The following is a 40,581-nucleotide window of genomic DNA, read 5'->3' on the forward strand; positions in this document are numbered from 1 at the left end:
CTTCTACCCAACAATGAAATACATCACTATTAATACTGCAATCGTAAAGCCCTACCGCAAACAACTTGTTCTTATGTATTGCCCCAATAGCATTGCTTTGATTCTTGAGTTGCCAGTTGTACTTTCCTAAACAAGGACGGCCTTTGTGGGAATATAGTCAAAGAAATGAAAAAGTGATACAGTAATACTGCTAACAGGTAGCGCAGAGAGTACGGCGAGATGTGTTTAAACTGTAACTCTTTTTGAATTCTTTGACTATACTTTTTCACTTCTCCGACTATATCGTCGCGGAATAGATGCACAATAAAAAAGCCTAAGTTTTGCAACTTAGGCTTGATGAATTTGGCTCCCCGACCTGGGCTCGAACCAGGGACCTGCGGATTAACAGTCCGTCGCTCTACCGACTGAGCTATCGGGAATTCACTCTTGGCTCCCTGAGACGGGCTCGAACCGCCGACCCAATGATTAACAGTCATTTGCTCTACCGACTGAGCTATCAGGGACTAGCTAAGAGAGCGTGCATTTTACTGATAGTCTCCGCGCTCGTCAAGCCTGATTTGCATTTTTTTCGGCTATTTTTGGCGGTAATTGCGAAGAAAACGTCTAAGTTTTTCGCAGGCTTCGCTAATATCGCGTTTATATTGCAAAAAGACGACGCGGAAATGGTCGGACTGATGCCAGTTAAAGGCGCGTCCGTGAACAAAGAGAATATGTTCTTGCTGCAATAAGTCCAAAATGAAGCGTTCGTCGTCATGGATATTAAAGCGTTCGACGTCCATTTTAACGAAGCCGTAGAGCGCACCTTGCGGCTTGACCATGCTCAGTCCTTCAATGGCGCTGATGCTGCGGTACATTTGATCGCGCTGCTCGTGCAAACGCCCGTTTTCCGCGACCAAATCATTGATGCTTTGATAGCCGCCCAAAGCGGTTTGAATGCCGTATTGCGCCATGACGTTGGCGCACAGACGCATGGAAGAGAGCATTTCCACGCCTTCGATGTAGCTGTGCGCCATTTGGGTATTGCCGCTAAATACCAGCCAGCCGGCGCGGAAACCCGCCGCGCGGTAAGCCTTGGACATGCCATTGAAGCTTACGCAGAGGGTGTTGTTGACAAAGAGCGACATCGGATGATGCACGGCGTCGTCATAGATGATTTTTTCGTAGATTTCGTCGGCAAATACAATCAATCCCTGTTCTTCTGCAAGGGCGGCGATGGCTTTTAGGATTTCCGGACTGTACACCGCACCGGTCGGATTATTGGGATTGATGATGACGATGGCTTTGGTTCGCGCGCTGATTTTGCTGCGGATGTCTTCCAAATCCGGCAGCCAGCCGTTCTCTTCGTCGCAGAGATAATGTACGGCATTGCCGCCGCTTAAGCGGATAGACGCTGTCCACAGCGGATAATCAGGCATCGGTACCAGTACTTCGTCGCCGTTTTCCAACAAGGCCTGCATCGACATCATAATGAGTTCGGAAACGCCGTTGCCGATGATGACGTCGTCAACGCTGACGCCTTTTAAGCCGATGCGCTGGGTTTCATGGACGACGGCTTTACGCGCGGCAAAGATGCCTTTAGAATCAGAGTAGCCTTGCGCTTTAGGGATATTGGAGATGATGTCTTCGACGATTTCGCTCGGCGTATCAAAGCCGAAAGGGGCGGGGTTGCCGATATTGAGTTTGATGATGCGGTGTCCCTGACGCTCCAAACGCTGGGCTTCGGCAAGAACAGGACCGCGGATGTCGTAGCAGACATTATCCAATTTGCTAGATTTTCTGATTGTTTTCATCTTATTTATCCAAATCATAAGTAAAACCCACCGTGCTCATCACGCCGGCAGTGGCAAAGAAATGCGCTTCAAGAAAGATATTTTTGTATTGCAAGCCCAGTATAGGCAGGATGGCAGGGGCAATACCTAAATTATTGAAAGGAATTTTGTTTTTGTATTCGTCTTTATAGCCGTGAATCAGACCGGCGGTCAGCGTGCCGCGCAGCCGCCAATCGGGAGTCGGCTGCCATAAGGTCCAGTCTTTGCCGAGATATACATATTGTGTCGGCTGTCCGAAAGAATTGCGAAAAATCGCTAGACCGACCAGCCAGTCGTCAGGACGGATATATTCCACACTAATGAGTTTTTGGTGGTTGTTATGCTCGGGTTTAGGATTGTAATGCACGGTGTACACGCTGGTGCGAAAACGCAGAGTCCCCTTCTCCCAAGCACCGCCGATATGCTCTTTCCAGCTGGGCTCGCTATTAATGCCTTCATATTGGTAATTCTGTGCCTGCACTTGGCAGAAAGCGCAAGCAACAAGCGCTAGATAAGTAAATTTCATTTTATTCCCGCCTAATAAAAGGCAATATTTTATCAGAAGACAAATCAGGCGGATTGGCGATTTCAATTTGCTTTAATAGGAAAACATCACAAACAATCTATATTTTTTTAGTAAGTCTGATACAATAGCGACACAATATATAAACAAGAGAGGCAATTTATGGAAATCATACAAAGCGATGTCGCGATTGTTGGTGCGGGCGGCGCGGGTTTGCGCGCTGCCATTGAAATTGCACGCAACAGTCCTGAGGCAAAAATCGCCTTAATTTCTAAGGTATATCCTATGCGTTCTCATACTGTGGCGGCGGAAGGCGGCGCTGCGGGCGTGGTGCGCGATGACGACAGTTTGGAAAACCATTTCAATGATACGGTTTCCGGCGGCGATTGGCTCTGCGAGCAGGATGTCGTTGAATATTTCGTCGAGCATTGTACGGAAGAGATGGTGCAATTGGAGCATTGGGGCTGTCCTTGGTCGCGCAAAGACGACGGGCATGTAAATGTGCGCCGTTTCGGCGGCATGAAGATTCCGCGCACATGGTTTGCGGCGGATAAGAGCGGTTTCCATATTTTGCATACGCTGTTCCAAACCTCTCTGCAATTCCCGAGCATTCAACGTTTTGACGAGCATTTCGCCTTGGATTTATTGGTCGAAGACGGCAAATTGCACGGCGTATTGTGCTATGACGTGCAAAACGGCATTGTGCGGGCGATTCAGGCGAAAGCGGTGATTATTGCCACCGGCGGCGCAGGGCGGGTCTTCCGCTACAATACGAACGGCGGTATTGTGACGGGCGACGGCATGGCGATGGCTTATCGGCACGGCGTGCCTTTGCGCGATATGGAATTCGTGCAATATCATCCGACCGGTTTGCCCGGTTCGGGGATTTTGATGACGGAAGGCTGCCGCGGCGAAGGCGGTATTCTGACCAATAAAGACGGCTACCGTTATTTGCAGGATTACGGTCTCGGACCCGAAACGCCGATCGGCGAGCCGAAAAACAAATATATGGAGCTCGGTCCGCGTGACCGCTTATCGCAAGCCTTCTATCACGAATGGAAAAAAGGACGCACGATTGATTCGCCACGCGGTGCGGTAGTGAATTTGGATTTGCGGCATTTGGGCGAGGCTTACATTAATGAACGCCTGCCTTTTATCCGCTCTTTGGCAAAAAAATTCGTCGGCGTCGATCCGGTGCATGAGCCGATTCCGGTGCGTCCGACCGCGCATTACACGATGGGCGGGATTGAAACCGACGGACGCTGCGCAACGAAAATGGCGGGTCTGTATGCCGTCGGCGAATGTTCTTCTGTCGGCATTCATGGGGCGAACCGCTTAGGCTCGAATTCCTTATCCGAGCTGTCGGTATTCGGCAAAGTGGCGGGCGAAGACGCGCTTAAATACGTGCAAAGCCAAGCGCATGCTTTGGATCAGCAAGCCTTTAATGCTCTTGCCGATAAAACTTACCAACCTTTCCTTGATTTATTGCAGCGCAAAGACGGCACGGAACGTCCTTCCGATATCCGCAATGCCCTAGGCGAAATGATGGAAGCGGAAATCGGGATTTATCGCAGCGCGGAAAACTGCGAACGCGCGATTGCAGTCATTCAAGACTTAAAACAGCGTTATCAGCGCGTGAAAGTGACCGATCACAGCGATACCTTCAATACGGACTGGCTGACCACGATTGAATTGGGCTATTTGCTGGATGTAGCGGAAGCGATGATTTATTCCGCCGCACAACGCAAAGAGTCGCGGGGTTCGCATCAGCGTTTGGATTATCCGGAGCGCGACGACCAGCAATTCCTCAAGCATACGCTTGCCTATTACAATCATGGCGAAGCGCCGCGCATTGATTACAGTCCCGTCAAAATTACAAAATCACAGCCCGCTCAACGTGTGTACGGCGCGGCAGGAGAGCAAAAATCATGAGCAATACCATTACTTTAAAAGTCATGCGCTATCAGCCTGAAGTGGATGAGCGCCCTTGGCCGCAAGCCTTTGAAATCGAGTGGACGCAGGATATGTCGATTTTAGACGCGCTCGCTTTAATCAAAGACGAATTCGACCCGACCTTGGCTTACCGCTGGTCATGCCGTATGGAAGTCTGCGGCAGCTGCGGCATGATGGTCAACGGCGAACCCAAACTCGCCTGTTCTACATTCGTGCGCGAATACGCCGACATCGGCGAAATCATCATCGGCGCATTGGATATGTTCCCGATTGAAAAAGATTTGGTTGTGGACGTCGAGCCCTTTATCGACCGCTTGGAAAGCATCAGTCCTTTCATCGTAACGAAAAATCCGCGCGCCTTAGCTGATAAAGAATATCTGCAAACGCCGCGGCAATTGGCGAAATTCAAGCAATACACCATGTGCATCAACTGCATGCTCTGCTACCAAGCCTGTCCGCAAATCGGCATCAATGCGGAGTTTCTTGGACCGGCGGTAACGGCATTAGCGCAGCGCTACAATCTCGATAATCGCGACGAGGGCGCAAAACAACGCTTTAAGGTGCTGAACGAAGAAAACGGCATTTGGCCTTGTACCTTTGTCGGCGCCTGCTCCGAAGTCTGCCCGAAACACGTGGATCCGGCAGGCGCAATTCAGCAGGCAAAAGCCGCCGCGGTGCCGTATTGGGCAATGGGTATAGTGAAAAAAGAAGAGGAGGCGACTCATGGCGCGTAAACCTTATCAACACAAACAGCCGGATAACTGGTACATGGCAAGCCGCTTTTATCAATGGTATATGCTGCGCGAGCTGACCAGTATTACGACCGCTATCGCGGCGCTTAACCTCTTTTGCGGTTTGGTTGCCTTGGCAAGCAATCTCGACAGTTGGCAAGCTTGGGTGGCTTTTCAGAAAAACCCTCTGATGGTGCTGATTAATCTGGGCGTAATTGTCGGCTCCTTGCTCAATAGCAAAACATGGTTTGAAGCTATGCCGAAAGCGGTTAAAATCCCGAAAGGCAACGGTTTTGTCGCCGATAAAATACTCATCATGGGCAGCTGGGCTGCATTGGGCGGCGTAACGCTGGTCTTAATCATCATCGCCGCTTGCTTGACTTAAGGAGGGAGCTATGTCGCAACACAAACATCTCAAACCTGTTTACTGGGGATTATTTTCCGTCGGCGGTACCGTGGCTGCATTGGCATTGGCACCTGTCGTTTTAGTTGTCTGCATCATGCTGCCCCTAGGCATGTTCGGCGATCCCGCGCAGTTTTACGCCAATATCCATGCCTTTGTTGCACATAAATTGGTCTTTTTAGTGCTGACGGGTATCGTCTTTACCATGCTTTGGCACGGCTGCCACCGCTTTTATTACATTTTGCATGATATGCACATACATGTCGGCAACCGCACACGTCTCGCTTTTTACGGCTTTGCGATTGGCGCCTTCCTTATCACGCTGCTTTGCGGCTGGTTCTAAAACAAAACAGGCTTAGCATATGCTAAGCCTGATTCATTTTTACATCCGCTCAAATAGAATTTGACCGTCCAAAACTACTGCGCCACTACCATTTTTTCAATCCATATCGAAGGCGCATGAATACTGCGGCGCGTATCGGCATCATCGCCAATCGCGACAATATCACGCAGCATCTCATTGAGATTGCCGGCAATCGTCAGTCCTTCCACCGCATGACTAATCACACCGTTTTCCACCCAAAAACCTGAAGCGCCGCGCGAATAATCGCCGGTCAGCAAATCCACGCCCTGCCCCATCAGCGAAGTAACAATCAGACCGCGCCCCATCTGCCGATACAGCTCTTCGAGCGGCAAAGGCGCTGTTTGGCTGTGCAGTTTCAGATTATGCACACCGCCGCCATTGCCTGTGGGCGCACTATTAAGGCGGCGCGCGGCATAGCTGTTGAGCAAATAACGCGCGACTCTGCCCTCGCTAATCAGGGCGCTGTCTGCCGGTGCCAAACCTTCGCTGTCAAAAGGAATGCTGCTAAGTGCGCGCGGCAAATGCGGATGCTCTTGCAGACTCAGCCATTCGGGCATGATTTGCTTGCCAAGACTGTCCGCTAAAAAACTGAGTTTGCGGTATTGCGCCCGCCCTTCAAGGGCTTGCACCACATGACGCAGCAGTCCGATGGCTATCTCGCGATCGAAAATCACCGGATATTCGCCGCTGGCAATCGCTTTGGGCAGCAAATGGGCAATCGCTTTTTGCGCCGCCTGTCTGCCGATGCTTTCGGGAGCCTGCAAATCTTGGTAAAAACGCGCGCTGTCCCAGCTGAAATCGGTTTGCTGGTCGTCTTGTTCGCGTGCCAATACCGATATGGACAAACTTGCATGGCTGCTACTATAGCCGCCGGCAAAACCGTTGGATTGGGCAAGATAGACATAGCTGCGTCCGGCATCGGCGCCTGCGCCGTCGCAGAGAACAATCCGCGCATCATAGGCTTTGGCACTGCTTTCCATTATCTGTGCCTGTGTTTCCAGCCAATCGCTGCTCGGCAAGACGCCGCTGTCCAATTCTAAATCCGCCAAGGCTTGGGCGGATAAGGGGCGATAATACTGCGCTTCCGGCAATCCGAAATATTCGTCGGCTTCGGTATATGTCGCGCCGTCAATCGCAGCCTGCACCGCCGCACACAGCGCATCAGAAGTACAATCGCTGATGCTGCAATGCCCCATCGCTTGGTTTTTCAACACAGAAATATCGACGCTCAATTCCTGCTCGCGGTTCAGCTCTTCCAATTGACCTTCGCGCAATTGCAGGGACTGCCCCTCGCTTTGATACAGTTGCACGCTGCATTCCTGCGCGCCTAATGCTTGGGCGCGTTCTAGGACGATCGCGGCTTTTTCAGCAAATACTGCTTCGTTCATCAGGCTCATAATGCCGTTCCCCCCACCGTTAATTCATCAATTTTCACACTGGGCAAGCCCACGCCCACCGGTACGCTCTGCCCGTTTTTGCCGCAGCTGCCGATGCCGCTATCCAGCGCCAAATCATTACCCACCATGCTGATTTTCTGCATCGCTTCCAAGCCGTTGCCGATAAGGGTCGCGCCCTTGAGCGGCGCAGTCAATTTACCGTCTTCAATCAAATAGGCTTGAGTGGCGGCAAAGACGAATTGTCCGTTGGTAATATCGACTTGTCCGCCGCCGAACTGCTCGGCGTAAATGCCGCGCTTCACGCTTTTAATCATGTCTTCGCGGCTGTGTTCGCCCGCGGCCAAATAGGTATTGGTCATGCGCGGCATCGGCAAATGGGCATAGCTTTCGCGCCGTCCGTTACCGGTAGGGGCGACCTTCATCAGGCGCGCATTGAGGCGGTCCTGCATATAACCTTGCAAAATCCCGTTTTCAATCAATACGTTTCTTGCCGTCGGTGTGCCTTCGTCGTCCACGCTTAAAGAACCGCGCCGCCCCGCTATCGTGCCGTCGTCAATGACCGTACACAGCGGCGAACAAACCGACTGCCCGATTTTACCGCTAAATACGGAAGTACCTTTGCGGTTGAAATCGCCTTCCAAACCATGTCCCACCGCCTCATGCAGCAGCACCCCCGTCCAGCCGTTGCCCAGCACCACCGGCATACTGCCGGCTGGCGCAGGACGGGCTTGCAGATTAAACAGCGCCTGCGCCACCGCTTCTTCGACATAGCGGCGCACCTGTTCTTGCGGCAGCAATGCCAAATAGCCATCGCGTCCGCCGCCGCCCGAATAACCGCTTTCGCGGCGACCGTTTTCTTCCACCACGACCGAAACATTAAAACGCAGCAAAGGGCGCACGTCTTCGGCAAAATAGCCGTCCAAACGCAGCACGAAAATCTCTTCCGCACTTGCCGCCAGCGAAACGCTCACATCAACCACGCGACTATCCAATTGATGGGCATAATCATCCGCCAAATGCAGCAGCGCGACTTTCTCCGCCGCGCTTAAGGTTTGCAGCGGATCTATGGCGGGATAAAGCGGCGTAATGTTTTGCGCTTTGGCTTCCACCGCCAGATGGATATCGCCCTGTTGGCGTCCGATTTGCCGCGCGAAGCGGCAGGCTTCAAACAGCGAAGCGCTATCCAAAGCATCGGCATAAGCAAAGCCGGTCTGCTCGCCGACAATCGCGCGCACGCCCAAGCCGGCGCCGGCATCATAAGCGGCGGTTTTCACTTTGTGTTCGGATAATGCCCATTGCTCGCTGCGGCTACGCTGCAAATAAATATCGCCGTCATGAATGCCTTTAAATGCCAGCAAAGACAATCCTTTGCTTAAATCCTGCGCGCTTAATGCCTCGCTGTTCCACCATGCTGTGTTCATTGTTTTCCTTTGCCTAAAATTTGCTTGACTGAAGATTTTGCCTCATCGATTAATGCTTCTTTATCCAAATCCGCCATGATTTGCTCAATCACCGCCTTCGCGCCGCTGCTGCCCCAAGACTCGCCTTGGGCAAAATATTGCTGCGCCGCCTTGCCGATAACGTAGCTGCCGTAAAAGGCGACCCCTGCCTGCGCACCGGCGGTCAATACGGTGGAAAGTCCGCCCGTCAAGCCTTTTAAGACCGAAGACAAGACCTGCACGCCATAGACCGTTCCCATCAGCAAACCGGTTTGCAGGGCAATGGTGCGGATTAATTTGCCGGCTTCGTGGCGGGTCAGCTCGATGCCATAGACTTTCGACAAATGCAGCACCATGCCCGAATCCGCCGCCAAAGCCAATAAATCTACCGCCGGCAGGGGATTGACCGCCACTCCTACCGCCTTGAACAAGGCATAGTGGCGGATAATCCTTTCTGCGACTTCTTTGCGCGCCGCCACGATTTCCGCCCCCACTTTCTCGCTCATGCGTCCGGCAAAAACGCTGGCATTGAGTGCGGCATAACTCTGCCCTTTTTCCTGCAACAGCTGCCATAAAAGAGTGCGCAATGCCTCGACCTGCGACTCGCCGCCAATCCATTGTTCCTGTTCGCTACCGTCGGGCATTTCGATAAAAGCCAAGGTTTTTTCGGGCATTGCCGCGGCGGCGACAATATGTTCGGCAGGCAGAATATCGCGCAACTGCCGGCGCAAATTGCCCAATAAAGCGGCGACCTGCCTGTCGTCGTATTGGTCGGCTTTATTCAATACCAGCACAATCGGCTGGGTCGGCTGATACAAAGCGCGCAAAGCCTGATGCTCGATATCGGTCATATCGCCGTCAATCACGAACAAAATCACATCGGCTTGCCGCGCCACCTCATCGGCAATCTGCGCCCGCTCCTCGCCGTTGACTTCATCAATCCCCGGCGTATCGAGCAAAAACACACCGCCGCTGTCAAAGCTCTGCCACAGGGTTTCCGCGCTATGTTTGGTATGACCGTGCAAAACGCTGGTTTCAAACACCTCACGTCCTGCCAAAGCGTTCAGCAAAGCCGATTTGCCCACGCTCACGCGCCCGAAAACCGCCACATGCACATTGCCGCGCTCGAGTTTGTCGAGCAGGCGCTGCAATTGGCGGTAATCCTCGCCCAAACGCGCCTTAGCACCGGCGCTTAGACGATTGTCTTCCAGCAATTTCGTGATGCTGTCGCGGGCGATTTGCAAATGTTTATGCGCCGCCATGTTTCTCTCCCAATGCGGTTTTAATTAAAGAAACGGCGCGTTTTTCCATATCGCGCTGTATCTGCTGCTCAAAGGCATTGAGCACGTTCTGCGTCGTAAACTGCGTTTCCGCTTTGTCCAGCGTATCGACAATCGCCTGTCCCAAGCTCTCGAAAATCAGACCGTAAGCCACGGCATGACTCGCTCCGCCCAAAACCGTGCCGATACCCGGAAAGGCTTTGCAGACATTGCCGGTCAAGGCAAGCATCACCGTCAATTGCGAGCGTACTTTGCCGCCAGCAGCTTCCAATAAACCCTGCAAATCCACATCCTGCGTGGAAACGCCGTAGAGTTTGGTCAAAGATTTAATCAGCTCCAAGCCCAAATAGCCTTGGATAATCACATCCGTTCCCGGCCCGACCGCGGCAACCCCGCCGAACATCGCCTTGCGCGAGTAAGTTTTGACAATGCTTTTGCCGCGTTCGCGACGAAATGCCGCCAGACGCTGCGATAAGGTATCGTCCGCCAATTCGATGAGCGACTGACGCTGGCTGCTGCTCAATTCGCCGCGCCGCGCTTCCAAATCGGCAAAGAGTTGCACCAAGGCATGCACATCGCCACCGAGCAAACGCTCTTCTTTGCGCAGGCTGCCATCTGCCGCCTGAATCTGCACTTCTTTGGCGTGAATGCTGTCCACCGCCACCAATTGCGCATCGGCGGGAATTTCACTGCGGATATGCTCGAGCAATTGGCGGCGTTCGCTTTCTTTGTAACGGCTGATTTTATTCAGCACCACCACCAGCGGTTTGCCGAAATCGTTGAGCTGCATAATCGAAGCCTTATCCGAAGCGGTAATGTCCTGATCTAGCACATAGCAGACAATATGCACCCGTCTTGCCGCCGCCAAGACTTCTTCCGCCAAATGCGCCACCGTCTGCGCCTGATGCGTGCCGGGCATGTCCAATAATTGCAGGCTTAAGCCCTGCGCCGCCTGATAATAAAAGCGTTCGATTTTGCCGGTAGAGCCGCCGATGACCGAGGTTTCCACCCGCGCATCGGGAATCAGACTGCGGATTAAAGAGCTTTTGCCGGTGCTGATTTTGCCGAAAAAGGCGACTTCCAATTCCTGCGCCTGCTCATTCGGTAAAGCCGCCAATTGCGCATCTAATTCCTCGGCTTCAAAGCCCTGTTCGCGCGCCTGCTCCAACCTTGCCTGAACGCTTTCCAGACTGGGGCGGACGCGGTTTTTTTTATTCTGCGGCTTACTGCGTCCCAGCGTCCAAATCTTAAAGACCAGATATAGACCTGCCAATGCCACTACCGCCACCACCGCCAGATAAATGCCTAAGAGCCACGGCGAGCTGTCTTTCAACTGCATAAAGGCGCGGTAGCCGAAATCGGTCAGCTGGAAAATAATCAGCAAAACCGCCAAGATGACGACCACCGTCAGCAGCATTAAAATGCGGCGCAATAATTTCACACTATCCATGCGCTTCCTCACTAAGAGCTTGTACAAATGCCTCGGGCAGAGCGCAGACCTGACGGCTGCGGTAATCGAAGGCAACCATCAGCGTTTCTGCGCGGGCAATCAGGGTTTCGCCGCGCCGAATCCGATAAGCCAGATTAAAACGCGCCTGCTTGAGCTGCGTCACCTGCATTTCCACGTGCAAAACATCGCGCAAAAAGGCCTCTGCCAAATAATCGACTTGCAGGCGGCGCATAATCAAACCGCAGCCGAAGCAATCCAATTCATTGGCGCCTAATTGCTGCAAAAAATCCAAACGCGCCTGATGCAGCAAGGTAATCAGGCGGTCATGCCCTAAATGTCCGCCGTAATTGATATCGCCGATGTGCACCGCCAACTCGGTCGTAAATACCCTATCCATCAACTAGTAATCTCATTGCGCAGATATTGCAGGTCTATCGCTTGCTGCGGTGATTGCCAGCGGCAGAGATTGAGTGCCGCAAATGCGTCGCGCGCCTGCGGCACGGCTTGCTGCTGCGGCAAATGCGCTATTTTATCCGCCACATAATTATCGCCCGAAATAATTGCGCTGTCGGCAGTCTCCAGCCAAGCCGAGGGCAAATCTTGGGCAAAAAATAAACCCTCTTCCGCAGCCAATCGCCATGAGCCGCCGCGATATTCATATACAGCGGCATAATGCTGGCGCATGCGCGCGTCCATCAAAGCCAGCACGGTGCTATCTTCTGTCGGCGCGGCAGCTGCCGCCAATAAAGCCAAAGAAGACAGGCAGCCGAGCGGCGTATCATAAGCGGCGGCAAGCCCTGCCGCCATGCTTGCGCCCACGCGCAAACCCGTAAACGCCCCCGGCCCTGCGCTGATGATGATGCCGCCCAAATCGGTGATATTCAGCCCCGCCGCTTGCAGCAGGCGGTCAATCATCGGCAACAGTACTTCGGTATGCTTGGTATGCCCTTGATGACATTCCGCCGTAATAATGCCTTGGCAGCGCAGAGCGGCAGAAGCGGCAGGCGTGGAAGTGTCAATCGCTAACAGCGGGTGCGATAAATCAGGATGATGGTTCATGATAAGTAAAGAAACGGTCAACAATGGATAAATCGGTGGTGCGGGTCATACGCGGCAAACTGTCGAGAAAAATCTTGCCGTAGCCCTTGCCGGTCAGACGCGGATCGCCGATCAATAATACGCCGTAATCGGCGCTGTCGCGAATCAAACGCCCCACGCCTTGTTTGAGCGTGATTACCGCCTGCGGCAGGCTGTCGTGAATAAAAGGCGACAGTCCTTTTTCTTCCAGCAGACGGTGCCGCGTTTTGGTTACCGGATCATTGGGCGCGGCAAAAGGCAGTTTGTCAATCACGACGCAGACCAAGCGGTCGCCGCGTACGTCCACGCCCTCCCAGAAACTGGCGGTGGCCAGCAGCACGCCACGTTCGCTGCGGCGGAATTCGCTTAATAATTGCGTTTTCGGCATTTCTCCCTGCACGAAAAGCGTGAAATCTTCATCTTCCAGACAGGCTTTCGCCTCGTGCATGGCGCGATAACTGGTAAACAGACAAAAAGCGCGCCCTTTGCTGCGTTTAAGCACCGGCAAGGCGGCTTGCATCAAAGCGGCAGTGTAATGCTCGACATTCGGAGGCGGCAATTGCGGCGGATGATAAAGCAGAGATTGCAGGCGGTAGTTAAAAGGACTGCCCAGCAGCAGGGTTTGCACATTCTGTCCCAAGCCCAATTCGCGGCGGAAATGGTCGAATTTATTATCCACCGCCAAAGTGGCGGAAAGAAAACACCAGCCTGCCTGCGACTGACTAATCCATTGCGCAAATTTGCCCGCCGCATTAACCGGCACCGCATTAAGCACAAAGGAACGCTGCCCCACATCCAGCCATTGCGCGGTATCCGTTAAGGCATTGTCCTCTTCGCTCTCATCGGATGCTGCTTTATCATGATGAAATTCATCTAAAAAACGAATCAGCAAACTGCGCAATTCGCCCAAACGCTCCGCCAAAGCCGCCAAAACCTTGCTCCGCTCATGATGCGGACTCAAGCTCGCATCAAGTGCCGCCAGACATTCCGCCAAAGCCTGCAACGCCGTCCAAAAAACGCTTAAGCCGCGCAATTCTTCGCCGTCATAATATTGATTGCCGGCGCTTGCGCGGCTGCTCTGCTGATCGCCGAATAAGCCGCCCTGATTTTTCAGCTCGCTTAATAATTGATTCAAACCTTGATGGCTCAATGCAATCTGCTTTTGCAATTCCAAGGCATCAGGGGCATCGGCTAATTGCGCTGCCTGTAATTCCTCTAAAAATAACTGCACTTGGCGCGAGGAAAAACGTTCGCCTAAGAAATTCACCGCCGTCTGCGGCAGATGATGCGCCTCGTCAATGATAAAGGCGTCGATATCCGGCAGAATTTCCGCAAAGCCGTCGCTTTTTAAAGCGAAATCCGCCAAAAGCAGATGATGATTGACAACCACCACATCCGCTTCTTTGGCTTTCTGCCGCGCTTTTTGCACAAAGCATTCTTCAAAAAATTCACAGTCGCGTCCCAAGCAATTGTCGGTCGTGCTGCTGATGCGCTGGCGCACGGGATCGTCTTCGGCTAATTCCAAGGCGACCAAATCGCCGTCCAAACTGCGGTCGATAAAGGCTTCCACGAGCCGTCTTTGCGCGCGCTCGATTGGGGAATTCGCACTGCTTTCCTGCCATTTGCCATAATGATAATGGCAGAAATAATTGCTCCGCCCTTTCAGCAAAGCCATTTTGGCGGGACTGGCGAGCAATTTGCGCACTAAGGGCAAATCGCTGCTAAAAATCTGTTCTTGCAGGGTTTTCGTCGCGGTCGAGACCAAGGCTTTTTTGCCGCTTAACAGAATCGGTAAAAGATAGGCAAAGGTTTTGCCGGTGCCGGTGCCGGCTTCGGCAAGCAGGACGCTGTCGGCATTTAAGGTATTGAAAACCGCTTCTGCCAATTGCTGCTGCCCTTCGCGCGGCTGATAACCGTCCACCAAAGACGCCAAAGCCCCTTGCGGGGCAAAATATGGCTCTAAAATCGACACGGATGGTGCTTAAAATTTAGAAAGAAGCGGCTTTTTCCGATGCCGCAATTGCGCCTTGATTATCGCCTAATGCCTTGCGCGCATTGGCAATCAAAGACCAGCTTTTGCGCATCACGCTATTATTGCCGCCCATATTCGCTGCGCGTGCGGCAGCGGCTTCAGCTTCGCGGTAACGCTTCTGATGATAGCGGATATTGGCGATGTCATACAGAATATTAGCGTTTTTGCTGTCGATGCGGTGCGCGTCTTCCAAATAGGACGCTGCGCCGTCCAAATTGCCTTTGCCCAATTCGCTATTGGCTTTTTGCAATAAGGTACTGACCGCGCTGCCGCCGCTCGCTGCAGGACGCTCGCCCGCCGGTTGTGCCGCTGCCACTTGTTTTGCCGGTGCTTGAGCGGGACTTGCCTGAGGCGCTTGCTGCGGCGTGCTTGGCGCTTGTGTCTGCGCATTTTGGCTATTATCTTCACGCGCCGGCGGACGAATCGGCTGCGGCTCCTGTCTATTGACTACCGGCGTCGCCACAGGGGCTTGCGGCTCGACTTTCGGCGTGTCGGTAGCGGTAGGCGGGGTATTAGGACGCACTGCCCAGCCGTCATTTGCCGCATTTTGAGCAGGATTAGGCACCGTATTGGCAGGGCTGGCATTGCCGTAAGGCGATGCCGCAGTCGCCTGCGTGGCGGCTTGAGCCTGCACCTGCTGAGCTTGTTGGCGCGCGATTTCCGCTTGGCGACGGGCTTCGGCTTGTGCCTGCGCCTGCTGTTGTGCGGTATTTACGCCGATTTGCGTGTTGGCATAGGCATTCGGCGCTTGCTGCGGCTGTTGCTGCCAGCCCTGCATCGGCTGCTGCTGACGTCCGTAATAGGTGTTTTGATTATTCACCGGCGCTACGCCGCCACCGTACATCATGCCGGTGCAGCCTGATAAAATCGCTGTGGCAACCATTACACTAAGCCCTTTTAATTTCATAAATCCCTCGTTAATCTTTTCATTAAAAATTCGCACTATTATAAAACAAAACGCCTAATTGTTGAAGAATGAACCGCTAGGCGCAGAGAACCCTGATTGATTGAAGCTCGGCGCAACAAAACTGCCTTCATAAATATCGCTATCATTCCTCACCGGCACAGGTGCCGCGCAATTGCCGCCCCAACTCGGTTCGTAACCGGCGATAAAGGGTAGAGAAAGCGTATTCTTACAGCCATTACCCGCTAATAACCCGTTGCTGCGATTAATATTGCGCATCACGATGCCCTCAGGGGGATTGACGGTCAAAGGTTTATTCGGCACTTGCTTCATCAAAGCAATCCACAAGGGTAAGCCGCCTGCGCCGCCGGCTAATTTCGTGGATTGGTTTTGGTCATTACCCACCCAAGCCACGGTCAGATAATTGCCTGAAAAACCGGCAAACCAACTGTCGCGATAGTCATCGGTGGTGCCTGTTTTGCCAGCAAAATTATAACTTTTATCGAAATGTTGATAGACCAATGTCGCCGTGCCTCTGCGCGGAATTTCCTGCATGGCGGTCATCAGCAGATAATAAGGCGTCGGCTCAATCGCACGAATGCCCTGCATATCGAAGCGGCGAATGGCTTCGCCCTGCTGAGTGGTAATATCGCGAATGGCGCGCAGCGGCTGATAATAGCCGCCTGAGGCAAAGGTTTCATAAATTTGCGCCACTTCTATAGGCGTCATCTGCACCGCACCTAAAGACAGTGAAGGATAGGGTTTAATGCCGTCGCGCGATCCCAGACGCTCTAAAGTTGCCACCACATCTTTCAAGCCGATATCCAGCGCGATTCTGGCAGTGGGAATATTGTAGGATTTGACCAAGGCGTCAATCAGCATGGCATCGGGAAAACTGCGCGTACTGTAATTTTTTGGCGACCATTTGGTACCGCCGTTACGGTAATCCAATTTGCTGCCGTCAATCATGGTGGATAGATTATAGCGCGTGGGATATTCCAAGGCGGCTAAATAGACCGCCGGCTTAACCAAGGAACCGATTTGCCGCTTAGCGGATAAGGCGCGGTTAAAGCCCTGTTCGCCCGCTTGGCGCGAACCGATAATCGCTACTACATCCGCGCTGTTGGTTTCTACAATCACGCCGGCACCTTGTAAGAAATTGCTACGCAAGCCTTTACCGCGTTCCAATTTAGCCAATTGATTCGTAAGCGCTTCTTGTGCTTTATCCTGAATTTGCGGATCAAGGGTGGTAAAGATATTCAAGCCCTGTTTGGTTAAATCTTCGCGGCTGTAATTCTGCTGCAATTGCGCGCTGACCAAATCCATAAATTCAGGGTAACGAATCCGCTCCCGCGTCCGCTCGACAGGCGCCACATCCAGCGGCAAACCATCCGCTAAAGTAGCATCCTCTTGACTAATTAAGCCCTGCTGTACCATGATTTTTAAAATCAAGCCGCGTCTTTGCAAGGCGTATTCGGGGTGTTTGCGCGGATCAGCATTGCCCGGCTCGCGCACTAAGGCAACCAAAGTGGCGATTTCATGCAAATTCAGTTCGGATACGGGTTTATTGAAATAATATTCGCTGGCTAAGCCGAAGCCGTGAATCGCTCTTTGCCCGTCCTGCCCCAGATAAATTTCATTGATATAGCCTTCAAGAATTTTTTCTTTGGTGCTGTAACGCTCTAAGACCAAAGCCATCAGCATTTCTTTAACTTTACGCGAAATACTGCGTTCATTGCTCAAATAATGGTTTTTAATGAATTGCTGGGTAATGGTCGAGCCCCCCTGCTGATCGCCTTTGCGCACATAGGTCACATAAATCGAGCGCAACAAACCGCGCGGATCAACGCCGGGGTGCAGATAAAAATTGCGGTCTTCGGTAGCCAAAATGGTATCAATCAATACCGGCGGCACTTCGTCTAATTTGACCAAAAGGCGGTCTTCGCGATGCTGCGGATAAATGCTGGCAATGCGCAGCGGATTGAGGCGCTCCAAGCCGATTTCTTCAAAAGTACTCAAGCTTTCCACTCGGCTGATTTTGCCTTCGGCAAAACTAATCTGCATCCGCCGCGCAGGACGCACCTGATCCCAAAACGCAAATTCCGCTGCGTAGTAAATTACGCTGTCGCCATTGTCTTGATATTGCCCCGGTTCCAAGACTTCCGCTACTTTGCGATATTCCAAGAGTTCCAATTCGCGCAGCAGCTGGGCTTTGCTTAAGGGCGCGCCGGCATATAATTCCAAGGGACGTGCATAGACGCGCGCCGGCATCGACCACAGCGCGCCGCCCAAATTATTGGAGTCCAATTCATATTGCGCTTCCAGTTTCTTCGCATAAGTCCAAGCGATAAGAATGCCGAAAACGCCCATTACGACGCAAAAATAAAATACATTTCTGAAAAAACGCAGAATAATCATTGCCTTCCTCTATACTGCCACTGCCGCTTTAATCGCCGGCAGCGGGTCATAGCCAATTAAGCGAATATCCTCAAAACGATAAGCGTCAATGCTTTGTGCTTTGTCCAGCTCAAGCTGCGGCAAAGTACGCGGACTGCGGCTTAATTGCTCCTGTGCTTGAGCTAAGTGATTGCTATATAAATGCACGTCGCCGCCCGTCCAGACAAAATCGCCCAATGCCAAATCGCATTGCTGCGCCATCATCATGGTTAATAGAGCATAACTGGCAATATTAAAAGGCACGCCTAAAAAGACATCCGCCGAGCGTTGATACAGTTGGCAGGATAATTTGCCGTCGGCGACATAAAACTGAAACAGAGCATGACAAGGTTGCAATGCCATTTTGCCCAATTCGGGCACATTCCATGCCGAGACCAGCATGCGGCGGGAATCGGGATTGTGTTTTAAGGTCTCTATGACTTGAGCGATTTGATCGATGCCCTGCCAATCCCGCCATTGCTTGCCGTAAATCGGGCCCAAATCGCCGTTTTCATCCGCCCATTCGTCCCAAATACTCACACCATGTTCTTTCAAATAGCCGATATTGGTATCGCCGCGCAAAAACCACAGCAATTCGTAAACAATCGATTTGAAATGTACTTTTTTAGTCGTCAGCAAGGGAAAACCTGCCTGCAAATCAAAGCGCATTTGATAACCGAATACCGAGCGTGTGCCGGTGCCGGTACGGTCGGTTTTTTCGCTGCCTTGCGTGAGGATATGGCGTAGTAATTCTTGATAAATGTCCATGAATCAATCCGCTGAAAGTGAATAGGGTTTGGGCGGCGCAGACTGCGGACGCAGCCATAAATAAAGCCCGATTAATGCCATCGGCAGGCAGAGCAATTGCCCCATCGTCATGCCGAGATAAAAACTCATTTGCGCATCTTTTTCGCGCACAAATTCGCTTAAAAAACGCCCGATAGCATACAGCAACAGAAATAAGCCGGTGGTTTGCCCGCGATAACGCGGTCTGCACGCATAGAGATTGAGCACGATAAAGAGCAATAAGCCCTCCCATGCCGCCTGATAGAGCTGCGAGGGATGACGGGCAAGATGATCTCCTGCGCTTGGGAAGACCATGCCCCAAGCTACATCGGTCGGACGTCCCCATAATTCGCCGTTGATAAAATTACCAATCCGTCCAAAAAATAAACCGATGGTAACCAAGGGCGCGATAAAATCGCCGATGTCTAAAATTTTGCGTTCGTATTTATAGGCATAGCCGATGCAGGCGATGGTAACGCCTAATAATCCGCCGTGAAAAGACATGCCGCCGTCCCAGATTCTAAGCGGCAGCATCGGATCTTTTATCAAGATATCAATACTGTAGGGAACCAGCATATAAAACAAGACATAACCTAGGCGACCGCCTAAAATGGTGCCGAGCATCAGCCAAAAGAGCAAATCGCCGAGTTGGTCTTTATCCCAGCCTAAGGCGGGACGGCGTTTTGCATAATAGACGCCCAGTAAATAACCTAAACTAAAACCCAAGACGTACATCAAACCGTACCAAGTCGGCTTAATCGGACCGAGGGCGAAAATAACGGGATCAATCTGCGGATGTTGTAAAGCCATAATCGTTCTAAGCCATAAAGCGCGGCATCATACTATAAATCATGCAATTGGCGGCGTCTTTTTGTGCGCCCCAATAAAGAAAAAATTACGGATAAAAATGCTCCCGACAAGACCAATCCGCCGCCTAAAAGCATTTGCTGACGCAATGCCGTATCTTGCAAACGGCTGTTTTGATGCTGCAATTGCAGATTTTCCTGTTCTAGGCTGACGACGCGTGTCTGCAATTCGCGGTTGCGACGGTCTATTTCCACCGCATTTGCCGATACTCTTTGCAAAGCAAGCAAATCCGCCCTTGCCGTTTCCGCCTGTTGGCGGCTTTGCGCCAAAGCCTGCTGCAATTCTTGCACACTGAGCAATTCGGCATCATGGACTTGCTTTAATTGCGCATGCTGCGCTTGGGCGAGGTTAAGCTGACGGCTTTGCTCGGCAAATTGGCTATGCACACTGGGACTGTGCATGATATTTTTCGCCCAGACCCAACCCTGCAATTCACCTGCCTGCACCAATACATAGCGTCTGTCTTCGCTGTTACGCAATATCTGCACCGGCACGCCCGCCTTCAGCGAACCTAAATATTTGCCGCTGCTTTGCGGCGCATCGCTGACAGAGGTTTGCAACTCATCGCTAATCCATGCAGACTCTCCCTGTTGGGCGAAAGCAGCACCGCTCAATAATCCTAATAACAGCCATCGGCTGATAATCGCCTTCATGAAAGTATTCCTCGTAACTGTAATAAATCCAACCATAGCCGACGCTTAGACGACGCACTACGCAATGCCAAAGCGGGATGCGTGATTCTGCGCTCCGTAGCCTTCAATAAGGTTTGCACTTGCTGCGCCAAATGCTCATCGCCTAACAACACATAATTCGAGCAGGCGATCTCGGGCAGCGTCTCGCCTTGCGGCGCGGCATCGCTCTGCCAGTCTTGCAGGGTGGCAAAAATTGCCGCCGCCTGCGGATAATCGCAACGCGCCAAGGCATTGTGCAGCAATACCGCCTCTTGCGCATGCGCAAATAAGCGCCAAGCACGGTCAAACCATAAAGGCGGCAGCACGAAAGCCAATTCTTCTTTCAACACAAGACTACACTGCGCCAAAGCAAAAATACCGATATCGCCCAGTTTTTGCTGCTGTGTCGGTCTTGTTTCCCGAACCGCAGGCGGCGGTGCGGCTATTGACGCTGCCGATGTTTCAGGGGCAAGTATCTGCGGCAATATTTCTTTGCCTTGGACCAAAGCATTTTGCGGATTTTCCTGCGTCGGCCCACTGGCAATTTGCGTCGAGAGATGTTGGCGGTGAAGCGCTCGCACATCGCTGCGCCGCAAGTAACGCTTCAAGCCTAATAATTGCCAAACTTTTTGCTGTGCTGCCGTGGGATTTAGAAATGAGTTCACATTGAGCGCTTACGTTGCCAACGCCAGATTGACCACAAAGGTCCGTGCAGGGCATAGATAAAGAAAATCAACGGCAATGCCAAAGCCGGTTCCAAAAAGATGCCCGCCAAAATAATCGCTGGCAAAGCGGCATAGCGAAACGGCAGTTTTCCTCCGATTTTCAGACTTTTGCCGCTGAAATATTTGAAATTACTCACCATTGCCAAGCCGGTCAGTATCAATAATACCGCGCTAAAAAGCAGCAAATTCTTCGGCTGAAAGCCGTAGCGCTGGGCAAACCAGACAAAACTGGCAATCACGCCGGCGGCAGAAGGACTGGGTAAACCGATGAAAAAGGCTTTATCCACTACATTGACTTGCGCATTAAAACGCGCCAAGCGCAATGCGGCGCAGGCGGTGTAAATAAATGCCGCCATCCAGCCTAAGCGCGAAGGCACCAGCGGCGCGGTCGCGCTCAAATGCAATGTCCAATGATAAAGCAGCATCGCCGGCGCAACGCCGAAAGAGACCAAATCCGCCAAGGAATCGTATTGCACGCCGAATTCGCTGGCAGTGTTGGTCAAACGCGCTACCCGTCCGTCGCAGCCGTCTAAAATCATCGCAAGGAAAATCAGTACGCTGGCAAAGACATAGCGTCCGTCCGTAGCCGCCAAAATGGCATAAAATCCGCAGAAAAGCGCCGCCGTAGTGAATAAATTCGGCAGAATATAAATGCCGCGCCGCCGTCCTGTATGTTGATTGTTCATGATTTTTCCTTATTAAAGTGGGCAATGTCGACGGCAATGCTTTCTAATGCCGCCAAGGGATCGGCTGCCACGGTAATCGGGCGTCCGATCACAAGGTAATCGCTGCCGCTTGCCAAGGCACGCTCGGGCGTCATGATGCGGCTTTGATCGTCCGAAGCACTGCCAAGCGGACGAATGCCGGGGGTAACGGTCAGGAAATCGCGGGCGGTAGCAGCTTTTACCGCTGCCGCTTCATGCGCCGAACAGACCACACCCTGCAAGCCGCAGTCATAGCTTAAGGCAGTCAGCGCCGCGACTTGTTCAGCTAATCCGCGCGTGACGCCGATATCCGCCAATTCCGCTTCCGCCATACTGGTCAATACCGTTACCGCAATCAATAGCGGCGCTTGGCGGCGCTGCGCAAGCGCTTCTGCGGCGGCCGTCAGCATTTTGCGTCCACCGCCGGCATGCACATTGACCATCCAGACACCCAAATCGGCAGCGGCGCGTACCGCATCCGCCACCGTATTGGGAATATCGTGATATTTTAAATCTAAAAAAATCTCAAAACCGCCGGCTTGCAAACGTTCGACCACCGCCACGCCGGCGCGGGTAAATAGGGCTTTGCCGATTTTAATCCGACACAGACGGGGATTGAGTTGCTCCGCCAAGGCGTAAGCAGTCTGCACATCGTCAAAATCAAAGGCCAATAAAATCTTAGGATCACTCATCTTTGCTCTACTTTTACTTCAATCAAAGGCTGGAAACTGCTCCAAGCATGGCAGGCGGGGCAATGCCAAATCAGGCGCTGTTGGCGGAAACCGCATTCATTGCATTGATAAACGCGCTGCGGGCTGATGCCTTTGCCGATAAGCGTATTCAGCCCCTGCAAACTCGGCTCGGGATGACTCTGCAAATAAGCCGCCAATAGCAGCGGGTTTTGCTGTTCCTGCAAGCGGCTTTGCAATAATTGGTGCGCCGCTTCCGCTTTACCCAGACGGCTGAGGGTTTCGGCGGTAGCAAGGCTTAATCGCGCCTGCCGCATCTGCGCCTCTTTTTCCAATAACCATTGCAGATATTCTTCGCTGCGCCCGATTTCGGCATAGGCTTCGGCGAGTAATGGCAGGATTTCCGGTAAAAAATTCGCCGCTTGTTCGCCAATAGAATGGTAATGATGAATGGCGGAAACCGGTTCGCCGCGCTGCATGGCTAATTGCGCCTGCATATGGTAGGCGCGTCCGCAGCGGTTATCTGCCACGAGCGCAGCGTCTAATAAGGTGTGCATGCGCGAGGTATCGCCTTCGCTTTGGGCGATTTCCGCCAGCTCGCAATAATAATGGGCGATTTGCCGCGCCCGGCTGCCATAGCCTGCCGCCTGCCATAATTCGCTAATTTCTATGGCTTTTTGCCATTGTGCGGTGCGTTCGTAAATCCGCCATAGGGCGGCATAGATGTCGCGGGTGCGGAAATTCTCGCCCTGTCTTTTTTCCAATAAGGCTTGCGCTTGGCGAAACATGCCGGCATGGGCATAGTCTTCCGCCAATTCAAAATCGACCGCACAGGCTTGGGTATTATCTAAAGAAGGCAGATCGGCTAATTGGCGGTGCAGATGCAAAGCGCGGTCCAATTCGCCGCGCTTGCGGAACAAGGCGCCCAAAGTCAGCTGATTGTCAAAGGTCTGACGATCGATATCCGCCATTTCCAGAAAGACGTCGACGGCGCGGTCGGTTTGGTCGTTGAGCAGGAAGCTCAAGCCTTCAAAATAGGCGGAACGCGATTTCGATTGCCGCATATCGCGCGCCTCTTTACGCATGGCGATCCACCAGCCCGACCATGCCGCCAAGGGCAGCAGGAAAATCAGCAGCCACTCGCTCATGCTAATCAGGCTTGATGGCTTTGCTCGAATTCCGCGCGCACTTGTGCTTTATCCTGCGCTTTGTATTCCTGCGCCAGCATTTTCTCCAGAGCAACGGCGCGGTTTTTCCAGTATAAGAATTTCAATCCGAAGACGATTTGCGTTAACAAGGCGCCGCAGACAAAGCAGATGAGCATGACAAAGACCAGCGGCAATTGCGTGCTGCCTAAGATGTAGTCGAACTGCACTTGCGCTTTATTAAACAAGCCGAAGACAAAAAACAGTACTGCCAAGACTAAGACGGAAAGATATAACCCTAATTTTTTCATACTCAACTCCTAAATCATTCCAAAAAAACGCCGCTATGATAGCAAATTCTGCCCTAGACTTGGCGAAAACCCAAGACGTCCGCCATGCTGTATAAGCCTGCCGGCTTGCCTTGCAGCCATTTGGCGGCAATTAGAGCGCCGCGCGCGAAAATGCTGCGGTCGTGGGCGCGATGGGTAAATTCCAAGCGTTCGTGGTCGTTAATAAAATAGACGGTGTGTTCGCCGCTGATTTCTCCGCCGCGCATGACCGAAAAGCCGATATCGCCTGTTTTACGCGCATTTTCATAGGGGTAAACCATATGTTCCGCCAAATTCACCTCGCGTCCCAGCGCGATTTGCTCGCCCAGTTTCAATGCCGTACCCGAAGGGGCATCGACTTTGCGGCGGTGATGGCTTTCAAAGATTTCTACATCCCAATCTTCGGCGGGCAATACGCTCGCCACACGCTTTGTCACTTCCATCAGCACATTCACGCCCAAGCTGGTATTGGCGGCAAAGACGATCGGGATGTGTCGGGCGGCGCGTTCGATCCAAGCGGCGGTTTCGGCATTAAAACCTGTGGTGCCGATCATCATGGGGCGGTCATAGCGCTGGCAAATCGGCAGGAGGCTGAGGGTGGCATCAGGACGGGTAAAGTCAATAATCACATCGGATTGCTGACACAAGATTTCCAGATTAGAGGTGGTTTTCAAAGGGCTGTCGATGTCGCAGATGCTGTTTAAGGCGCGGTTTGCCCAGCTGTGCGAGTCGCGCACCGAAACGGCGCTGAGCTCGCAGTCGCTGTCCAGCAAAGCCGCGCGCGCGATTTCCTGCCCCATTTTCCCATTAACTCCGTGAATAGCTATTTTCATCTTCACTCCTTTATTCCAAAGCGCATGGCATTTATCATGCCGCCATGATACACGAGATTGCTTATAAATATGTCTGAAGCAGAGAGAAAATCCGGCGAAAGTTTCGCCGATTTAATCGGCAAGGTGGATGCGATTAAAACAGCGGCGCTGTCGCCGGCGTTCGGTCAGCGTCCTAAAATACGCCAAGAGCGCCGCATTGCTCATCAAAATAGCCGCTTAATCCAGCCGCAAGGCGCTGAATTTTTAGCGGAGAATTTTGCCCAATTGCCGCCTGCCGAGTGGCGTGCCATGCAGGATTTGCGTCTGCGCATCGTGCGGGAATGGGATTTCCACGGCTATTTTGTTGAGGACGCCAGACAATTATTGACCGATGCCCTCGATGAACGGCGCAATCGTCAGCCCGAATATTGGCTGATTGTGCATGGCAAAGGGCGTAATAGCTCGCCTTATGACAAGGCGCCTTTGAAAAACGCCATTTTCGAGCTGCTGCGTACGCATCAGGCGGTGGCGGCAGCAGTTTCGGTACACGACAGCGATGGCAAAAGCGGTGCGGTGGCGGTTAAAGTGAAAGCAAGACCGCGCCGTCAGTCTTAAACAGCTGATAAATGCGCTGCCACTGCGGTGTGATGACCGAATCGACGATTTCTAAGGCTTCGCCTGTTTGCGGATGCCGCAGCCGCAGCGCATAGCTGTGCAGCAATAAGCCGTGAATGCCGAGATGTTCGGCGAAGGCTTTGTTTTGGCGCAAATCGCCGTAGGCGGTGTCGCCGATAATCGGGTGGAAAATATGTTTTGCATGGCGGCGCAATTGATGTTTGCGCCCGCTTTGCGGCACTAAGCAAGCAAGACTGTAGCGCGAAGTGGGATAGCGCGTACTGCCGGCAAAGGGCAATTCCACCTGTGCCAGCGGCGTGAATCGGCTGCATGCGGCTTTGGCTTCTGTTAAGGCTTTACGATGCTTGTCGGCAATCGCATCGTAAATCGGCTTTAAAGGATAATCGATTGTCTGTGCTTGCAGATAACCGCGCAGCACCGCATGATAGCGTTTCTCTACCTCTCCGCTGTCAAATTGCGCCTTAAGCGCTGCGGCGGTGGCAGATTGCAGGGCAAACAGCACGATGCCCGAGGTCGGACGGTCAAGGCGGTGCACCGGATACAGATATTGTCCGATTTGATCGCGCAATTGCTGCAACAGAAAATCTTGCGCACTGCGATCCAAATCGTTGCGGTGCACAAACAAGCCTGCCGGCTTATGCACCGCAATGAGAGAATCGTCTCGATATAAAATGCTTAAAGTTTCAGACATGTGTACCGATTGGTATCGGTCGTTTGCCCAAACCCGTAATCAAATAAGCATTAAAGAGCAGGAAAAAGACGCTGGTGATATTGTGTGCCAAAATGGCATTGCTCATCGAGCAGGTATAAAACGCCGCACAGACCGCTACCCCCGACCATGCCATCGTTCTCTGCTCCGCCGTCAAAGGAAAACGCAAAGCGCGCAGATAGAGATAGGCGGGATAGGCATACATCAGCAAAGTGGCGGCACCGCCCAAAAGCCCATAGCGCACGAAGATATCGAGAAAATCATTATGCACATGGTCAAAACCTTTCACGGCTGCTGCACATAATCCTTGATCGGCTGCCTCTATCATCATCCGCTTTAATTCACCCCCTAAACCCAGCCAAGGCTGCTCGGCAAAGAGATGCCAGCTGCATTGCCACATCGCCAAACGCGCGCCTTGCGAGGAATGGGCATTGCCGGATTGAAATTGCTGTATGTCATACCAAATTTGCATGACACGTCCTGAAATATGCAGCTGCGGAATGCTGCATAAGAGCGCAATAAATGCGGATACACCCAGCAGCATAACAATAGCGGTTTTAAGCCGTTTTCCGCCTTCCTGCGCCGCAATATACAGCGCCATTGTCGGTAAGAGCACCAGCCAGCCGCCGCGTCCGCCGGTCAAGAATGCTCCCGCCAAGGCCAATAAAGCCGCTGCATGCAATAGCCACCAACTCAACCCGAAACGCCGATAAGCAAAACTCGCAAATAAGGCCGCCGTTCCCATAATCATCACCATATCTGAATATTGGATTTGATTCTGGTAGCCATAGCCACTGCCGATGCCCTTGCTTTGAATCACGCGCGCGATGAAGACCACCGCAAAAGCCGCCGCAATGCCCAAGGCCAGACTAATTGCATAGCAGTGCATCGAGGGGCGCCAACGCCAAATGGCAATCACAAGCGGCACAGCCAACAGATAACGCCCCAAGCGCTCATAAGCGCCGATCGGCTCATCGCCTGCATATAAAAACAGCAGCATCAAGCCGACATAGACTAAGAGCAGCAGCGACCATTGCCGTGTCGCCTGCGACAAAGGCGGCATCTGCCGCCATGTAAACAAACTGAAAATGCCGGCCAAAGCGATAGCGCCTGCGCCATAGCCGTAACTGCTGCGAACGACAAAGGCCAAGACAAAGGCAAGCAGCCAAAAGCTGCCTACCCAAAAATGCCCCAACTGAAAACCTTGCCGAACGGAATTAGCCGCCATGACGACGCACCGCTGCTTTGAACGCGCCATAACCCGCGGCATCCATCTCATCATAAGGAATGAATTTCAAACTCGCGCCATTGATGCAATAGCGCAAACCGCCCATTACCTGCGGACCGTCTTCAAACACATGTCCCAAATGCGAATCCGCCGCACGACTGCGTACTTCAGTACGCACGCGCGACAGCGACAAATCCTCATGCTCGGTAATCACCGCCTCTGTAATCGGACGGGTAAAACTCGGCCAGCCGCAGCCGGCATCATATTTATCCGCCGAGCTGAACAAGGGTTCGCCGCTGACGATATCCACATAAATGCCCTCTTGCGTCAATTGATTGTACTCATGCGAGAAAGGGCGTTCGGTGGCTTCTTTCTGCGTGACCTGCCATTGCAAATCGCTCAATTGCGCCTTTAAACTTTCCGCTTCCGGCTTATGATAAGCCGTACTATCAACCGCAATTTGCGCTTCCTGCGCACGCACTTGCTCGGCATAAGACAAAGGAGTGGCGGCAATGCCTAAATTAACATGACAGTAGCCGTTCGGATTTTTATCCAAATAATCCTGATGATACTCTTCCGCGCGATAGAAATTGCCCAAAGGCAGATTTTCCACCACCAGCGGCTCGGCATAATCGCTTTGCACACGCGCCAAAGCCCGCGCAATCACCGCCTGATCCGCCGCATCTTCATAATAGACGCCGACGCGGTACATCGTGCCGACATCCGCGCCCTGCTTATTCAGGCTGGTCGGCTCTATAATGCGGAAAAGGTATTGCAGCAACTCGCCGAGACTGATGCGGCTGTCCTCATAATCAATCTTGACCGTTTCCGCCGCCTCCGTCGCCCCCGAGCGCACCTGCTCATAAGAGGGATTGACTGTATTGCCGTTGGCATAGCCGCTCTGCGTCTGCACCACGCCCTCAATTCTGGCGAAATAGGCATCTACGCCCCAAAAGCAACCGCCAGCAAAATAAATCGTTTTTTGCATCCTGTTCTCCCTTAATATTGATAAATCAAATTTTTAGCACCGAATTGCTGCTCCAGCCGCTTCAGCGTCTGCGCTTCAATCCAATAGCGGCCACCCAAAGCCACCCGCCCTTCATAATTCTCGTCCTGCAAGAGCAAATGCACTTTCGCCCCCTGACAGACGCCCTGCTCCATTTCGACTGCCGCCTGCATGCGCTGTGCTTTCAGCCATGTCAGTTCCGCAACATTCATTTTCGCCAAAGGACTGCGAATCGTGAGATTGCGCAGGCATCTGAACTGCTCATGCTCAAAATCCGAGACCGCCTGCACGCTCAGCCCCCATTCATTTTTCCATGAAAAATACTCCAGCGCCACTTCCAGCATCAGCACCTTATCCAAGGCCAATAAGCCGATAAACTGCTCATAATTCTTGCCGGAGAGCATAAACTCATAGCGCGCACTGCGATCATCAAGGGTAAAGAACGCCAGCATGCCACCTTTTTTGCTGGGAATCGAGCGCAATTCCGTGACCATGCCGCCCAATCTCAGCAGTTGTGCCGAACCGCGCCGCTGTTTGAAATCGGCAGGCGGCGCGAGTTCCTGCAAATGGGCGACGATTTCCGCCAACGACTGATCGCACATCGCCTGCAAACGCGGACGCACACTATTAATCGGATGATCGGTCAAATACATGCCCAGCGACTGTTTTTCCGCCTCGAGCTTTTCCTTATCCGTCCATGTGGCGTTCGCATCAAGACTCAGCAATTCATCGCCGATTCCCTCATCACCGCCGCCCAAAACGCCGAAGAAATCCTGCTGCGCCGACTGCTCGGTCTTATGATGCTGGTTTGCCAGCTTCATCGCCTGCGGCAAAGCCGCAGTCAAAGCGCCGCGATTCGGCTCGATGACATCAAAAGCTCCCGCGCTAATCAGGGTTTCCAAGGTATTTTTATTAATCATTTTCAAATCAATACGCCGGCATAAATCCAAAAGCGATTGATAAGGACCATTGGCTTCGCGCTCGGCAATCAAATCGCCGACCGCATTCTCACCCACGCCTTTGACGGCGCCCAGTCCGAATAAAATCCGCCCCGCTTCGTCCACACTGAAGCGGTACTGCGAACGGTTGATACAGGGCGGCATCACTTCCAGCCCCATATCCAGCGCTTCCGAGACCATCGGCACGACCTTGTCGATTTTATCCATATCCGAGGATAGAACTGCTGCCATCAGCTCCGCAGGATAATGCGCTTTCAGCCATGCGGTTTGATAAGACAATAAGGCATAGGCGGCGGAATGCGATTTATTAAAGCCGTATTCCGCAAATTTCGCCATCAAATCAAAAATATCGTTCGCTACATTGCTGTGTACGCCGCCGGCAATCGCCCGTTCGACGAAAATCGCCTTCTGCTCCGCCATCACATCGGCTTTCTTTTTGCCCATGGCGCGGCGCAGCAAATCCGCCTCGCCCAAACTGTAATTCGCCAGAATTTGCGCCACTTGCATGACTTGTTCTTGATAGACCATCACGCCGTAGGTGTTTTCCAAAATCCCTTCCAGCGCGGGATGCGGATACTCTACTTCCGCCAAACCGTGTTTGCGGTTGATAAAATCATCTACCATGCCCGATTGCAAAGGACCGGGGCGGAATAAGGCGACCAAGGCGATAATATCTTCAAAATTATCCGGTTGCAGTTTGCGAATCAGATTTTTCATGCCCGAAGATTCCAACTGGAACACCGCGCTGGTACGCGTGGATTTGAGCAGTTTGAAAGTCGCGGGATCATCTAAGGGCAAGGCTTCGATTTTCAGCGCGGCTTTGCCTTCCCGCGCATGGCGCTGATTGACGAAATCCAAAGCCCAATCAATCACCGTAAGCGTGCGCAGCCCCAAAAAGTCGAATTTGACCAAGCCGACCGCTTCGATATCGTCTTTATCGAATTGCGTTACCAAAGGCGCGCCCGCGCTTTCCGTATAGAGCGCCGAAAAATCGGTCAATTTGGTCGGTGCAATCACCACGCCACCGGCATGTTTGCCGACATTGCGCGCCAAACCTTCCAATTGCAAAGCCGTATCGATTAATTCGCGGGTTTCTTCGTTCTGCTCGTAATCCTGCGCTAAATCCGGCGAGAAAAATTCGGGCTGTTTCTTGGATTTTTCCGTGCGTCCTAAGGCATCGGACAGGGTAACGCCCAGCGTTTTGGGAATTTTCTTCGATACACCATCGCAGAAACTGTAGGATTTGCCCTGCACGCGCCCCACATCGCGCACCACCGCTTTCGCCGCCATCGTACCGTGCGTGGCGATTTGCGACACCTTTTCATGTCCGTATTTATCCGCCACATAGCGAATCACGCGGTCACGTTTTTCCATGCAGAAATCGACGTCGAAATCCGGCATCGAGACCCGCTCGGGATTTAAAAAACGCTCAAAGAGCAAATCATAAGCCAAGGGATCCAAATCCGTGATTTTCAGCGCATAGGCGACTAAAGAACCCGCCCCCGAGCCACGTCCCGGCCCGACCGGCACGTCATTATCTTTCGCCCATTGGATAAAATCCGCCACAATCAAAAAATAGCCCGGAAAGCCCATTTGATTGATAACGTTCAATTCGATATGCAGACGTTCGCGGTAAGTAGCGGCATGGGCGGCACGATTTTCCGCATCCGGAAACAACTGCTCCAGACGTTCTTCCAAACCGCGCTCGGATTCGCGCACTAAATACTCTTCAATCGCCATGCCCTCAGGCAGAGGAAAATCCGGCAGGAAATTCTTGCCCAATGTCAGCTGCACATTGCAGCGCTGCGCAATGATGTCGCTATTGAGCAATAATTGCGGCGCATCGGCAAACAGCGCCGCCATCTCCGCCTGAGTGCGCAAATAATGCTGCTCGGTAAAGGCATGCGGTCTAGTGCTGTCGGCAATAATGCGACCGGTGGCAATGCAGACCCGTGCTTCATGCACGTCAAATTGCTCGGGCGCGGCGAAACAGGCCAAATTGGTCGCCACCGCCGCCATCTGCAATGCCTGTCCGATTTCGGCACAGGCGGCGCAGTATTCGCGCTCGCCGCTTTCGCCGCTGCGACTGATTTGCAGATAAAAGCGGTCGGCAAAAATACTCTGCCAATGCTCTGCCCTTGCCTGCATCAGTTTTTTATCATTGGCAGACAATGCCGCCGCCATATCGCCTGCCATGCCGCCGTTTAAAGCCAGCAAATCGCTGCACTGGGCGGGGGTAAAACGTTCGATATTGACCGCCACTTCGCCGTTATGCTGGTCTTGCGCATAGGCAAAGCTAATCAATTCGTTCAGCTGGCGGAAGCCGCGCTCGTTTTGCGCGTACAGCAATATTTGATGAATCTCGCCTTGGGCATTGCGCACGCTTAAATCGCAGCCCAAAATCGGCTTGATGCCGGCACCGCGTGCTGCTTTGTAGAATTTGACCAAGCCGTAGGCATTATTGCGGTCGGTCAAGGCAAGGGCGACCTGCCCGTCGGCTTTGGCGTAGGCGACTAAATCCTCAATGCGCAAAATACTGTCGCTTAAAGAATATTCACTGTGATTATGTAGGGCAATCATGGGACTTCTCTCGATAATGCTTTAATCGGCGCATAGCTGCGGCGATGCTCGGCAATAATGCCGTATTCGCGCAAAGCACGGCTGTGTTGCGCCGTGCCATAGCCTTTGTGCGCGGCAAAACCGTATTGCGGATATTGCTTATCTAATTCAATCAATTGCCGGTCGCGGATGACTTTTGCCATGATGCTGGCGGCGGCAATTGCCGGTTCTAAGGCATCTCCGTCAACTATCGCCTGCGCCGGATAGGGCAAATCGGGCGGCAGAAATTTACCGTCAATCAAAATCCGCTGTGGCGGCAGCGACAGAGCATCAATCGCCAAACGCATGGCAAGCAAGGTCGCTTGATGAATATTGATTTGGTCAATCATTGCCGCAGAGACCTGCGCATAACGCCAAGCCAAGGCTTGCTCGGCAATGGCGTGAAATAATTGCTCGCGCCGTTTAGGGCTTAATTTTTTGCTGTCGTTCAAATAAGGCAAATCATAATCGGGCGGCAAAATGACCGCCGCCGCCACGACATTGCCCGCCCATGCGCCACGCCCCGCTTCGTCCACACCGGCAATCATGCCTTGCGCTCAAGTAAATTCGCCACTGCATCGGCGGCACGTTCGGAGACCTGCGTGGCTAAGGCGGCGCGGATTTCCGCAAAAGCAAGCAATTGCGCGCCGCGCCGTGCATGGTCGTGCAAGAGCGCGCCGGCATCGTCTGCCAAATGCTCAGGCGTACAGTCTTCTTGAATCCATTCATTGACCACATCGCGTTGTAACAGCAAATTAGGCAGACTGAAGCGGTCGATTTTTAATAGGCGTCTGGCGATTTTCGCCGTCAGCGGATGCACGCGGTATGCCACCGCCATCGGGCGATCCAGCAAGGCGGCTTCCAAAGTAATCGTGCCGCTGGCGACCATCAGCACATCGCAGGCCGACATCAAGACATCGCTTTCGGCATCGCTGAGCATAATCTCTTGGCGCGGCGGACAGGTTTGGCGGATGATTTCGGCGATTCTGCCGCGATGCGCGGCATCGGCAACGGAAATCACGGCACGCAAAGCCGGCTCCCGCACCTGCATCAGCATCATGGCACGCAGAAACACCGGCAACAACCGCTCGATTTCGCCGCGTCGCGAACCGGGGAAGAGCCCCAGCAAAGGCGCCTGCTTGGGCAAAGACAATTGCTGGCGTGCCAAGCGGATATCCATCGGGCTGAGGCGGTCTGCCATCGGATGCCCTACGCATACCGCCTCCACGCCGTGTTTGGCATAGACATCGGTTTCAAAAGGAAACAGACACAGCATCAAATCCACCGCCTGAAGGATTTTATAAATCCGCTTTTCCTTCCATGCCCATAAAGAAGGGCTGACATAATGCACGGTGGCAATGCCCCGTTTGCGCAATGCGGTTTCGATACGCAAATTAAAATCCGGCGCATCGATGCCGATATACAAATCGGGCGGATTGTCCTGCCAATACTGCAAAATACTTTTTTTAAGACGGAAAATTGCCGGTAAATGCCGCAGAACTTCCGCCAAGCCCATCACCGCCAGCGTATCCATCGGCGCGAGAGAGAGCAAACCCTGCGCCTGCATATGTCGCCCGCCCACGCCGCTAAAACGCGCTTGAGGATAGCGTTTTTTTAAAGCCGCCATTAAAGGTGCGCCCAAGCGGTCGCCGGATACTTCGCCGGCAACAATGGCGATATGCGGTGCGCGCTTATCCATTTAGCGAATCAAACCGCGTTTGCCGGTGGCTTGGATAAAATCGGCAATCCGCCGTGCCGCCTGCGAATCGGCGGCAAGGGCATTGATTTTTTCCCGCGCCTCGCTTAAGAGCAGATTTTCTTGATAGAGATGATGGAAGGCTTTTTTAATTGCCTCCGTTTCCTGCGCAGGGAAACCGTGGCGGCGCAATCCTTCGTTATTGATGCCGCTTGCCTTAGCCGGCATGCCTGCCACCGTGGAAAACGGCGGCACGTTTTGCTTCACGCCGCTGGAAAACGCCACCATGCTGTAAGCGCCGATATGCACGAATTGATAGACCAAAGCATAGCCGCCCAAAATCACATAATCCTCGATATGCACATGCCCTGCTAAAGAGGCATTATTGGCAAATACGGTATGGTTGCCGACCACGCAATCATGCGCCAAATGGCAGTACGCCATCATCCAGTTGTCATCGCCGACTTTGGTCGCGCCGCCATCTTGCACCGTGCCGCGGTTAAAAGTTACGAATTCTCGAATCGTATTGCCGTCGCCGATTTCCAGCCATGTGTCTTCACCGCCGTATTTTTTATCCTGCGGCTCAGCACCTAGGGAAGCGAACTGCCAAATGCGGTTGTTTTTACCGATGCGCGTCGGGCCTTCAATAACCACATGCGGCGCAATCGTCGTGCCGGCATCAATCTGCACTTTCGCGCCGATGACGCTGTAAGCACCCACGCTGACGCTGCTGTCTAATTCCACGCTGGGATCGATAATCGCCGTCGGATGAATCATGGCTTTTCTCTCCAATATTAGGCTTTACCCTTGCCTGCGGAAGTACACATGATTTCCGCACTGCATACCACCTGCCCCGCTACGCTCGCCTGCGCTTCAAAAGACCAAATGCCGCGGCGCGATTTCAGCAGTTTAATCTCGAGCAATAATTGGTCGCCCGGCACTACCGGTTTGCGAAAACGCGCCTTATCAATGCCGACAAAGAAATAAATACCGTCTTGTTCGGGCTCGTCGGGCAGCCCCATTTCCGCTTTAGCGCTTTTCACGCCCAAGATACCTGCCGCCTGCGCCATCGCTTCAATCACCAAGACGCCCGGCATGACCGCCTTGCCGGGGAAATGCCCTTGGAAAAAGGGCTCGTTAGCGCTCACGTTTTTAATCGCGCAAATATGGCTTTGCGGCACCACTTCGGTGATGCGGTCAATCAATAAAAAAGGATAGCGATGCGGCAAATAGCGGCGGATTTCTTCAATGTCCATCAGGGTATGTGCGTGTTCTGTCATTTTTCTTTCCCAAAAATTCTGAGTTTTGCTAAAAAGCGTTTCCATTGTTTAATCGGCATCACGGTCATTGCCGAGCAATACATGCCGGCTTCGGTGATGGATTTGCTCACGGAAGAATGTCCGGTAAATTGCGCGCTGTCGCAAATCGTGATGTGTCCTGTAAAAACACTCGCTCCGCCGACCACGCAATATTTGCCGAATTTCACCGAGCCGGCAATCACGCAGCAGCCGGCAATCGCGCTATGGTCGCCGATTTCTACGTTATGCGCGACCTGAATCAAATTATCCAGTTTGACGCCGTTGCCGATAACCGTATCGCCGACCGCGCCGCGGTCAATCATGGTCGCCGCGCCGATTTCCACATCATTGCCGATTAAGACGCCGCCCAATTGCGGGATTTCCAGCCAGCGTCCGTCTTCAAAATGATTACCGAAACCGCGCTCACCAATAACCGCATTGGCAAGAATGCGACAACGCTCGCCGATACGCGTGCCGCTTAAGATTTTCACACCGGCGCCGATATGCGTATCCGCACCGATTTCCACGCCCCTACCGACATAAGCCAGTGCTTCGATGCGCACGCCTTTTGCCAATATCGCCCCGCTTTCAATCACGGCACCGGCACCGATACTCACATTCGGGCCCATTTGCACATTCGCCGCCACTACCGCCTGCGGATGAATGCCTTGCGGACGTGCAGCATCCATTTCCGCCTGAAAACGCTCGGTTAAAATGCGCCAAGCACGGCGCACATCGGCAACCACAATTTGCGAAGCGGCAAGATCGGCTTCAGGCTCGGCAAGCAATATCAAGCCCAATTGCGTCGTGCTTAATTGGCTGCGGTATTTTTCCTCGGCGAGAAAGCCCACCGCATTTTTCTGCCCCGCTAACAAAGTGCCGACTTGATTGACGGCGACATCCGCGCCGATCAATTCGCCGCCTAGCCATGCGGCAATTTCTTGTGCTCGAATTTCCTGCATATTGTTTCCTTAATCTTCATCGCCGTGTTGGTGCGTACGCTTTAACAGCCGCTCAATTACTTGCTGGGTCAAATCCGCCCTTTCGCTGACATATAACACGCCGTTGTCGTTTAAAATCACATCAAAACCTTCCGCTTTTGCCAAGCCGACGATTTCTTCCAAAACCATGCTTTGCAATTTCGCCAATTCCTCATTGCGCCGTACATTGTAATCGTCTTGAAACGCCGCCTGCTGGCGCGCCAATTCGCGCCGCTTGACAATCAATTGCTGGGTCAGGGCTTCCGTATCCAGATTGCCGGCGCTTTGCTGATTCAATTGCTGCTCCAGCTTCGCCAGTTCGGACTGCAAATTGTCCAAACTTTGCAACTGGCTGCGGAATTCTCTTTGCAGAATCTCGCGGATGCTGCCCAATTGCGGAATCGTCGCCATAATGCGGCGGAAATTCACAAAGCCGATCCGCATCTGCGCATCGCTTATCTCGGACACAGGCGCCGCATCGGCACTGGGCAATTGCGCGGTGATTTGCGCGGCACTTGCCGCCAATTCCGCCGGACTAAGATCGAAAAAATCCGCCGCCGCTTCTTGTCCAATGCTTGGCAAAGCGCTGCCCATCGCGGCGCAAAGAAGAACAGAGCGCAGGCGCATTAGAAAGTGGTGCCGATCGTAAACTGGAAGGCTTCGGTATCATCACCGCTCTTTTTATTCAGCGGCACGGCATAGCTCAAATTCAAAGGCCCGATCGGCGATATCCATTGTAAGAACAAACCGGTCGAATAGCGCATATCGGCGGTATCGAAATCGCTGACTTTATTCCAAACGCCGCCGGCATCGGCAAATGCCCCCACGCGCAGATTACGCTCGCGGCCGCTGAAAGAGACCGGCAACATCAATTCCGCGCCGCCTGTCAGGCGGAAATCGCCGCCGGCATAATCATTATTTGCATAACGCGGGCCGACAGAGCCGTATTGATAGCCGCGCACGCTGTTAATACCGCCGGCATAGTAATGACGATAGAAAGGCAGACCGCCTTTAAGATCACCGTAGCTGTTGCCGTAGCTGACGTTGCCGTGCAGAGAAAAGACTAATGAATCTTCGCTTTGTCCCGAGAAGAAACTGCGATGTTTAAAATCGCTGCGGTAATAAGTGGCATCGCTGCCCGGCACGACCACTTCCAAAGAGACGGAGTTCTGCGAACCGGTAGTCGGCATATAGGCATCGTCGGTGGTGTCGCGCTGCCAAGAGCCGGTCAGCACAAATTCATTGAAGGTTTTGCCGTTGTCTTTCAAGAAATCATTGATTTCGGAAGCGACATTTTTACCCGTATGGACCTTGATTTGACGGAAACCGCCGCCGGCAAAAATGCTTTGGTATTCGGAAATCGGATAGCCGAAATTGAGCATCAAAGCCAAATTGTCCGAAGTCCAATCGGATAAATCTTCCTCGTCATAATCATATTCGTCGTAATTAAAGCTAAAGCGCGCGCTGATGCCGTCGTCGGTGAAATAGGGATTGGTAACGCTCAAACCGTAAGACTGCACATAAGAGCCTTTGCCGAAATTGATATTAAAGCGGTTGCCCGTGCCGAGGAAATTGTCGTCGGCGTATTCCAAGCTGAACAAAGCGCCGCTGGACTGACCGTAGCCGATGCCGCCTTGGATATAGCTGGTGCTGCGCTCCGCCACGGTATAAACCACATCCACCTGATCGGGATGCCCCGGCACCGGACGCAAGGTTTTTTCAATTTTTTCAATCTGCGGCAGGCGGCGGATACGCTGCTCGGAACGCTCGAGATCCGAGGCGGAATACGGCGCCATTTCCTGCTGACGCAATTCGCGGCGCAGCACGCTGTCGTAAGATTTGGCATTGCCGGTGAACTCGATTCGCCGTACCGTCACGCGCGGTCCCGACTGGATGACGAAATTCAAAGCGACTTCACGCTTCAAGCGATCGACATCGGGCACAATCCGCACATCCGCCTTGCCGAAACCCTCGTCAGCTAAGCGATTGCGAATCGCCTCCGTACTAGCTTCAATCGCGCTGCGGTTGAAAAACTGCTCTTTCTGCACCTGAATCAAGGACAGCAATTCGCTCTCCGACACAATCAAATCGCCGCTGACGCGGTAATCTTTGATGGTGTAGGTCTCGCCCTCATCGACATTGACCGTTAAAAACATCCGCGTTTTGTCTTCAGACAAAGCCGTCTGCACGGAAGTGATGGCAAAATCCATAAAGCCGCGGTCTTTGTAAAAATTCTCCAAACGCTCGTAATCCGCCTGCATGCGCTCATTATTGATTTGATCGTTTTTCGACATGAAAGACAGCCAGCCGGTAGCGGAGGTGTCGAATAATTTTGCCAACTGCTCGTCGGAATAAATGCGGTTGCCGACAAAATCGATCGATTTGTATTGCGCCGTGCGCCCCTCGTCAATCGTAAATACTACCTCGACCCGACCGCGCGGCAAGGTATTGACCTGCGCATCAATGTTTACTTGGAATTTCGACTGCGCATGATATTGTCCGTACAGCTGATTTTGCATCTCTTGCAGCATCGCCGGATTAAAAGGCTGCCCCTCGGCAAAGCCCGCTTTGGCAAAAGCCTGCTTGACATTGCTGCTGCTCAAACTGCTGTTGCCCTTCAATTCGATGCTGGAAATGACGGGAAACTCTTCCACCTGCACCACCAAGGTATTGCCGTCGCGCGCCAAATTGATGCGGGAAAACAGATTGATGGCATATAAATCCGTGACCGCCTGCGCGCTGTTATCCGTATCGAACTGCTGCCCTATCTGCACCGGCAAATAGCTGAATACCGTGCCTGGCGCCACGCGCTGCAAACCTTCGACACGAATGTCTTGCACCACAAAAGACTCTGCAAAAGCACTGCTTTGCGCAGCTGCCGCCACCGCTAAAGCTAAAAATTGAGGACGAAACAAATTCATAAGCATGATATTCCGAGAAAACGAAAACGCGCATCATACCAAAGGCAAAAGCATTCTGCTATCGCTTGCCGCATCTGCCCGCCCGCCGACTGACAAAAAGCGCGAAATTGCGCTATTCTGCCGCCAAATTCCTAACAAGACAGCCATGAAGACACATCACACTTTCTCATTTCCGCCGGTCGAACGCGCCGACAGACGCGGCCTGCTCGCCATCGGCGGCAATTTATCGCCCGCCCAAGTCTGGCTGGCGCATCAAAGCGGCGTGTTTCCTTGGTATGGGGCGGACAGCCCGATACTGTGGTGGGCACCCAATCCGCGCGGCGTCATTTTTTGCCAAGACCTTCACATCAGCCGCTCATTAGACAAAGCCATGCGCCGCATGCCCTATCAAATCGGCTTTGACCGCGCTTTCGCGCACACCATGGATTACTGCGCCAAAGTGCACGGCGAAAGCTGGATTGACGAGCAGATGCGCAGCTGCTACATCGCCCTGCACGAGCAGGGACTGGCGCACAGCTGCGAACTTTGGCATGAAGACACATTGCTCGGCGGATTGTACGGCGTCTGCCTTGACCGCGTATTCTGCGGCGAATCGATGTTCAGCCTTGTGCCCAATGCCAGCAAAATCGTTCTTGCCCGACTCTGCGCTTTTCTTGCCGCGCAGGGCATTGAAGTCTTGGATACGCAATTCCTGACTCCGCATCTGCAATCGATGGGCGGCGTGGAAATCCCCCGCCAAGAATATATGCGCTATTTAGGCGGCAATCCCGAGCGTCTGCGCGGCGATTGGGCTAATTTATACATTGATATATAGAGCAAATTCATACTAGAAAAACATAAGAACTGCAAAACACGCAGATAAATTTTTATACCACTAAAATAAAAGAAAAGACTTTTCAGGGAAATTTCCCATGAAAAGCGCCGATGCAAATAAGCGGATAAACCGAAATATTGTTTACTGCTCCTGCGATTGTTGATTTACAAAATCGGCGAAGTCAGAACCAAAAATCGGCACCTGCGCATTCAGGCTTTGCTGTAATTGCTCCCGTTCTTTTTTCTTTAAACCTTTCAGCACCGTCAGCTGCTCATCTAAAGGGATAGCCGTGTCGCTATTTTTAGCTGCAATAGCCAGCAAATGCTTGTTTCCATTAATATCCGTAAGCAGCCATGGCTTATTCTTAGTAAAATTAAAAGACATCTCAATGCTTTTGCTGTTTAAAGTCGTGGTGTATTTATTGGCATTTTTATTGGTTTCCAATGCCGCCAAACGCCAAGGCTTATTCTCTGCCCGATTAAGCGTGCGAAGCATTTTGCTGATGCGCGGCAAACGTACAAACAAAGTACGCAATCCGAATAAGAAAATCCCGACAAAAATCGCGCGATTAGTAATTCTTTTGACGACAAGATCAATTGTAACTAAATTTGGATCGCTGTCGGAAGCAATCGGCATCACCGTATAATCAGAAGAACTGAAATCAAAAAAGAAAAAGATTCCTTATAGTTTTGTCCTTGATAGCGGATATAGACGATACAAGAAGTCAGAGCGAATTTTTGCGTTTTACACTCACTTTGTGCGCCAATATCGGCATCAATTACATGGTATCCCTTACTAATCTGATAATCCTTTAGAATCCCCTTGCTTTCTGCTGCCGCCCACCAAGCGAGAAGCGCAGAAATGAGAAACATAACTAACACGCCGAATACAATATTGCTCGGCGACTGTGCACCCAGTTTCGTAACCTTAAGCGAATTGTTAGCGGGAAACTGCCCAAATATATGCATAAAAACTCTCCGTTATTCATATAGTTTAGAACAATTGCCGCATAGGCGCGGAAAAAGAGTGCTTATTATTGCAGATTTGGTGCGACAATGAAAATATAACTGAGGCTCTAGACTAGCAGAGTGATTGGTATAATTTATTGCAGAAGCGACCATAAATGTTTTTCTAAATCATCAATACTCTGCTTCCAACGCCATTCGCATTCTTTCAAATGCCATTCGAAATTTTTGCTTACACCGTTAAAT

Annotated in this window: 38 protein-coding genes, 2 tRNA genes and 1 pseudogene; 6 read left to right on the plus strand and 35 right to left on the minus strand. The window is 52.4% G+C overall.

The features are described from left to right. Positions 1-343: 343 nt before the first annotated feature. The 4 genes from ACJHVI_RS01490 to ACJHVI_RS01505 all read right to left on the minus strand — a co-directional run bounded on the left by ACJHVI_RS01490 (position 344) and on the right by ACJHVI_RS01505 (position 2,334). Positions 344-419 (minus strand) — tRNA-Asn (locus ACJHVI_RS01490). 8 nt (positions 420-427) lie between these two features. Continuing rightward, positions 428-503 (minus strand) — tRNA-Asn (locus ACJHVI_RS01495). A gap of 69 nt (positions 504-572) precedes the next feature. Continuing rightward, the gene (locus ACJHVI_RS01500) at positions 573-1,790 is read right to left on the minus strand and encodes a pyridoxal phosphate-dependent aminotransferase (protein ID WP_483182811.1); all 1,218 of its coding nucleotides are present in this window, start codon (positions 1,788-1,790) and stop codon (positions 573-575) included. A gap of 1 nt (position 1,791) precedes the next feature. Next, a complete protein-coding gene (locus tag ACJHVI_RS01505; RefSeq protein WP_483182812.1) occupies positions 1,792-2,334 on the minus strand; it encodes a hypothetical protein in 543 nt (180 codons plus the stop codon). A 159-nt stretch (positions 2,335-2,493) separates the two neighbouring features. On the opposite strand from ACJHVI_RS01505, the gene frdA reads away from it, so the two are divergent. Genes frdA through frdD form a run of 4 tightly spaced genes read left to right on the plus strand, consistent with a single transcriptional unit; the run spans position 2,494 to position 5,761 of the window. After that, on the plus strand, positions 2,494-4,263 hold the full coding sequence (gene frdA, locus ACJHVI_RS01510) for a fumarate reductase (quinol) flavoprotein subunit (RefSeq protein ID WP_483182813.1): 1,770 nt from the start codon (positions 2,494-2,496) through the stop codon (positions 4,261-4,263). Next, complete coding sequence (locus tag ACJHVI_RS01515; RefSeq protein ID WP_483182814.1) at positions 4,260-5,018, plus strand: succinate dehydrogenase/fumarate reductase iron-sulfur subunit; 759 nt, start codon at positions 4,260-4,262, stop codon at positions 5,016-5,018. Before frdA ends, ACJHVI_RS01515 begins: the two co-directional genes overlap by 4 nt. Beyond that, positions 5,008-5,400 (plus strand): fumarate reductase subunit C, encoded by a 393-nt coding sequence (locus tag ACJHVI_RS01520; RefSeq protein ID WP_483182815.1) that lies wholly within the window; start codon positions 5,008-5,010, stop codon positions 5,398-5,400. Before ACJHVI_RS01515 ends, ACJHVI_RS01520 begins: the two co-directional genes overlap by 11 nt. A 10-nt stretch (positions 5,401-5,410) precedes the next feature. Then, the gene (frdD, locus tag ACJHVI_RS01525) at positions 5,411-5,761 is read left to right on the plus strand and encodes a fumarate reductase subunit FrdD (protein ID WP_115219187.1); all 351 of its coding nucleotides are present in this window, start codon (positions 5,411-5,413) and stop codon (positions 5,759-5,761) included. A 74-nt stretch (positions 5,762-5,835) separates the two neighbouring features. Here the strand turns inward: frdD and ACJHVI_RS01530 are convergent, their stop codons facing one another. From ACJHVI_RS01530 to dapB, 18 genes are read right to left on the minus strand one after another with little or no spacing between them, the layout of a single operon-like run. Then, positions 5,836-7,179, minus strand: coding sequence for a TldD/PmbA family protein (locus tag ACJHVI_RS01530; RefSeq protein ID WP_483182816.1), 1,344 nt, complete (start codon positions 7,177-7,179; stop codon positions 5,836-5,838). After that, a complete protein-coding gene (gene tldD / locus ACJHVI_RS01535; protein WP_483182817.1) occupies positions 7,176-8,600 on the minus strand; it encodes a metalloprotease TldD in 1,425 nt (474 codons plus the stop codon). Before tldD ends, ACJHVI_RS01530 begins: the two co-directional genes overlap by 4 nt. After that, positions 8,597-9,880, minus strand: a complete 1,284-nt coding sequence (locus tag ACJHVI_RS01540; protein WP_483182818.1) for a DUF697 domain-containing protein — start codon at positions 9,878-9,880, stop codon at positions 8,597-8,599. The genes tldD and ACJHVI_RS01540 overlap by 4 nt, the downstream gene beginning before the upstream one ends. Beyond that, positions 9,867-11,348 (minus strand): GTPase, encoded by a 1,482-nt coding sequence (locus tag ACJHVI_RS01545; protein WP_483182819.1) that lies wholly within the window; start codon positions 11,346-11,348, stop codon positions 9,867-9,869. The genes ACJHVI_RS01540 and ACJHVI_RS01545 overlap by 14 nt, the downstream gene beginning before the upstream one ends. Beyond that, positions 11,341-11,745: an acyl-CoA thioesterase gene (locus tag ACJHVI_RS01550; RefSeq protein WP_483182821.1), complete on the minus strand. Its 405-nt coding sequence runs from the start codon at positions 11,743-11,745 to the stop codon at positions 11,341-11,343. Before ACJHVI_RS01550 ends, ACJHVI_RS01545 begins: the two co-directional genes overlap by 8 nt. Beyond that, positions 11,745-12,407, minus strand: a complete 663-nt coding sequence (gene tsaB, locus ACJHVI_RS01555) for a tRNA (adenosine(37)-N6)-threonylcarbamoyltransferase complex dimerization subunit type 1 TsaB (RefSeq protein ID WP_483182822.1) — start codon at positions 12,405-12,407, stop codon at positions 11,745-11,747. The genes ACJHVI_RS01550 and tsaB overlap by 1 nt, the downstream gene beginning before the upstream one ends. Then, entirely contained in the window at positions 12,391-14,397 is a 2,007-nt protein-coding gene (gene yoaA / locus ACJHVI_RS01560) for a DNA repair helicase YoaA (protein WP_483182823.1), read from the minus strand. The genes tsaB and yoaA overlap by 17 nt, the downstream gene beginning before the upstream one ends. A 16-nt stretch (positions 14,398-14,413) precedes the next feature. Further along, a complete protein-coding gene (locus tag ACJHVI_RS01565; RefSeq protein WP_483182824.1) occupies positions 14,414-15,364 on the minus strand; it encodes a tetratricopeptide repeat protein in 951 nt (316 codons plus the stop codon). A 54-nt stretch (positions 15,365-15,418) separates the two neighbouring features. Further along, positions 15,419-17,779 carry a penicillin-binding protein 1B gene (gene mrcB / locus ACJHVI_RS01570; protein ID WP_483182825.1) on the minus strand — a complete coding sequence of 787 codons (2,361 nt, stop codon included), beginning with the start codon at positions 17,777-17,779 and terminating at the stop codon, positions 15,419-15,421. A gap of 9 nt (positions 17,780-17,788) precedes the next feature. Beyond that, positions 17,789-18,565 (minus strand): thymidylate synthase, encoded by a 777-nt coding sequence (locus tag ACJHVI_RS01575; protein WP_483182826.1) that lies wholly within the window; start codon positions 18,563-18,565, stop codon positions 17,789-17,791. A 3-nt stretch (positions 18,566-18,568) separates the two neighbouring features. Beyond that, complete coding sequence (gene lgt / locus ACJHVI_RS01580; protein WP_483182827.1) at positions 18,569-19,393, minus strand: prolipoprotein diacylglyceryl transferase; 825 nt, start codon at positions 19,391-19,393, stop codon at positions 18,569-18,571. Between the two features lie 32 nt (positions 19,394-19,425). Then, complete coding sequence (locus ACJHVI_RS01585) at positions 19,426-20,103, minus strand: TIGR04211 family SH3 domain-containing protein (RefSeq protein ID WP_483182828.1); 678 nt, start codon at positions 20,101-20,103, stop codon at positions 19,426-19,428. Next, positions 20,100-20,786: a hypothetical protein gene (locus ACJHVI_RS01590; protein ID WP_483182829.1), complete on the minus strand. Its 687-nt coding sequence runs from the start codon at positions 20,784-20,786 to the stop codon at positions 20,100-20,102. Before ACJHVI_RS01590 ends, ACJHVI_RS01585 begins: the two co-directional genes overlap by 4 nt. Then, positions 20,783-21,532: a CDP-diacylglycerol--serine O-phosphatidyltransferase gene (pssA, locus tag ACJHVI_RS01595; RefSeq protein ID WP_483182830.1), complete on the minus strand. Its 750-nt coding sequence runs from the start codon at positions 21,530-21,532 to the stop codon at positions 20,783-20,785. Before pssA ends, ACJHVI_RS01590 begins: the two co-directional genes overlap by 4 nt. Next, positions 21,529-22,242 carry an orotidine-5'-phosphate decarboxylase gene (gene pyrF / locus ACJHVI_RS01600; protein WP_483182831.1) on the minus strand — a complete coding sequence of 238 codons (714 nt, stop codon included), beginning with the start codon at positions 22,240-22,242 and terminating at the stop codon, positions 21,529-21,531. Before pyrF ends, pssA begins: the two co-directional genes overlap by 4 nt. Then, positions 22,239-23,387 carry a lipopolysaccharide assembly protein LapB gene (locus ACJHVI_RS01605; protein WP_483182832.1) on the minus strand — a complete coding sequence of 383 codons (1,149 nt, stop codon included), beginning with the start codon at positions 23,385-23,387 and terminating at the stop codon, positions 22,239-22,241. Before ACJHVI_RS01605 ends, pyrF begins: the two co-directional genes overlap by 4 nt. A 5-nt stretch (positions 23,388-23,392) precedes the next feature. Next, positions 23,393-23,695, minus strand: a complete 303-nt coding sequence (locus tag ACJHVI_RS01610) for a lipopolysaccharide assembly protein LapA domain-containing protein (RefSeq protein ID WP_483182833.1) — start codon at positions 23,693-23,695, stop codon at positions 23,393-23,395. Between the two features lie 53 nt (positions 23,696-23,748). Continuing rightward, complete coding sequence (gene dapB, locus ACJHVI_RS01615; RefSeq protein WP_483182834.1) at positions 23,749-24,546, minus strand: 4-hydroxy-tetrahydrodipicolinate reductase; 798 nt, start codon at positions 24,544-24,546, stop codon at positions 23,749-23,751. Between the two features lie 69 nt (positions 24,547-24,615). Between dapB and ACJHVI_RS01620 the strand changes: the two genes are divergently transcribed. Next, positions 24,616-25,140 carry a Smr/MutS family protein gene (locus ACJHVI_RS01620; RefSeq protein WP_483182835.1) on the plus strand — a complete coding sequence of 175 codons (525 nt, stop codon included), beginning with the start codon at positions 24,616-24,618 and terminating at the stop codon, positions 25,138-25,140. On the opposite strand, the gene ACJHVI_RS01625 is transcribed toward ACJHVI_RS01620, so the two are convergent. From ACJHVI_RS01625 to bamA, 11 genes and pseudogenes are all read right to left on the minus strand, one after another. Further along, entirely contained in the window at positions 25,106-25,852 is a 747-nt protein-coding gene (locus ACJHVI_RS01625; protein WP_483182836.1) for a pseudouridine synthase, read from the minus strand. The two genes, ACJHVI_RS01620 and ACJHVI_RS01625, sit on opposite strands and share 35 nt — an antisense overlap. Beyond that, entirely contained in the window at positions 25,845-27,098 is a 1,254-nt protein-coding gene (locus tag ACJHVI_RS01630; RefSeq protein WP_483182837.1) for an O-antigen ligase family protein, read from the minus strand. The genes ACJHVI_RS01625 and ACJHVI_RS01630 overlap by 8 nt, the downstream gene beginning before the upstream one ends. After that, a pseudogene (msrAB, locus tag ACJHVI_RS01635) lies at positions 27,088-28,080 on the minus strand (bifunctional peptide-methionine (S)-S-oxide reductase MsrA/peptide-methionine (R)-S-oxide reductase MsrB); the annotation flags it as partial. The gene ACJHVI_RS01630 and the pseudogene msrAB, both read right to left, overlap by 11 nt. Positions 28,081-28,097: 17 nt before the next feature. Further along, entirely contained in the window at positions 28,098-31,643 is a 3,546-nt protein-coding gene (dnaE, locus tag ACJHVI_RS01640) for a DNA polymerase III subunit alpha (protein WP_483182838.1), read from the minus strand. Beyond that, entirely contained in the window at positions 31,640-32,209 is a 570-nt protein-coding gene (gene rnhB, locus ACJHVI_RS01645; RefSeq protein ID WP_483182839.1) for a ribonuclease HII, read from the minus strand. The genes dnaE and rnhB overlap by 4 nt, the downstream gene beginning before the upstream one ends. Then, on the minus strand, positions 32,206-33,360 hold the full coding sequence (gene lpxB / locus ACJHVI_RS01650; protein ID WP_483182840.1) for a lipid-A-disaccharide synthase: 1,155 nt from the start codon (positions 33,358-33,360) through the stop codon (positions 32,206-32,208). The genes rnhB and lpxB overlap by 4 nt, the downstream gene beginning before the upstream one ends. Continuing rightward, positions 33,361-34,134, minus strand: coding sequence for an acyl-ACP--UDP-N-acetylglucosamine O-acyltransferase (gene lpxA, locus ACJHVI_RS01655; RefSeq protein WP_483182841.1), 774 nt, complete (start codon positions 34,132-34,134; stop codon positions 33,361-33,363). It abuts the gene before it with no gap. Between the two features lie 17 nt (positions 34,135-34,151). Continuing rightward, complete coding sequence (gene fabZ, locus ACJHVI_RS01660) at positions 34,152-34,616, minus strand: 3-hydroxyacyl-ACP dehydratase FabZ (RefSeq protein ID WP_483182848.1); 465 nt, start codon at positions 34,614-34,616, stop codon at positions 34,152-34,154. Between the two features lie 17 nt (positions 34,617-34,633). Next, entirely contained in the window at positions 34,634-35,617 is a 984-nt protein-coding gene (gene lpxD / locus ACJHVI_RS01665; RefSeq protein WP_483182842.1) for a UDP-3-O-(3-hydroxymyristoyl)glucosamine N-acyltransferase, read from the minus strand. 9 nt (positions 35,618-35,626) lie between these two features. Next, positions 35,627-36,262 carry an OmpH/Skp family outer membrane protein gene (locus tag ACJHVI_RS01670; protein WP_483182843.1) on the minus strand — a complete coding sequence of 212 codons (636 nt, stop codon included), beginning with the start codon at positions 36,260-36,262 and terminating at the stop codon, positions 35,627-35,629. Next, entirely contained in the window at positions 36,262-38,562 is a 2,301-nt protein-coding gene (bamA, locus tag ACJHVI_RS01675) for an outer membrane protein assembly factor BamA (protein ID WP_483182844.1), read from the minus strand. Before bamA ends, ACJHVI_RS01670 begins: the two co-directional genes overlap by 1 nt. A gap of 139 nt (positions 38,563-38,701) precedes the next feature. Between bamA and aat the strand changes: the two genes are divergently transcribed. Beyond that, complete coding sequence (aat, locus tag ACJHVI_RS01680; protein WP_483182845.1) at positions 38,702-39,370, plus strand: leucyl/phenylalanyl-tRNA--protein transferase; 669 nt, start codon at positions 38,702-38,704, stop codon at positions 39,368-39,370. A 141-nt stretch (positions 39,371-39,511) separates the two neighbouring features. Here aat and ACJHVI_RS01685 read toward each other — a convergent pair whose 3' ends face one another. Together ACJHVI_RS01685 and ACJHVI_RS01690 are read right to left on the minus strand one after the other, a co-directional pair. Then, entirely contained in the window at positions 39,512-40,006 is a 495-nt protein-coding gene (locus ACJHVI_RS01685; protein ID WP_483182846.1) for a hypothetical protein, read from the minus strand. Next, positions 40,006-40,338, minus strand: a complete 333-nt coding sequence (locus ACJHVI_RS01690) for a hypothetical protein (RefSeq protein WP_483182847.1) — start codon at positions 40,336-40,338, stop codon at positions 40,006-40,008. Before ACJHVI_RS01690 ends, ACJHVI_RS01685 begins: the two co-directional genes overlap by 1 nt. Positions 40,339-40,581: the final 243 nt, after the last annotated feature.

This window comes from Suttonella sp. (assembly GCF_056855035.1).

Excerpts from the sequence above, each read along its gene's own strand:
- ACJHVI_RS01500 (WP_483182811.1), bottom strand. The coding sequence starts at position 1,790 with ATGAAAACAATCAGAAAATCTAGCAAATTGGATAATGTCTGCTACGAC.
- ACJHVI_RS01505 (WP_483182812.1), bottom strand. The coding sequence starts at position 2,334 with ATGAAATTTACTTATCTAGCGCTTGTTGCTTGCGCTTTCTGCCAAGTG.
- frdA (WP_483182813.1), top strand. The coding sequence starts at position 2,494 with ATGGAAATCATACAAAGCGATGTCGCGATTGTTGGTGCGGGCGGCGCG.
- ACJHVI_RS01515 (WP_483182814.1), top strand. The coding sequence starts at position 4,260 with ATGAGCAATACCATTACTTTAAAAGTCATGCGCTATCAGCCTGAAGTG.
- ACJHVI_RS01520 (WP_483182815.1), top strand. The coding sequence starts at position 5,008 with ATGGCGCGTAAACCTTATCAACACAAACAGCCGGATAACTGGTACATG.
- frdD (WP_115219187.1), top strand. The coding sequence starts at position 5,411 with ATGTCGCAACACAAACATCTCAAACCTGTTTACTGGGGATTATTTTCC.
- ACJHVI_RS01530 (WP_483182816.1), bottom strand. The coding sequence starts at position 7,179 with ATGAGCCTGATGAACGAAGCAGTATTTGCTGAAAAAGCCGCGATCGTC.
- tldD (WP_483182817.1), bottom strand. The coding sequence starts at position 8,600 with ATGAACACAGCATGGTGGAACAGCGAGGCATTAAGCGCGCAGGATTTA.
- ACJHVI_RS01540 (WP_483182818.1), bottom strand. The coding sequence starts at position 9,880 with ATGGCGGCGCATAAACATTTGCAAATCGCCCGCGACAGCATCACGAAA.
- ACJHVI_RS01545 (WP_483182819.1), bottom strand. The coding sequence starts at position 11,348 with ATGGATAGTGTGAAATTATTGCGCCGCATTTTAATGCTGCTGACGGTG.
- ACJHVI_RS01550 (WP_483182821.1), bottom strand. The coding sequence starts at position 11,745 with ATGGATAGGGTATTTACGACCGAGTTGGCGGTGCACATCGGCGATATC.
- tsaB (WP_483182822.1), bottom strand. The coding sequence starts at position 12,407 with ATGAACCATCATCCTGATTTATCGCACCCGCTGTTAGCGATTGACACT.
- ACJHVI_RS01565 (WP_483182824.1), bottom strand. The coding sequence starts at position 15,364 with ATGAAATTAAAAGGGCTTAGTGTAATGGTTGCCACAGCGATTTTATCA.
- mrcB (WP_483182825.1), bottom strand. The coding sequence starts at position 17,779 with ATGATTATTCTGCGTTTTTTCAGAAATGTATTTTATTTTTGCGTCGTA.
- ACJHVI_RS01575 (WP_483182826.1), bottom strand. The coding sequence starts at position 18,565 with ATGGACATTTATCAAGAATTACTACGCCATATCCTCACGCAAGGCAGC.
- lgt (WP_483182827.1), bottom strand. The coding sequence starts at position 19,393 with ATGGCTTTACAACATCCGCAGATTGATCCCGTTATTTTCGCCCTCGGT.
- ACJHVI_RS01585 (WP_483182828.1), bottom strand. The coding sequence starts at position 20,103 with ATGAAGGCGATTATCAGCCGATGGCTGTTATTAGGATTATTGAGCGGT.
- pssA (WP_483182830.1), bottom strand. The coding sequence starts at position 21,532 with ATGAACAATCAACATACAGGACGGCGGCGCGGCATTTATATTCTGCCG.
- pyrF (WP_483182831.1), bottom strand. The coding sequence starts at position 22,242 with ATGAGTGATCCTAAGATTTTATTGGCCTTTGATTTTGACGATGTGCAG.
- ACJHVI_RS01605 (WP_483182832.1), bottom strand. The coding sequence starts at position 23,387 with ATGAGCGAGTGGCTGCTGATTTTCCTGCTGCCCTTGGCGGCATGGTCG.
- ACJHVI_RS01610 (WP_483182833.1), bottom strand. The coding sequence starts at position 23,695 with ATGAAAAAATTAGGGTTATATCTTTCCGTCTTAGTCTTGGCAGTACTG.
- dapB (WP_483182834.1), bottom strand. The coding sequence starts at position 24,546 with ATGAAAATAGCTATTCACGGAGTTAATGGGAAAATGGGGCAGGAAATC.
- ACJHVI_RS01620 (WP_483182835.1), top strand. The coding sequence starts at position 24,616 with ATGTCTGAAGCAGAGAGAAAATCCGGCGAAAGTTTCGCCGATTTAATC.
- ACJHVI_RS01625 (WP_483182836.1), bottom strand. The coding sequence starts at position 25,852 with ATGTCTGAAACTTTAAGCATTTTATATCGAGACGATTCTCTCATTGCG.
- ACJHVI_RS01630 (WP_483182837.1), bottom strand. The coding sequence starts at position 27,098 with ATGGCGGCTAATTCCGTTCGGCAAGGTTTTCAGTTGGGGCATTTTTGG.
- dnaE (WP_483182838.1), bottom strand. The coding sequence starts at position 31,643 with ATGATTGCCCTACATAATCACAGTGAATATTCTTTAAGCGACAGTATT.
- rnhB (WP_483182839.1), bottom strand. The coding sequence starts at position 32,209 with ATGATTGCCGGTGTGGACGAAGCGGGGCGTGGCGCATGGGCGGGCAAT.
- lpxB (WP_483182840.1), bottom strand. The coding sequence starts at position 33,360 with ATGGATAAGCGCGCACCGCATATCGCCATTGTTGCCGGCGAAGTATCC.
- lpxA (WP_483182841.1), bottom strand. The coding sequence starts at position 34,134 with ATGATTCATCCGACGGCGATTATCGATCCCAGCGTGGAATTAGACAGC.
- lpxD (WP_483182842.1), bottom strand. The coding sequence starts at position 35,617 with ATGCAGGAAATTCGAGCACAAGAAATTGCCGCATGGCTAGGCGGCGAA.
- ACJHVI_RS01670 (WP_483182843.1), bottom strand. The coding sequence starts at position 36,262 with ATGCGCCTGCGCTCTGTTCTTCTTTGCGCCGCGATGGGCAGCGCTTTG.
- bamA (WP_483182844.1), bottom strand. The coding sequence starts at position 38,562 with ATGCTTATGAATTTGTTTCGTCCTCAATTTTTAGCTTTAGCGGTGGCG.
- aat (WP_483182845.1), top strand. The coding sequence starts at position 38,702 with ATGAAGACACATCACACTTTCTCATTTCCGCCGGTCGAACGCGCCGAC.
- ACJHVI_RS01685 (WP_483182846.1), bottom strand. The coding sequence starts at position 40,006 with ATGCCGATTGCTTCCGACAGCGATCCAAATTTAGTTACAATTGATCTT.
- ACJHVI_RS01690 (WP_483182847.1), bottom strand. The coding sequence starts at position 40,338 with ATGCATATATTTGGGCAGTTTCCCGCTAACAATTCGCTTAAGGTTACG.